51 protein-coding genes are annotated in these 47,272 nt (G+C 72.1%); 32 read left to right on the top strand and 19 right to left on the bottom strand.

Annotation, left to right across the window (positions count from 1 at the left end; all coding sequences use genetic code 11):
- Positions 1 to 220 precede the first annotated feature (220 nt).
- Positions 221 to 883: an HU family DNA-binding protein gene (locus tag PT931_RS32325; RefSeq protein ID WP_456249507.1), complete on the top strand. Its 663-nt coding sequence runs from the start codon at positions 221 to 223 to the stop codon at positions 881 to 883.
- A 69-nt stretch (positions 884 to 952) separates the two neighbouring features.
- On the opposite strand, the gene PT931_RS32320 is transcribed toward PT931_RS32325, so the two are convergent.
- Genes PT931_RS32320 through cofC form a run of 3 tightly spaced genes read right to left on the bottom strand, consistent with a single transcriptional unit; the run spans position 953 to position 4,015 of the window.
- Complete coding sequence (locus PT931_RS32320; protein WP_456249506.1) at positions 953 to 2,986, bottom strand: RNA degradosome polyphosphate kinase; 2,034 nt, start codon at positions 2,984 to 2,986, stop codon at positions 953 to 955.
- An 18-nt stretch (positions 2,987 to 3,004) separates the two neighbouring features.
- On the bottom strand, positions 3,005 to 3,202 hold the full coding sequence (locus tag PT931_RS32315) for a cold-shock protein (RefSeq protein WP_456249505.1): 198 nt from the start codon (positions 3,200 to 3,202) through the stop codon (positions 3,005 to 3,007).
- Positions 3,203 to 3,244: 42 nt separating this feature from the next.
- A complete protein-coding gene (gene cofC / locus PT931_RS32310; protein ID WP_456249509.1) occupies positions 3,245 to 4,015 on the bottom strand; it encodes a 2-phospho-L-lactate guanylyltransferase in 771 nt (256 codons plus the stop codon).
- Positions 4,016 to 4,121: 106 nt separating this feature from the next.
- Here cofC and PT931_RS32305 point away from each other — a divergent pair, with 106 nt between their 5' ends.
- From PT931_RS32305 to PT931_RS32290, 4 genes are all read left to right on the top strand, one after another.
- Positions 4,122 to 4,832, top strand: a complete 711-nt coding sequence (locus PT931_RS32305) for a lysophospholipid acyltransferase family protein (RefSeq protein ID WP_456249504.1) — start codon at positions 4,122 to 4,124, stop codon at positions 4,830 to 4,832.
- Between the two features lie 11 nt (positions 4,833 to 4,843).
- Positions 4,844 to 5,821, top strand: coding sequence for an NAD(P)H-dependent glycerol-3-phosphate dehydrogenase (locus PT931_RS32300; RefSeq protein ID WP_456249503.1), 978 nt, complete (start codon positions 4,844 to 4,846; stop codon positions 5,819 to 5,821).
- A gap of 64 nt (positions 5,822 to 5,885) precedes the next feature.
- Positions 5,886 to 6,983 (top strand): cystathionine gamma-lyase, encoded by a 1,098-nt coding sequence (locus PT931_RS32295; protein ID WP_456249502.1) that lies wholly within the window; start codon positions 5,886 to 5,888, stop codon positions 6,981 to 6,983.
- A gap of 11 nt (positions 6,984 to 6,994) precedes the next feature.
- Complete coding sequence (locus PT931_RS32290) at positions 6,995 to 8,089, top strand: D-alanine--D-alanine ligase family protein (RefSeq protein WP_456249501.1); 1,095 nt, start codon at positions 6,995 to 6,997, stop codon at positions 8,087 to 8,089.
- 52 nt (positions 8,090 to 8,141) lie between these two features.
- On the opposite strand, the gene PT931_RS32285 is transcribed toward PT931_RS32290, so the two are convergent.
- Positions 8,142 to 8,690: a DUF3515 family protein gene (locus tag PT931_RS32285; protein ID WP_456249500.1), complete on the bottom strand. Its 549-nt coding sequence runs from the start codon at positions 8,688 to 8,690 to the stop codon at positions 8,142 to 8,144.
- A gap of 33 nt (positions 8,691 to 8,723) precedes the next feature.
- The gene (locus PT931_RS32280) at positions 8,724 to 8,957 is read right to left on the bottom strand and encodes an Lrp/AsnC ligand binding domain-containing protein (protein ID WP_197007534.1); all 234 of its coding nucleotides are present in this window, start codon (positions 8,955 to 8,957) and stop codon (positions 8,724 to 8,726) included.
- Between the two features lie 95 nt (positions 8,958 to 9,052).
- Here PT931_RS32280 and PT931_RS32275 point away from each other — a divergent pair, with 95 nt between their 5' ends.
- Both PT931_RS32275 and PT931_RS32270 read left to right on the top strand, forming a co-directional pair.
- Complete coding sequence (locus PT931_RS32275; protein ID WP_456249499.1) at positions 9,053 to 9,991, top strand: thiamine-phosphate kinase; 939 nt, start codon at positions 9,053 to 9,055, stop codon at positions 9,989 to 9,991.
- 11 nt (positions 9,992 to 10,002) lie between these two features.
- Entirely contained in the window at positions 10,003 to 10,461 is a 459-nt protein-coding gene (locus PT931_RS32270) for a GNAT family N-acetyltransferase (protein ID WP_456249498.1), read from the top strand.
- Positions 10,462 to 10,543: 82 nt separating this feature from the next.
- Here the strand turns inward: PT931_RS32270 and PT931_RS32265 are convergent, their stop codons facing one another.
- The 3 genes from PT931_RS32265 to rpmB all read right to left on the bottom strand — a co-directional run bounded on the left by PT931_RS32265 (position 10,544) and on the right by rpmB (position 12,515).
- Positions 10,544 to 11,104 (bottom strand): isochorismatase family protein, encoded by a 561-nt coding sequence (locus tag PT931_RS32265; protein WP_456249497.1) that lies wholly within the window; start codon positions 11,102 to 11,104, stop codon positions 10,544 to 10,546.
- Positions 11,105 to 11,371: 267 nt separating this feature from the next.
- Positions 11,372 to 12,244: a polysaccharide deacetylase family protein gene (locus PT931_RS32260; RefSeq protein ID WP_456249496.1), complete on the bottom strand. Its 873-nt coding sequence runs from the start codon at positions 12,242 to 12,244 to the stop codon at positions 11,372 to 11,374.
- Positions 12,245 to 12,323: 79 nt separating this feature from the next.
- Complete coding sequence (gene rpmB, locus PT931_RS32255) at positions 12,324 to 12,515, bottom strand: 50S ribosomal protein L28 (RefSeq protein ID WP_197007537.1); 192 nt, start codon at positions 12,513 to 12,515, stop codon at positions 12,324 to 12,326.
- A gap of 192 nt (positions 12,516 to 12,707) precedes the next feature.
- Here rpmB and PT931_RS32250 point away from each other — a divergent pair, with 192 nt between their 5' ends.
- The 9 genes from PT931_RS32250 to mutM all read left to right on the top strand — a co-directional run bounded on the left by PT931_RS32250 (position 12,708) and on the right by mutM (position 20,879).
- Positions 12,708 to 14,186 carry a DAK2 domain-containing protein gene (locus PT931_RS32250; RefSeq protein ID WP_456249495.1) on the top strand — a complete coding sequence of 493 codons (1,479 nt, stop codon included), beginning with the start codon at positions 12,708 to 12,710 and terminating at the stop codon, positions 14,184 to 14,186.
- The gene (gene recG, locus PT931_RS32245; protein ID WP_456249494.1) at positions 14,187 to 16,358 is read left to right on the top strand and encodes an ATP-dependent DNA helicase RecG; all 2,172 of its coding nucleotides are present in this window, start codon (positions 14,187 to 14,189) and stop codon (positions 16,356 to 16,358) included.
- Positions 16,359 to 16,484: 126 nt separating this feature from the next.
- Positions 16,485 to 17,072: a 16S rRNA (guanine(966)-N(2))-methyltransferase RsmD gene (rsmD, locus tag PT931_RS32240; protein ID WP_456249493.1), complete on the top strand. Its 588-nt coding sequence runs from the start codon at positions 16,485 to 16,487 to the stop codon at positions 17,070 to 17,072.
- 72 nt (positions 17,073 to 17,144) lie between these two features.
- A complete protein-coding gene (coaD, locus tag PT931_RS32235) occupies positions 17,145 to 17,624 on the top strand; it encodes a pantetheine-phosphate adenylyltransferase (protein WP_456249492.1) in 480 nt (159 codons plus the stop codon).
- A 12-nt stretch (positions 17,625 to 17,636) separates the two neighbouring features.
- The gene (locus PT931_RS32230; RefSeq protein ID WP_197007543.1) at positions 17,637 to 18,134 is read left to right on the top strand and encodes an SPFH domain-containing protein; all 498 of its coding nucleotides are present in this window, start codon (positions 17,637 to 17,639) and stop codon (positions 18,132 to 18,134) included.
- A 127-nt stretch (positions 18,135 to 18,261) separates the two neighbouring features.
- Positions 18,262 to 18,813 carry a YceD family protein gene (locus PT931_RS32225; protein WP_456249491.1) on the top strand — a complete coding sequence of 184 codons (552 nt, stop codon included), beginning with the start codon at positions 18,262 to 18,264 and terminating at the stop codon, positions 18,811 to 18,813.
- A 4-nt stretch (positions 18,814 to 18,817) separates the two neighbouring features.
- On the top strand, positions 18,818 to 18,991 hold the full coding sequence (gene rpmF, locus PT931_RS32220) for a 50S ribosomal protein L32 (RefSeq protein ID WP_363728391.1): 174 nt from the start codon (positions 18,818 to 18,820) through the stop codon (positions 18,989 to 18,991).
- A 120-nt stretch (positions 18,992 to 19,111) separates the two neighbouring features.
- Entirely contained in the window at positions 19,112 to 19,831 is a 720-nt protein-coding gene (rnc, locus tag PT931_RS32215; RefSeq protein ID WP_363728392.1) for a ribonuclease III, read from the top strand.
- Positions 19,832 to 20,030: 199 nt separating this feature from the next.
- Positions 20,031 to 20,879, top strand: coding sequence for a bifunctional DNA-formamidopyrimidine glycosylase/DNA-(apurinic or apyrimidinic site) lyase (gene mutM / locus PT931_RS32210; protein ID WP_456249490.1), 849 nt, complete (start codon positions 20,031 to 20,033; stop codon positions 20,877 to 20,879).
- A 96-nt stretch (positions 20,880 to 20,975) separates the two neighbouring features.
- On the opposite strand, the gene PT931_RS32205 is transcribed toward mutM, so the two are convergent.
- Both PT931_RS32205 and galE read right to left on the bottom strand, forming a co-directional pair.
- The gene (locus tag PT931_RS32205) at positions 20,976 to 22,400 is read right to left on the bottom strand and encodes a glycosyltransferase (RefSeq protein ID WP_456249489.1); all 1,425 of its coding nucleotides are present in this window, start codon (positions 22,398 to 22,400) and stop codon (positions 20,976 to 20,978) included.
- Complete coding sequence (galE, locus tag PT931_RS32200; RefSeq protein WP_456249508.1) at positions 22,400 to 23,389, bottom strand: UDP-glucose 4-epimerase GalE; 990 nt, start codon at positions 23,387 to 23,389, stop codon at positions 22,400 to 22,402. The genes PT931_RS32205 and galE overlap by 1 nt, the downstream gene beginning before the upstream one ends.
- Positions 23,390 to 23,636: 247 nt before the next feature.
- On the opposite strand from galE, the gene PT931_RS32195 reads away from it, so the two are divergent.
- The 5 genes from PT931_RS32195 to PT931_RS32175 all read left to right on the top strand — a co-directional run bounded on the left by PT931_RS32195 (position 23,637) and on the right by PT931_RS32175 (position 30,060).
- Positions 23,637 to 23,831, top strand: coding sequence for a hypothetical protein (locus tag PT931_RS32195; RefSeq protein WP_197007549.1), 195 nt, complete (start codon positions 23,637 to 23,639; stop codon positions 23,829 to 23,831).
- Positions 23,832 to 23,958: 127 nt separating this feature from the next.
- On the top strand, positions 23,959 to 27,480 hold the full coding sequence (smc, locus tag PT931_RS32190; protein ID WP_456249488.1) for a chromosome segregation protein SMC: 3,522 nt from the start codon (positions 23,959 to 23,961) through the stop codon (positions 27,478 to 27,480).
- 53 nt (positions 27,481 to 27,533) lie between these two features.
- Positions 27,534 to 28,196: an HAD family hydrolase gene (locus tag PT931_RS32185; RefSeq protein WP_456249487.1), complete on the top strand. Its 663-nt coding sequence runs from the start codon at positions 27,534 to 27,536 to the stop codon at positions 28,194 to 28,196.
- A gap of 121 nt (positions 28,197 to 28,317) precedes the next feature.
- Positions 28,318 to 28,821, top strand: coding sequence for a TetR/AcrR family transcriptional regulator (locus PT931_RS32180; RefSeq protein WP_456249486.1), 504 nt, complete (start codon positions 28,318 to 28,320; stop codon positions 28,819 to 28,821).
- Between the two features lie 63 nt (positions 28,822 to 28,884).
- Positions 28,885 to 30,060, top strand: coding sequence for an MFS transporter (locus PT931_RS32175; RefSeq protein ID WP_456249485.1), 1,176 nt, complete (start codon positions 28,885 to 28,887; stop codon positions 30,058 to 30,060).
- A 225-nt stretch (positions 30,061 to 30,285) separates the two neighbouring features.
- Here the strand turns inward: PT931_RS32175 and PT931_RS32170 are convergent, their stop codons facing one another.
- Positions 30,286 to 31,056 (bottom strand): lysoplasmalogenase family protein, encoded by a 771-nt coding sequence (locus PT931_RS32170; protein WP_456249484.1) that lies wholly within the window; start codon positions 31,054 to 31,056, stop codon positions 30,286 to 30,288.
- A gap of 67 nt (positions 31,057 to 31,123) precedes the next feature.
- Between PT931_RS32170 and ftsY the strand changes: the two genes are divergently transcribed.
- The 8 genes from ftsY (at position 31,124) to amcB (ending at position 38,402) form a co-directional block, all read left to right on the top strand.
- Positions 31,124 to 32,269 carry a signal recognition particle-docking protein FtsY gene (ftsY, locus tag PT931_RS32165; protein WP_456249483.1) on the top strand — a complete coding sequence of 382 codons (1,146 nt, stop codon included), beginning with the start codon at positions 31,124 to 31,126 and terminating at the stop codon, positions 32,267 to 32,269.
- A gap of 2 nt (positions 32,270 to 32,271) precedes the next feature.
- Positions 32,272 to 33,060: an aminoglycoside phosphotransferase family protein gene (locus PT931_RS32160; protein WP_363728403.1), complete on the top strand. Its 789-nt coding sequence runs from the start codon at positions 32,272 to 32,274 to the stop codon at positions 33,058 to 33,060.
- 123 nt (positions 33,061 to 33,183) lie between these two features.
- The gene (locus tag PT931_RS32155) at positions 33,184 to 33,513 is read left to right on the top strand and encodes a WXG100 family type VII secretion target (protein ID WP_456249482.1); all 330 of its coding nucleotides are present in this window, start codon (positions 33,184 to 33,186) and stop codon (positions 33,511 to 33,513) included.
- 15 nt (positions 33,514 to 33,528) lie between these two features.
- Positions 33,529 to 33,810: a WXG100 family type VII secretion target gene (locus PT931_RS32150; protein WP_456249481.1), complete on the top strand. Its 282-nt coding sequence runs from the start codon at positions 33,529 to 33,531 to the stop codon at positions 33,808 to 33,810.
- A 71-nt stretch (positions 33,811 to 33,881) separates the two neighbouring features.
- Entirely contained in the window at positions 33,882 to 34,340 is a 459-nt protein-coding gene (locus tag PT931_RS32145; protein WP_456249480.1) for a hypothetical protein, read from the top strand.
- A 12-nt stretch (positions 34,341 to 34,352) separates the two neighbouring features.
- The gene (locus PT931_RS32140) at positions 34,353 to 35,786 is read left to right on the top strand and encodes a hypothetical protein (protein ID WP_456249479.1); all 1,434 of its coding nucleotides are present in this window, start codon (positions 34,353 to 34,355) and stop codon (positions 35,784 to 35,786) included.
- Positions 35,783 to 37,312, top strand: a complete 1,530-nt coding sequence (gene mycP, locus PT931_RS32135; RefSeq protein WP_456249478.1) for a type VII secretion-associated serine protease mycosin — start codon at positions 35,783 to 35,785, stop codon at positions 37,310 to 37,312. The genes PT931_RS32140 and mycP overlap by 4 nt, the downstream gene beginning before the upstream one ends.
- Positions 37,313 to 37,319: 7 nt before the next feature.
- Positions 37,320 to 38,402 carry a cyclophane-forming radical SAM peptide maturase AmcB gene (gene amcB / locus PT931_RS32130; RefSeq protein ID WP_456249477.1) on the top strand — a complete coding sequence of 361 codons (1,083 nt, stop codon included), beginning with the start codon at positions 37,320 to 37,322 and terminating at the stop codon, positions 38,400 to 38,402.
- Positions 38,403 to 39,441: 1,039 nt separating this feature from the next.
- On the opposite strand, the gene PT931_RS32125 is transcribed toward amcB, so the two are convergent.
- From PT931_RS32125 to PT931_RS32110, 4 genes are read right to left on the bottom strand one after another with little or no spacing between them, the layout of a single operon-like run.
- Positions 39,442 to 39,729, bottom strand: coding sequence for a hypothetical protein (locus PT931_RS32125; protein WP_456249476.1), 288 nt, complete (start codon positions 39,727 to 39,729; stop codon positions 39,442 to 39,444).
- Between the two features lie 39 nt (positions 39,730 to 39,768).
- A complete protein-coding gene (locus tag PT931_RS32120) occupies positions 39,769 to 40,527 on the bottom strand; it encodes a hypothetical protein (protein ID WP_456249475.1) in 759 nt (252 codons plus the stop codon).
- Positions 40,527 to 40,835, bottom strand: coding sequence for a hypothetical protein (locus PT931_RS32115; protein WP_456249474.1), 309 nt, complete (start codon positions 40,833 to 40,835; stop codon positions 40,527 to 40,529). Before PT931_RS32115 ends, PT931_RS32120 begins: the two co-directional genes overlap by 1 nt.
- A 25-nt stretch (positions 40,836 to 40,860) precedes the next feature.
- The gene (locus PT931_RS32110) at positions 40,861 to 41,289 is read right to left on the bottom strand and encodes a YbaB/EbfC family nucleoid-associated protein (RefSeq protein ID WP_456249473.1); all 429 of its coding nucleotides are present in this window, start codon (positions 41,287 to 41,289) and stop codon (positions 40,861 to 40,863) included.
- Positions 41,290 to 41,535: 246 nt separating this feature from the next.
- Here PT931_RS32110 and PT931_RS32105 point away from each other — a divergent pair, with 246 nt between their 5' ends.
- Genes PT931_RS32105 through PT931_RS32095 form a run of 3 tightly spaced genes read left to right on the top strand, consistent with a single transcriptional unit; the run spans position 41,536 to position 45,450 of the window.
- Positions 41,536 to 42,900, top strand: coding sequence for an ammonium transporter (locus PT931_RS32105; protein WP_456249472.1), 1,365 nt, complete (start codon positions 41,536 to 41,538; stop codon positions 42,898 to 42,900).
- Between the two features lie 2 nt (positions 42,901 to 42,902).
- On the top strand, positions 42,903 to 43,241 hold the full coding sequence (locus PT931_RS32100; protein ID WP_197007560.1) for a P-II family nitrogen regulator: 339 nt from the start codon (positions 42,903 to 42,905) through the stop codon (positions 43,239 to 43,241).
- Positions 43,231 to 45,450 (top strand): [protein-PII] uridylyltransferase, encoded by a 2,220-nt coding sequence (locus PT931_RS32095; RefSeq protein WP_456249471.1) that lies wholly within the window; start codon positions 43,231 to 43,233, stop codon positions 45,448 to 45,450. The genes PT931_RS32100 and PT931_RS32095 overlap by 11 nt, the downstream gene beginning before the upstream one ends.
- 81 nt (positions 45,451 to 45,531) lie before the next feature.
- On the opposite strand, the gene PT931_RS32090 is transcribed toward PT931_RS32095, so the two are convergent.
- The 4 genes from PT931_RS32090 to PT931_RS32075 form a co-directional block, all read right to left on the bottom strand.
- Positions 45,532 to 45,816 carry a hypothetical protein gene (locus PT931_RS32090; RefSeq protein ID WP_456249470.1) on the bottom strand — a complete coding sequence of 95 codons (285 nt, stop codon included), beginning with the start codon at positions 45,814 to 45,816 and terminating at the stop codon, positions 45,532 to 45,534.
- 13 nt (positions 45,817 to 45,829) lie between these two features.
- Complete coding sequence (locus PT931_RS32085; protein WP_456249469.1) at positions 45,830 to 46,453, bottom strand: hypothetical protein; 624 nt, start codon at positions 46,451 to 46,453, stop codon at positions 45,830 to 45,832.
- A complete protein-coding gene (locus PT931_RS32080) occupies positions 46,446 to 46,946 on the bottom strand; it encodes a WXG100-like domain-containing protein (RefSeq protein ID WP_456249468.1) in 501 nt (166 codons plus the stop codon). Before PT931_RS32080 ends, PT931_RS32085 begins: the two co-directional genes overlap by 8 nt.
- Position 46,947: 1 nt before the next feature.
- On the bottom strand, positions 46,948 to 47,272 hold a 325-nt coding region (locus tag PT931_RS32075), incomplete at its 5' end, for a hypothetical protein (protein WP_456249467.1).

Genomic DNA, 47,272 nt, shown 5'->3' with positions numbered 1-47,272 from the left:
CGGGGGCCGGTCGACGCGAGGCGTCGACCGGCTCCTCTATGCTCGGGATTCCTTGTGTGCCAACGGTTTTCGCGTCCACTACCACTATCGGGGGGCGTTGGAAATCCTTGCGACACAACAATTCTCTTACGATCGGTATTTGTATCCAGCCTCAAACCGGCCTAACGTGCGCGCAGAATGACAACAGTGTGAACCACACTGCAACTTCTGAGGGGGATACGTGAACAAGGCAGAGCTCATCGAGGCGCTGGCCGTTCGGCTGGGGGACAAGAAGTCGGCGACCGCGGCGCTCGACGCGGTACTGGCTGAGATCCAGAACGCGGTCACCAAGGGCGACAAGGTTTCGCTGACCGGCTTCGGCGTCTTCGAGAAGCGGACCCGGGGCGCGCGCACCGCACGCAACCCGCGGACCGGCGAGGCCGTCAAGGTGAAGAAGACCAACGTGCCGGCGTTCCGCGCCGGTGCCAGCTTCAAGGAGCTGGTGGCTGCGGGCAAGGCGCCGAAGGCGACCGCCACCAAGGCCGCCGCGAAGCCGGCCGCCAAGGCCGCGACCAAGACCGCCACCAAGGCCGTCGCGAAGGCCGCTCCGGCCAAGAAGGCCACCACCACGGCCGCGAAGGCGGCACCGGCCAAGAAGGTCGCCGTCACCAAGGCGGCTCCGGCGAAGAAGGTCGCCGCGGCCAAGACCGCGCCGGCGAAGAAGGCGGCCACGAAGACCGCGCCCGCCAAGAAGACCGTGGCAGCCAAGGCCGCGCCGGCGAAGAAGGTCGCCGCCACCAAGGTCGCCGCCACCAAGGCCGCCGCCCCGGCCAAGAAGGTCGCCGCGGCCAAGCCCGCCGCCGCCGCGAAGAAGGCCCCGGCCAAGAAGGCCGCCAAGAAGTAGAGAGCACCCCGCACGAACGCTGATAAGGGCACCCGCCTGGGGGATGGAGGCGGGTGCCCTGTCGCGTGTCTAGGCGTTCATCCGGCGGAGCAGTTCCTCCTGCGGGTTCGGGCCCTCGGCGGCCCGGCGGCTCCACACGCCCTTGCCGTCCAGTTCGAACGTCGAGACGTCGTCGGCCATCGACAGGTCCAGCGCGAGCGCCAGGGCCTGCTGGGACGCCTCCCCGGTCACCCGGACCAGCGCCTCCACCCGGCGGTCGAGGTTGCGGTGCATCAGGTCCGCGGAGCCGATCCAGTACTCGGGGTCGGTGCGGCCGAACCGGTAGACCCGGGAGTGCTCCAGGAACCGGCCCAGCAGGGAACGGACCCGGATCGTCTCCGACAGGCCCGGCACCCCGGGTCGCAGCGCGCAGATGCCCCGGATGATGAGGTCGATCGTGACGCCCGCCTGGCTGGCCCGGTACAGCGCGTCGATGATCTGCTCGTCCACGATCGAGTTCGTCTTGAACTGGATCAGCCCCTCGGACCCGAGCGCCGCCTGGGCCTCGATCCGTTCGAGGAGCCCGGGACGCATCCGCACCGGGGCCACCAGCAGCCGCCGGTAGCCGGTCTGGCGCGAGTAGCCGGTGAGCTGGTTGAACAGGTCGGTCAGGTCCGCGCCCACCTCCGGGTCGGCGGTGAACAGGCCGAAGTCCTCGTACAGCCGGGCCGTCTTGGGGTGGTAGTTGCCGGTGCCGACGTGGCAGTACCGGCGCAGGACGCCACCCTCCTGACGTACCACCAGAGCGGTCTTGCAGTGCGTCTTCAGCCCGACGAGGCCGTAGACCACGTGGCAGCCCGCGCGTTCCAGGGTGCGCGCCCAGCCGATGTTGGCCTGCTCGTCGAACCGGGCCTTGATCTCGACCAGCACCACGACCTGCTTGCCGGCCTGCGCGGCGGCGACGAGGGCGTCCACGATGGGCGAGTCGCCGGAGGTGCGGTACAGGGTCTGCTTGATGGCCAGCACGCCCGGGTCGGCGGCCGCCTGCTCGATGAACCGCTGCACGCTCGTCGAGAACGAGTGGTACGGGTGGTGCACCAGGATGTCGCCCTCGCGGAGCTGCGCGAACACGCTCTTGGGCGTCTCGCCGTCCGCGAACTGCGGATGCGTCACCGGCACGAACGGCCGGTCCTTCAGGTCGGGCCGGTCCGTGGCGTTGTACACCTGCCACAGCCCCGCCAGGTCCAGCAGGCCCGGCACCCGGAGCACGTCGTGCGCGTCCATGTCCAGCTCGCGGATCAGCAGCTCCAACACGTGGTCGGAGACGCCCGCCGCGATCTCCAGCCGCACCGGCGGGCCGAACCGGCGGCGGGCCAGCTCGCGTTCCAGGGCCTGCAACAGGTCCTCGTCGCGGTCCTCGTCGACGTCCAGGTCGGCGTTGCGCGTCACCCGGAACACGTACTGCTCGACGACGGTCATGCCCTCGAACAGCTGGTCCAGGTGCGCGCCGATCAGCTCCTCGACCGGCAGGTACCGCCCCGGGCTGACGGTCACGAACCGGGGCACGTTGTTCGGGATCTTCACCCGGGCGAACCGCTCCGGGCTCTCGTCGGGCCCCTGCACCACGACCGCCAGGTTCAGCGACAGCCCCGAGATGTACGGGAACGGGTGCGCCGGGTCCACCGCCAGCGGGGTGAGCACGGGGAAGATCTGGTCCCGGAAGTACGCCCGCAGCCGCTCCTGGTCGGCCGCGCCCAGTTCCGACCACGTCACCAGGTGGATGTCCTCGGCGGCCAGCGCCGGCAGCACCTCGTGCGTGAAGCACCGGCCCTGCCGGGCGACCAGGCTGGAACCCCGGGCCGCGACCTTCTCGAGCTGCTCGCGGTGCGTCAGGCCGTCGGGGCTGTGCATCGACAGGCCCATGGTGAGCCGGCGTTTGAGGCCCGCGACCCGGACCATGTAGAACTCGTCGAGGTTGCTGGCGAAGATGGCCAGGAACTTGACGCGTTCGAGCAGCGGCAGCCGGGGGTCCTCCGCGAGGGTGAGGACCCGGGCGTTGAAGTCGAGCCACGAGAGCTCGCGGTTGAGGAACCGGTCAGCGGGCAGATCGGGTGCGTCAGTCACCCGTTCATCATGGCCAGATCAGGGCATCGTCGGGATGGCCAACCGGTAAACGAGACCTTGCTCATCGGTGTCCAGACGGAGCCGCTGCCCCAGGCGGAGCAGCCGCAGCCCGGAAGCGTCGAACGCTTCGGCGGAAAAGTCCAGCTCCTGGCCGTTGTCGAGCAGCACCGTGCCCGAGTGGTCCTCGGCGTTCCATGTCGCGACTGTCCCCTGCATGGGGCCAACCCTAGCGGTACCAGATCAAGGATTTTTCGATTGTTACGGCGACACCTGGTCCGCCGCGCGTCGGCCGATCACGGCGCGGGTCCACCGGCCCAGCCCGAGCGCGTCGGCCGCCCCGAGATCGGCCGCCGTGTCCACGTCCTGGCGCAGCGACGGCCAGTCCCCGACCAGGGCCACCGCGCCCGACCGCACGTGGGCGGCGGCGGAACCGGGACCGAACAACGGGTCCAGCGGCCCGGCGGAGGCGAGCAGTGTCGTGCCGGTGCCCGCCGCGTCGGTGACATGGCAGCGCCGGTGGCCCAGCGCGGCGGCGAGCGCCGCGGCCAGCTCGGCGGGTCGGAGCGCGGGCAGGTCCGCGGTCAGCGCGGCGGTCGGACCGTTCCGGGGGCCCAGGGCCGCCTGGCCGTGCCGGATCGCGGTGTTCAGCCCGCCTTCGCCCGTGAGCCCGCTCAGGTCGGCCGCCATCCCGCGCAGGTAGGCCGCGAGCCCACCCGGGTCGGCCGCGAGCCCGCCGGGGCCGGACGGCGGCCCGCCGGGGTCGGCCGTGACGAGCACCCCGGGCGGCAGGGCCGCGCGCAGCTCCTCGTCGTCGGTGACCACCAGCACCCGCCCGACCGCCCGGCAGGCCACCACGGCGGCGACGGTGTCGAGGGCCAACGCCCGGGCCAGATCCTCGTGCCGGGCCCACGGCACCGCGCCGCGCAGCCGGGACTTGCCGAGGGCCGCCCGCTTGACCGGCACGACCACCGACCACCACGGGCCACCGCCGGGGGTGTCGCGGGCGGCCGGACGGGGGCCGGGGACCAGGGGGCCCAGATCGGGACGGGACACTCCGGCAGGCTACCCCGCGATGGACAGCGGGCCGGTGATGGCGGACGATCAGCAGGCAGACAGGGAAACAGGGAGGTTGCGGATGGGCCGCAGGCTGGGGTTCTGGCGACGGATGGCCGTGAGCGTGGTGAGGCCGTCGGTGCTGGCGTTGACCCGCCGGGACTACCGGGGCATGGGCCACATTCCGGCGACCGGTCCGGCGATCCTCGCGGCGAACCACATCTCCCAGGCCGACCCGTTCGGCCTCGCGCAGTACGTCTACGACGCCGGCCGGTGGCCCCAGTTCCTCGGCAAGGCGAGCCTGTTCCACCTCCCGGTCGTGGGCCCCTGGATCAGGGCGGTCGGCCAGATCCCCGTGTACCGCAACACCGCCGACGCCTCCAAGGCCCTGTCGGCGGCGGAGGCGGCCCTCGACCGGGGCGAGATCGTCATCTTCTACCCGGAGGGCACGGTCACCCGGCACCCGGAGTACTGGCCGATGCGGGGCAAGACCGGCGTCGCCCGGCTGGCCCTGACCACGGGCGCCCCGGTGATCCCGATGGCCCAGTGGGGCCCGGAGCGGATGTTCGACCCGGTGACCCACAAGGTCGGGCTGCGGTTCCGCAACGACCTGGCCATCGTGGCCGGCCCGCCGGTCGACCTGAGCCGGTGGCGGGACTCGCCGCTGACGACGAAGGTGCTCCAGGAGGTGACGGACGAGATCATGTACGCGATCCGGGACCTGTTGCAGGACATCCGCGGCGGTCACGCCCCGGAGTTGTACTCCCCTCAGAACAAGGGCGGCCACGCGTGAAGACTGTCGTCATGAGTGCCGGTTCGTTCGGCACCACGTTCGCCAAGGTGCTCGCGGACGCCGGCAGCGACGTGACCCTGTGGGCCCGCCGGCCCGAGATCGCCGAGCGGATCAACCGGTTCCACGACAATCCCGACTATCTTCCCGGGATCGTGCTGCCGACGGCCATCACGGCCACCGACGACGCCGGGGCGGCCCTCGACGGCGCGGAACTGGTCGTGCTCGGGGTGCCCGCGCAGGCGTTGCGGGACAACCTGCTCGCCTGGGGGAGCCTGATCTCGCCCACCGCCACCGTCGTGAGCCTCGCCAAGGGCATCGAACTGGGCACCGGGCTGCGGATGAGCCAGGTGATCGCCGAGGCCGCCGGCCTGTCCGCGGACCGGATCTGCGTGCTCACCGGCCCCAACCTGGCCCCCGAGATCGCCGCCGAGCAGCCGACCGCCTCCGTGATCGCGTGCGAGGACCCGGCCCGGGCCGAGCTCGTCCAGGACGCCGTCGCCAACGGGTACTTCCGGCCGTACACCAGCACCGATGTCATCGGCTGCGAACTGGGCGGCGCGGTGAAGAACGTCATCGCGCTCGCGTACGGCATCGCCACCGGCATGGGCCTCGGCCACAACACCAAGGCCACGCTCATCACCCGGGGCCTGGCCGAGACCGCCCGGCTCGGCGCGAAGCTCGGCGCGGACCCGATGACGTTCGCCGGACTGGCCGGGCTCGGCGACCTGTTCGCGAGCTGCTCCTCGCCCCAGGCCCGCAACCGGGCGTTCGGCGAGGTGCTCGGGCGGGGCGCGACCCTGGCGGAGGCGCAGGCCGGTACCCGTCAGACGGTCGAGGGTGTGAAGAGCTGCCTGGCGATCCGGGACCTGGCGCGCGGCTGCGGGGTGGAGATGCCCATCACCGAGCAGGTGGAGCAGGTGTGCCACGAGGGTGTGGATCCGCGCAAGGCGCTGGCGGCGCTGATGGGGCGCGAGACCAAGCCGGAGTAGCCGGGACCGGGCTGCAGGGCCGGGGCGTGCGGCCCGGCGGGCCCTTCTGATCAGAGGAGACACCGTGGAGTACAGGGACGGGACCCTCGCGGTCCGCGCCGGCCTGCCCGAGCCCGTGCCCGGCCAGCCCTTCCTGCCCGGCCCGGTGTTCGCCGGCCCGTACCACCTCGACCCGGTCACCGGCCCGGCCGCGGCCCCCGACGCGTACGGCAGGGAGACCAACCCCACCCTGGGCCGCCTGGAGTCCGCGATCGCCGAACTGGAGGGCGCGGCCGGCTGCCTGGTGTTCGCCAACGGGATGGCCGCCGTGTCCGCCGCGATGCTCGCCCTGACCCGCCCCGGCGACGCGGTCACCGTCCCCGCCGACGGCTACTTCGGGGTGCGCCTGTTCGCCGACGCGGACCTGGTGCCGCGCGGGATCGGGGTCCGGGCGGTCCCGACCGACGCGGAGCACGACTTCACCGGCGTCCGGCTCGCCCTGCTGGAGACCCCGGCGAACCCGAGCATGGCGGTCTGCGACCTCGACGCCCTGTCGGCGCAGGCGCACGCGGCCGGCGCGCTGGTCGCCGTGGACAACACGATGGCCACCCCGCTCGGCCAGCGGCCCCTCGATCTGGGTGCCGACCTGGTGGTGGCGTCCGGCACCAAGGCCCTGACCGGCCACTCGGACCTGCTCCTCGGCTACGTGGCCACCAACGACCCCGACCTGCTGGCCACCCTGCGGTCCTGGCGCAGCCACACCGGCGGCCTGCCGGGCCCGTTCGAGGCGTGGTTGGCGCACCGGTCCCTGGGCACCCTGGACCTGCGGCTGGCCCGGCAGAGCGCCAACGCGGCGGCGGTGCACGGCATGCTGGCGAAGCGGCCCGAGGTGACGAATCTGCGCTGGCCGGGTACGGACCCGGTGGCCCTGCGCCAGATGCGCCGGATCCCCGGGGTGATGTCCTTCGAGCTGCCCGACGCCGCCCACGTCGGCGCGTTTCTCACCCACTCGGCGCTCGTGCACCCGGCGACCAGCTTCGGCGGGCTGCACACCACGGCCGACCGCCGGGCACAGTGGGGCGAGAACGTGCCCGAGGGCCTCGTGCGGCTGTCGTGCGGGTGTGAGGATGTCGACGATCTTCTCGCCGACCTCGCGGCCGCCCTGGACCGCGCAGCCGGGTAGATTGACTCTCCGTGAACAGCGCGCGGAAGATCAGAGTCGCGGTCGTCTTCGGCGGTCGGAGCACGGAGCACGCCATTTCGGCAGTCAGCGCGGGCAGCGTGTTCGCCGCGCTCGACCCCGACGAGTTCGAGGTCGTGCCGATCGGCATCACCCGCGAAGGTCACTGGGTGCTCACCCAGGGCGATCCGGCGAACCTCGCGATCGAGGGCCGGGAGCTGCCCGAGGTGACCGGCGACTCCGGTGCGGCCGTGGCACTGTGGGGCGGCGGCGCCGTGGTCGCGCTGGAGCCCACCGCCGGCATGCCCGGTCTGGCGGACATCGACGTGGTCCTGCCCCTCCTGCACGGCCCGTACGGCGAGGACGGCACCATCCAGGGCCTCCTGGAGATGGCCGGCGTGCCGTACGTGGGCGCGGGTGTGTTCGCCTCCGCCGCCGGCATGGACAAGGAGTTCACCCGCAAGCTGCTGGCCGCCGAGGGCCTCCCGATCGGCCCGTGGACCGTGCTGCGGCCCGGGCAGGAGTTCGACGAGGCCGACAAGGAGCGCCTGGGCCTGCCGGTGTTCGTGAAGCCGGCCCGGGGCGGTTCCAGCATCGGCATCTCGAAGGTCACCGACTGGGCCGACCTGGACGCCGCCATCGCCAAGGCCCGCGAGGCCGACCCGAAGGTGGTCATCGAAGCCGGGATCGTGGGCCGCGAGGTCGAGTGCGGCGTGCTGGAGGGCGAGCACGGCGGCGCCCCGGAGGCGAGCCTGTGCTCGGAGATCCGGATGGTGCGCAGCGTGTCGGGCTGGTACGACTTCGACACCAAGTACCTGGACGACGCCTGCGAGTACGACCTGCCCGCGCACCTGCCCGCCGAGGTCACCGCGAAGCTCCAGGAGTACGCGGTCCGGGCGTTCACCGCGCTGGACTGCGCCGGCCTGGCCCGGGTGGACTTCTTCGTGACCCCCGAGCTGGAGGTCTACATCAACGAGATCAACACGATGCCGGGGTTCACGCCGATCTCGCAGTTCCCGCAGATGTGGGCGGCCTCGGGGCTGCCGTACCCGAAGCTGGTGTCGCGGCTGATCCGGACGGCGTTGCGGAAGGGCACCGGGCTGCGTTAGTCCTGGCGGGCCGGCACCGCGACCGGCCGCGCGCACCCTCCGGCTGCGGGTCCTAGTTCAGGCACGCGGCCGGAGGCGTGGCCACCGCCGGCACGGCCGCGGCGACCGAGGAGGAGAACCCGGCGATGAGTTCCCCCTGGTACGCCGTCGGAATGCTCACCCGCACCGGAGTCACCCGGTCCACGGTGTGGAAGACGTTCGCGTCCTTGGCCTGCTCCCCGTACCAGCACACGCCGTTGAGCGGGAACAGCGTGCCCGTGGGCGGGAACGTCGTCGCCGGCCCGCCGCAGGTCAGCGTCACGGCCGGCTCGCCGTACGCGGCGGTCTGCCCCGCGTTGCCGGTCACGGCCCGGCGCGGCAGGTCCCCGAAGGCCGGCGGCAGACCCTCCACCAGGGCCCGGCAGCGCGACACGTCCTCACCCGCGAGGGGCAGGGCGGGCACGGAGACCCCGGTGCTGGGCACGGCCGTGGACGTCGGGCGCGGTTCGGGGGCGGCCTGCCGGTTCGCGAACCACAGCGCGGCGACGCCGACGGCGATGGCTACGGGGACTGCGACGAACGTGGCGGTGCGCGCGGCGGCCCGCCGGTCGGGATCGGTCACGCAGGCTCCTCGGGTACGACGCCCGGGGTGGACCTACAGATGCACCACCGAGCACGTGAGCGTCCGGGTGATCCCGGGGACCGCCTGCACCTTACTCACCACCATCTTGCCCAACTCGTCCACGGTCTGGGCCTCTGTGAGGACCACCACGTCGTACGGGCCGGTGACGGCGTCCACCTTCGCGACGCCGGGGACGTCCACGATCGCGGCGGCCACGTCCCTCGCCTTGCCCACTTCGGTCTGGATCAGGATGTACGCCTGGACCACGACACGACTCCTTTGCCGTCGACGCACAGGGTATGAACTGTGAAACTACCGCAGCGGGGCAGGATTCGGATCGCAGAGCGCAGGGGAGTGCGGAAATGACAGTCGCCAAGACGGGGGAGTTCGGGTTGATTGCCCGAATAACCGCCCGATTGGGTACCGGACCGGGAGTGCTCCTCGGACCCGGTGACGACGCCGCGCTCGTGGCGGCCCCGGACGCCCGGGTGCTCGCGAGCACCGACGTCCTCGTCGAGGGCCGGCACTTCCGCCGCGACTGGGCCAGCGGCACCGAGATCGGCCGCCGCGCCGCCGCCGCGAACCTGGCCGACATCGCTGCCATGGGCGGCCACCCGACCGCGCTGCTCGTCGCCCTGTGCTGCCCGCCCGACCTCGACGTCGCCTGGGCCGAGGAACTCGCCGACGGGCTCGCCGCCGAGGCCGCGCTCGCCGGGGCCGTCGTCGTCGGCGGCGACATCTCCGCCAGCCCCGTCCTGACGATCGCCGTCACCGCGCTCGGCGACCTGCGGGGCGCGAAACCCGTGCTGCGCGGCGGCGCCCGCCCCGGGGACGTGGTGGCCATCGCGGGCCGCCTCGGCTACGCGGGCGCGGGCCTGACCATCCTGTCCCGGGGCTTCCGGTCCCCGAAACTCCTGGTCGACGCGTACCGGCACCCCAAGGTGCACTACGCCGCCGGCCCGCAGGCCAACGCGTTGGGCGCGACCGCGATGCTCGACATCTCCGACGGGCTGCTCGCCGACCTCGGCCACATCGCCACCGCCAGCGGCGTCGCCATCGACGTGCAGCGCGCGTCCCTCGACGTGCCGGCCGCGATGGTCGACGCGGCCAAGGCGCTCGGCGTGGACCCTTTCAGCTGGGTACTCGCCGGCGGCGACGACCACGCGCTCGCGGCCACCTTCCCGCCGTACGCGGACCTGACCGACGACTGGCACGTGATCGGGCGGGTCAGCCACGGCGGCGGAGTGACCGTCGACGGCCGCAGGTACGTGGGCCAGAAGGGCTGGGACCACTTCCGATAGGGTTGTTGACTGTGAGCGATCTTGTCTTCCGCGCCCTGCCGTACACCGATCCCGTGGTCCAGCGGCTGCTCGAGGAGATCTACCTCGACCAGACCGAGCGGTACGGCGGCCCCGACGCGGCGTCCGTCGACCCCGCCGAGTTCGCGCCGCCGCGCGGGGACTTCCTGACCGCCTGGCAGTACGGCGAGCCGGTCGGCTGCGCGGGCTGGCGCTCCGAGGCCGGGGACGACGCCGAACTCAAGCGGATGTACACCGTGCCCGCGGTGCGGGGCCGCGGCGTGGCCATCGCGCTGCTCGGCGCCGTGGAGGACAGCGCCCGGGCCGCCGGTCGGACCCGGCTGATCCTGAACACCGGGCTCAAGCAGCCCGAGGCGATCAGCCTGTACGAGAAGTGCGGCTACGACCCGATCGAGCCCTACGGCCACTACAAGGACTACCCGAACGCCGTCTTCCTGGGCCGCGTCCTCTAGACCTCCCGACCGCCAGGCGGGCCGGGGCCGGCCGGATCCGGGGCTGCGCGCGGCCGGCGGTGACGCCTCCGGCGCGCCGACCTCAGTGCGAGGCGCCGAAGTCGACGTCCTTCGTCTCGACCGTGCCGGCGGTGCGCCCGGGAGCCGTCTGGTACGTCCAGTACAGGTTCGTGTGGGCGATCACCTGGGCGACCGGCGGCGCGCCCCAGGCCGACTTGTCGCCCGCGGTGTGCGCGTCGCTGACCAGCGTCGCGTCGTACCCCCGGGCGAAGGCGCCGTGCAGCGTCGACCGCACACACGCGTCGGTCTCGGCGCCGACGACCACGAGCCGCCCGACCCCGAGCCCGGCCAGCACGGACTCCAGCGCGGTGTCCTCGAAGGAGTCGCCGTAGCTCTTGCCGACCAACGGCTCGGCCGGGTCCGGGGTCAGCTCGGGGACGATCCGCCAGCCGTCGGTGCCCTCGACCAGCTCCTCGTCGCTGTGCTGGACCCAGACGACCGGCACCCGCTCCTGCCGGGCCTGGTCGACCAGGGTGGCGATGTTCGCGACGACCGTGTCGCGCCCGTGCGCCCCCTCGACGACGCCGGCCTGCACGTCGACGACGAGGAGCGCGGTGTTCGGCCGGTTCTCAAGTGTGGTCATGGTCTTCCTCTGCTCCCGCTGGACACCTGCCCCGCCACCGTATCCCGGCCCGCCGACAACTCCGACCGGCCGGGAGCGGACGGCCGCGTGCTCCCCGGCCAGGGCCGTTGCCGGCGGCGGAGTGCCTCCGGACACCGGTCACCGCCCACCGTAATCAGATGATGGTTTGAGGTCTTCGTGGTGTGGGCGTCCCTGGAGAGCCGGCCGTCCCCGAGGCGACGGGTCGGCCCGGAACGGGGGTCGGTCGGGACTACCGGTGGGACCCGGTCAGCGTTCGTCCGGGAGGTCCGTGACGGGCAGGGGCTCCAGGGTGAACTGGGTCCGCAGCCACGGCAGCATGTTCCGGTAGGTGACCGGGGTCTGCGGGCGCCCGAAGTCGTGGGACAGCACGATCGTGCCCGGCCGGATCAGGGTGCGCAGCCGCTTGGACATGAACGCGACCATCGCGTCGCCGGTGCCGTGCTGGTCGTCCTTGTAGCTGAGGTCGTCGATGTCCCAGAAGATGGAGTTCATGCCGAGGGTGGCGGCGTTGTCGACCAGGCGCTTGGTGAACTTGCCGTAGGGGGCGCGGAAGTAGCGGATCCGGGCGCGGGGCTCGGCCTCGCGGATCGCGTCGTTCGTGTCGGTCAGGTCGCGCAGCATCTCGGGGTCGGGCAGGACGCCCAGGTCGTCGCGGTGCTGCCACGAGTGGCTGCACAGGGTGTGGCCCTCGGCGACGATCCGGCGGACCAGGGCCGGATACTCCTTCGCCCGCTTGCCGACCAGGCAGAACGTGGCCCGCACGTGGTTCTGCTTCAGGGTGTCCAGGAGCGCGGGGGTGTGCACCGGGTCGGGGCCGTCGTCGAACGTCAGCGCCACGGACGCGTTGCCGGTGCCCTGCAGCGAGCCGCCGGGGCCGATCGGCTTGCCGTTCAGGGCGGGTGCGAGGTTGCGGCGCTGCGGGCCCGGCGGGGAGGTGCGCGCACCCTCCGGCGTGGGGCGCGGAGCGGTCGGCCGGGGCGAGCCCGACGGGGTCGAGCTGGTGCCGGACGACGGGCCGGGCCTGGCCTCGGGGGTCGGCAGTGGTCCACAGCTGGTCAGTGCGAGCCCCAGGAACACGGGGATGGCGACGAGCAGGACCCTCGGGTGAAGGGGGCGCACGAAAAGCAAGAGTACTGTAAAAAAATCCGCCCGCCACCCCAGTTGATCAAGGGGTCGCGGGCGGATCGGAAAGCGAAGACTAGGCGCGCGTGACCTTGCCGGCCTTCAGGCAGGAGGTGCACACGTTGACCTTCTTGGTGTTGCCGCCACCAGCCGGGGTACGCACGGTCTGGATGTTCGGGTTCCAGCGGCGGTTGGTCTTCTTCTTCGACCAAGGCACGTTGTGGCCGAAGCCCGGCCGCTTGTCGCAGACGTCGCACACGCTAGACATGATTGTTCTCCTGGATCAGTCACTTCCGGCCGCGCGTTGGTCGCAGCAAGACACGGTCGCCCGGGGTGCAGGGCAACCCGGCAAGGTTACCTGACAGGGGGGCGGAACTTCCAATCCGGGTCACGGTCTTCCCCGCGGACCGGACAGCAGGTCACGAAACACACACCGGGATCTCCGCTAGGGTAACTAGTCGTGCTGGACAGTCTGGACGCGGGTGCGGTGCGCCGCTGGTGCGCCGCCGCGCTCGCAGCGCTCCGCCGGCACCAACGCGAGATCAACGACCTCAACGTGTACCCGGTGCCCGACAGCGACACCGGCACCAACCTGGTGTTCACCCTCGACTCCGCGCAACGGGCGCTCCTCGCCGAACCGGAGCTGGCCGAACTGGGCAAGGTGCTGCACTGCATGGCCCGGGGCGCCCTGCTCGGCGCGCGCGGCAACTCCGGCGTGATCCTGTCCCAGTTGCTGCGCGGGATCGCCGACGCGCTCTCCGTCAGCCCGGACGCCCGGGGCCGGGCGCTCGCCGGGGCGCTGCGCGCGGCCGTGACCACGGGGTACGCGGCCGTGTCCACGCCCGTGGAGGGGACCGTGCTGACCGTGGCGCGGGCCGCCGCCGACGCCGCCGAGGAGTCCGACTCCGACGACCTGGCCGCCGTGGCCTCCGCCGCCGCGCTCGGGGCCGAGGTCGCCCTCGCGCACACCACCGAGCAGTTGCCCGCCCTCGCCCGGGCCGGGGTGGTCGACGCCGGTGGCCGTGGGCTGGTCCTTTTCCTGAACGCGCTGGTCGAGGTCGTGACCGGGGTCGCGCCCGCCCGCGCGCCGCTCGCCCGGGTGGCCGCCGACCCGACCCTGCTGCTCACGGCCCGCGAGGCGGGTTCCCAGGAGTACGCCTACGAGGTGCAGTACCTGCTCGACGCGCCCGACACCGGGGCGCTCCGCGACATCCTCTGTGACCTCGGCGACTCCGTGGTGATCGTCGGCACCGGGGACGGCTCCTGGAACGTGCACGCGCACGTCAACGACGTCGGCGCCGCGATCGAGGCCGGGGTGGAGGCGGGCCGGCCGTACCAGATCCGGGTCACCCGGTTCGAGGACGAGCCGCCGACCGCCCGCAGTGTCGTCGCGTTCGTCGAGGGCGAAGGCCTGCGCGAGCTGCTCGCCGCCGAGGGCGTCCTGACCAGCACCGACGGGGTGACCGGCCCGGTGATCGCGCTCGGTACGCCCCCGGCCGGCTGGAAGGGGGACCGGGTCATCCCGCTGCGCTCCCCGGTGCAGGCGCTCGCCGCGCTGGCCGTGCACGACCCGGGCCGCGCGTTCGACGACGACGTGATCGCGATGGCCGAGGCCGCCGGTGCCTGCCGGTACGCGGAGGTGACCGTCGCCACCCGCGACGCCATGACCATCGCCGGGCCCTGCCACGCGGGCGACATCGTCGTCCTCGTCGACGGGGAGGTGAACCTCGTCGGACACGACCTGGCCACCGCCAGCGTGACCGTGCTCGACCGGGTGCTGGCCGCCGGCGGGGAACTGGTCACCCTCCTGCTCGGCGCGGACGTCCCCGACGACCTGGGCGCCGAACTCCTCGCGCACCTGGCCCGCAAGTGGCCGTTCGTGGAGGCCCGGGCCTATCCGGGGGGACAGTCCCAGCCACTGCTGATCGGGGTCGAGTAGATGGAGAAGGCGACACTCGCCACCCCGCTGAAGGGCATCGTCGGCGCGGCCGCCGGACCGCTGGAGAAGGCGCTCGGCCTGCGGACCGTGGGCGACCTGCTGCGGCACTACCCCCGCCGGTACGACGAGCGCGGCGAGCACACCGACCTCGCGGCGCTGGAGATCGGCGACCAGGTCACCCTGATGGCCCAGGTGCAGCGGGTCACCGCCAAGCAGATGAAGCAGCGCCGGGGCAGCATCCTGGAGGTGCTGATCGGCGACGGGATCCGCACCATCACCGCCACCTTCTTCAACCAGCCGTGGCGGGAACGCGAACTCAAGGTCGGCAAGTGGGGCCTGTTCGCGGGGAAGGTCACCGAGTTCCGGGAGAAACGGCAGCTCAACGGCCCGGAATACGTCCTGCTCGACCCCGATGACGAGAACGCCGCCAACGAGATCGAGGAGTTCGCGGGCGCGATCATCCCGGTGTACCCGGCGGCGGCCGGCCTGCCCACCTGGACCATCTCGCGCTGCGTCCGGCTGGCCCTGGAGATGGTGGCCGCCCCGCCCGACCCGCTGCCGTCCGACCTGCGCGCCGCCCGCAAACTCGTCGGCCTCGACACCGCGCTCCGCGACATCCACCGGCCGTCGACCAAGGAGGCCCTGTACGCGGCCAAGAAGCGGCTCAAGTGGGACGAGGCGTTCGCGTTGCAGGTCACGCTCGTGCAGCGCAAGCAACGGGCCGCCGACTGGCCCGCGAAGGCCCGGCCGGGGCGCGCCGACGGGCTGCTGGCGGCGTTCGACAAGTCGCTGCCGTACACCCTGACGAACGGGCAGGTCCAGGTCGGCGGGGAGATCGCCGCGGACCTGGCCGCCGAGCACCCGATGCACCGGCTGCTCCAGGGCGACGTCGGCGCCGGCAAGACCCTCGTCGCGCTGCGGGCCATCCTCCAGGTCGTCGACTCCGGGGGGCAGGCCGCGCTGCTGGCCCCCACCGAGGTGCTCGCCGGCCAGCACCACCGGGGCATCGTGGAACTCCTCGGCCCGCTGGCCGCCCGCGCCGACGAGAAGGCCCTGGCCGGGATGCTCGGCGGATCCGCCGCGCTCGGCGTCGAGCTGCTGACCGGCTCCCTGGGCGCCGCCGCCCGCCGCCGGGTGCTCGCCGGGCTCGCGGCGGGGGAGACGGGCCTGATCATCGGTACCCACGCGCTGCTCTCCGAGGGCGTCGACTTCGCCGACCTGGGCCTCGTCGTCGTGGACGAGCAGCACCGGTTCGGCGTGGAGCAGCGCGACACCCTGCGCGCCAAGGCCGACCAGCCCCCGCACACCCTGGTCATGACGGCCACCCCGATCCCGCGCACCGTGGCCATGACGGTCTACGGCGACCTGGAGGTCTCCGCGCTCACCGAGCTCCCCGCCGGCCGGTCCCCGATCGCCACCCACGTGGTGCCAATGGGCGACCAGCGCTGGCTGGACCGGGGCTGGGCGCGGATCCGCGAGGAGGTCGGCAAGGGCCACCAGGCCTATGTGGTGTGTCCCCGGATCGGCGACGAGGAGCCCGGAGGCGCGACCGACCGGCGACCCCCGCTCGCGGTCCTCGACGTGGCCCCGGAACTCGCCGAGGGCCCGCTCAAGGGGCTCGGCGTCGGCATCCTGCACGGCCGGATGCCCGCCGAGGACAAGGACGCGGTGATGCGCGCCTACGCGGCCGGCGACCTCGACGTCCTCGTCGCCACCACCGTGATCGAGGTCGGGGTCAACGTGCCCAACGCGACCATGATGGTGATCCTCGACGCGGAACGGTTCGGCGTCTCCCAGCTGCACCAGCTGCGCGGCCGGGTCGGCCGGGGCAGCGCGCCCGGGCTGTGCCTGCTCGTCTCCGAGGCCGTGCCGGAGTCGCCCTCCGGGGAACGGCTCGCGGCCGTGGCGTCCACGACGGACGGGTTCCGGCTCGCCGAACTCGACCTGGAACAGCGCCGCGAGGGCGACGTGCTCGGCGCGGCCCAGTCGGGGAAGCGCTCGGCGGTGCGGTTGCTGTCCGTGATCAAGGATGCCGACCTGATCACCGAGGCGCGGGCCGCGGCGACCGAGCTGCTGGCGACGGACCTGGAACTCGAGCGCCATCCGGTACTGGCCGCCACGGTGGCGACCCTGGTGGCGGAGGACCGCGCGGAGTACCTCGAAAAGGGTTGAGGCTCTTCCCGCCCGCAGGGGGCCCGCCCGGTCGGGCCCGGGAGAGTCACGCGCAGTGGTCGTGACGGCGCAACGCGCGTGTACCGTCAGAACGCAGAACGAATAAGGCCGGAAAGGACTCACCCGATGACCCGGATCGTCGCCGGAGCCCATGGCGGACGACGGCTCGCCGTCCCCGACGGGCAGGACACCCGCCCGACCTCGGACCGGGTGCGCGAGGCCCTGTTCAGCGCACTCGAGAGCCGGATCGGCGTCGACGGCTCCCGGTTCGCCGACCTGTACGCGGGCTCCGGCGCGATCGGCCTGGAGGCGTACAGCCGGGGCGCGGCCCACGTGCTGCTGGTCGAGGCGGGCGCCCGGGCCGCCCGGACCATTCGTGACAACATTGTGACCTTGCGTGCCACGGGCTCGGTGGAGCTCATGGTCTCCAAGGTCGACCACGTCGTGCAGAGCGCGCCCCCGGCCCCCTACGACATCGTCTTCGCCGATCCGCCCTACGCGGTCACCGACTCCGAAGTGGCCTCCATGCTGGCCGGACTCGTGCGGCACGGCTGGCTGACCGAGGGCGGCGTGGTCGTCGTCGAGCGGGCCAAGCGGTCGGCCGAGCCGGAGTGGCCGCCGGGGCTGGTGGCGGACAAGCCACGGAAGTACGGCGACACCACTTTGTGGTACTCGCGTCACGAGGCCGCCGCGGAGGAGTCCGAACCCGTGTGACGGTCCGGCGGTCGCCTCGGGGGGAGCGCGCCGGACCGTCGCCCGGCCCCGGTCTTTGGTACGGTCCGCCTCGTGAATCGTGCGCTCTGCTCGGGGTCCTTCGACCCGGTGACCAAGGGACATCTCGACATCGTCGAGCGGGCCAGCCGCCTGTTCGACGAGGTCGTCGTCGCCGTCGCCATCAACGACACCAAGGCCGGTCTGTTCACCCTCGACGAGCGGCTCGAACTCCTGGGCGCGACGACGGCCCATCTCCCGAACGTCCGGGTGGACGCGTTCCGGGGCCTCACCGTCGACTACTGCAAGGCCAACGACGTGCGGGCGATCGTCCGGGGCGTGCGGGTCGCGGGCGACTTCGACTACGAGCTCCAGATGGCGCAGATGAATCTCGGACTCGCGGGGGTGGAGACGCTCTTCATGGCCACCAATCCGCTCTACTCTTTCATCGCGTCCAGTCTCGTCAAGGAAGTGGCGAAGTGGGGCGGTGACGTCTCGGCCTATGTGCCGGACGTGGTCGCCGCGCGGCTGGTCGACAAGTTCGCTCAGGCTTAGGGGAGGCGTCAGGTGGACCCGCTCGACCGGATCGACGAATTGGTCACGTACGTCGAGGCTGCGCGCTCGATGCCGATGTCGCGCAGCAACTGCGTGATCGAGCGCTCCGAGATGATCGCCCTCCTCGACGAGCTGCGCGGGGAGCTCCCGGCGGACCTCCGGCGCTCCCAGGCCCTGCTGGAGGAGCGCGACAAGATCATCAACGCGGGCCAGCGGGAGGCCGACCGGATCGTCTCGGAGGCCGAGGCGGAGCACGCGCGGCTGGTGTCGCAGAACGAGATCACCGTGTCCGCCGAGCACGAGGCGTCCCGGCTGGTGTCGGAGGCCCGACAGGAGGCGCAGCGGCTCCGCGACGAGGTGGACGACTACGTCGACACCACCCTGGCGAACTTCGAGCAGTTCCTGACGAAGGCGCTGGCCGCGATCGAACGGGGCCGCGACAAGATGCACGCTCTGCGTGAGATCGGGTCGTTCACCCCCGATGACGGGGATCGTCCGCTTCCGTTCTAGTTTCGTGCGGGTGGCTGTGTGGGGCGGTTCCCGGCTCCGGGCCGAGTTGGGTGCCGGCGCACTGGTCAGGTAACCTGGTTCGTCGGCCTATCCGGGTCGAGATTCTTCGACGCCCGCAGACGGAAGCATGTCTACTCATCTTGATGCCAAAGCACCGCTGGTCCTGGACACCCGGGAGCTGCCGCGGAGCCCTGGCGCCATGCGTGAGTTGCGTCGCACCGTCCCGGCGCCGGCGGATCTCGGCGTGGAGCTGATCGGCGTTCCCGCCGGTTCCGAGCTCACGCTCGAGCTGCGGTTGCAGTCCGTCTCCGAGGGAGTCCTCGTGAGCGGCACGGCGACCGTGCCGCTCGAGGGCGAGTGCGGCCGGTGTCTGCGTCCGATCGTCACCACGAAGGCGGTCTACCTCTCGGAGCTGTTCGCTTACCCGGACAGCACCACGGCGGAGACCACCGACGAGGACGAGGTCAGTCGGATCGAGGGTGACCTGATCAACTTCGAGCCGACGCTGCGGGACACGGTGGTGTTGGCCCTGCCGACCAATCCGGTGTGCCGTGAGGACTGCCCAGGCCTGTGCTCCGAGTGCGGAGTGCACTGGGACGATCTGCCTGATGACCACAGCCATGAGGCGGTTGACCCACGCTGGGCCGCGCTTGGCAAGATCAAAGCATCTGAGGAGTAGAGACGTGGCCGTTCCGAAGCGCCGCATGTCGCGCAGCAACACCCGGTCCCGCCGGGCCAACTGGAAGGCCCAGGCGGTCTCGACCGTGGCGTGCCCGCAGTGCAAGTCGGACAAGCTGCCGCACGCGGTCTGCCCGACCTGTGGCACGTACAACGGCCGCCAGGTCGTCGAGGTCTAAACACCTCTCCGTAGTTTTCGGGGTTGTCCACGCGCAGTGATGCGCGTGGGCAACCCTTAACTTTTTACCTATGCCGGTAATGTCCCTTTTGGGAATCCGCTACTGCACGAGAGGGGACCGATGGCCGCCCATCACCGACCAGCGCTGAGTCTGTTGGAAGCCGCGTTCGGCGTGCGACTCGAACAGAGCCTGGTCGAACGGGCGCTGACCCACCGGTCGTATGCCTACGAGAACGGCGGCCTGCCGACCAACGAGCGGCTGGAGTTCCTCGGGGACTCCGTCCTCGGCGTGGTCGTCACCACCGCCCTCTACCTGAACCACCCCGACCTGCCCGAGGGCCAGCTCGCCAAGCTCCGGGCGAGCGTCGTGAACATGCGCGCCCTCGCCGAGGTCGCCCGGGACCTGGGCCCGAACGGGCTCGGCGAGTACCTCTACCTGGGCAAGGGCGAGGAGGCCACCGGCGGCCGGGACAAGTCGAGCATCCTGGCCGACACCCTGGAGGCCATGCTCGGCGCGATCTACCTCGAGCACGGGCTGGAGGTCACCACCGGTGTGATCCACACCCTGTTCGACCCGGTCATGGAGGCCGCCTCGCAGCGGGGCGCAGGCCTGGACTGGAAGACCAGCCTCCAGGAGCTGACCGCGACCCACGGGTTCGGCGTGCCGGAGTACCTGATCGCCGAGGAGGGGCCCGACCACTCCAAGACGTTCACGGCCTGGGCGGTCGTCGCCGGGGAGCGGTTCGGGGCCGGGGGCGGTCGGACCAAGAAGGAAGCCGAGCAGCGGGCGGCCGAGCTGGCGTGGCGGGACCTGTCGGACCGGACGCCGGTCACCGAGTAGCCGAGGGGGCCGTACCCGTCGTGGGTGCGGCTCTTTCTCTTCGCGGGCCCGGAGTGCGGTGGTGCTCCGGGCGCCGTCGCCGGGCGGCCCGCCGCTTCGGTGGCCCGGGGTGCCACGTCGACCGGCGACGCGGCCGGGCACGGTCCCAGGGTCGGCGGCCGGGTGGCCGGGCGTCGCACAGCAGTGCGAAACTCGTCACATGCCTGAACTCCCCGAGGTCGAGACCATCCGGGCCGGACTGGACCGCTGGCTGCCCGGCCGGTCCGTCGCGGCCGTCGAGGTGCTGCACGCCCGCTCGGTGCGCAACCACGAGCCCGGACCGGACCACTTCGCCGCCCTCCTGAAGGGCCGGACGATCACCGGCACGGCCCGGCGCGGCAAGTACCTGTGGCTGCCGCTGGACTCCGGGGACGCCCTGCTGTGCCACCTGGGCATGTCCGGCCAGTTCCTGCTCAAGCCGGCCGCCGAGCCGGCCGAGAAGCACCTGCGGGTCCGGCTGTCCTTCGCCGACGACCAGCCGGAGCTGCGGTTCGTCGACCAACGCATCTTCGGGTACCTGGACTATGCCGACGGCGGCGCCGAACTGCCGGCGAGCGTCGCGCACATCGCCCGCGACCCGCTGGACCCGCTGTTCGACGACGCGGAGTACAGCGCCCGGCTCCGGCGGAAGAAGACCGAGGTCAAGCGGTCCCTCCTGGACCAGACGCTGATCTCGGGCATCGGCAACATCTACGCCGACGAGGCACTGTGGCGCGCCCGGCTGCACTGGGCGCACCCGGTGGCGGAGCTGTCGGAGGAGAAGGTCGCCGAGCTGCTCGGCCACATCCGGGACGTGCTCGCCGAGGCCGTGATCCAGGGGGGTACGAGCTTCGACTCGCAGTACGTCAACGTCAACGGGCAGGGCGGCTACTTCTCGCTCGTGATCAACGCGTACGGCCGCGAGGGCGAACCCTGCAAGCGGTGCGGCGACCCGATCCGCCGGGAGCCGTGGATGAACCGCTCCGCGTACTCGTGCCCGACCTGTCAGAAGCCGGCCGCGGCGCGGTAGCTCGGAAGCCGGCCGCGCCGGTTCGGAAGCCGGACGGGGCGGCGGTTCGGAAGCCGGCTGGGGCGCGGTGGCTCTGGAGTCGGGCGCGGCGGTGGCTCAGGAGCCGGCGGCGGCGCGGTAGTGCTCCTCGTGGGCGGCGAGCCAGGGGCCGAGCGCGTGCCGCTCCAGGGCCCGCCGCCGGGCGCGCAACCCGAGCTGCCAGCGCGCCGCGGGATCGGCGAGCAGCCGGTCGGTGGCCGCGCGCAGGCCGGCGGCGGGCACCACGAGCCCGGCGTCGCCGACCAGTTCCGCGACCCCGTCGCCCTCGACCGCCACCACCGGTAGCCCGGACATCATGGCCTCCACCAGGGGGAACGACACCCCGCCGGTGGCCTCGACCACAGTGGCCCGCGCGTAGTGCGCGGAGCCCAGGGGAGTCCCGCCGCCGACCCGCACGACGGCCGGCTCGTCGGGTTCGGCGCGCCGGGGCGGGTAGTCGGTGGGGTCGAGCACCGGGCGCGGATCGAGGGCCCGGTGCGCCCGCTCGCGGCACAGCCTCCCGAAGGGCTCACTCCGATCGACCCCACTCAGCAGGTACGGCGTCCCGCGCCGCCAGCTCTGCGCCAACGCCGCGAGCCCCGCCCGGACCCCGATCGCGTGCACGACGTGCACCGGGGGCAGCCGCAGCGCGAGGGGGCGCAGCGCGTCGTGCAGGGCGGCGGCCTCCTCGACGGGCAGCGACTCGGCCCCGAGCGCGTCGAGCCGGACGCCGCCGAGGGGGTGCGGGCCGACGACCGGCCTGATCGGGCTGTCCCCGCAGCCGTCCTCGGGCGCCGACAGCCCGGACAGCATCCGCAGGCCGGTGGTGAATAGCCGGTGGTCGGCGTCGGCGGCGGGGCGGAAACCGGGGGAGGACCGCTGGCCGGATCCGAAGCCGGAGTCGGGGTCGAAGTCCGGGTCGAAGTCTGAGCCGAAGCCCGAGCCGAAGCCCGAGCCCCAGCCCGAGCCCGAGCCGAAGCCCGAGCCCGAGCCGAAGCCCGCGCCGTGGCCGGATCCGAAGTCGGGGCCCGCGCCGCGGCCGGCTCCGAAGCTGAAGCCGGGGCCGAAGCTGAAGCCGGGGCCGGGGCCGGGGTCGGATCCGAAACCGGAGTCGGATCCGGAGCCGGTGTCCGTGGCCCGGTGTTCCGCGCGCGGGTATCCCCGGCACACGTGCCGCGCGGCCGTCTCCCGGATCCCCCAGTACCCCGTCCGCCCGGACGACCCGGCCGTCCCCCGGCCGAGCTGCCGCCAACCACTTCCCGCCGACCCCGCGCCCGGACGGGGCGTTCCGGCACCGGTCCGGCCGCCGACCGGCAGCCGGTGCGGCACGTGGGTCCGGGACAGCACGTTGCCGGGCAGCGCGCCCCGGGACGCCCACACCCGGTCGGGCAACGGGACCGGTTCGTCCAGGGTGACCAGGTGGAACTCGTGCCGACGGAGCCCGCGCAGCAGGTCGAGGACCTCGTGCCCGACCCGGTCGACCAGCAGCGCCACCCGCAGCATCAGAGCGTCGTGGCCACGTCGTGCGGGCGGCGCTGTCGGGCGATCCGCAGGCCGGCGGCCGTGGCGGCCCACGCGGACCCCACGATGTCGTCCAGGGTGCGCCGGGCCCGCCAGCCGAGCCGGTCCCGGATCCGCGCCGGGTCGGCCACCGCGCTCGGCGGGTCGCCGGCCCGGGGCTCTCCGACCTCGTACGGCAGCGGGTGGCCGGTGGCCCGTTCCACGGCGGCGATCAGGTCGAGGACGGACACGCCGACCCCGCGGGACACGTTGAACGTGTCGGCGGTCAGGTCCCCGTCCAGCAGGGCCCGCACGGTGGCCACGTGCGCGTCCGCGATGTCGGCGGGGTGCACGTAGTCCCGGACGCAGCTGCCGTCGGGGGTCGGGTGCCCGGTGCCGTGCACGGTGGCCTTGCCGCCCTCGGCGGTGGCGCGCAGCAGCCGGGGGAGCAGGTTGTCGCCCCCGGTGTCGGCGAGTTCGGGGGCGCCGGCGCCGGCGACGTTGAAGAACCGCAGGATCGCGTGCCGCAGCCCGGAGGCGGCCCCGACGTCGCGGATCAGCCACTCGCCGGCCAGTTTCGTCCGGCCGTACGGGCTGCCGGGCCGGGTCGGCGCGTCCTCCGCGTACGAGTCGCCGGTGCCGTAGACGGCGGCGGTGGAGGAGAAGACGAGGTGCCCGACGCGCTGGTCGACCATCACCTCGAGGAGGTCGGCGAGGGTGTCGAGGTTGCCCCGGTGGTACCCCAGCGGGTCGTCGAAGGAGCCGGCGACGTTCTTCAGGGCCGCCAGGTGTATGACTCCGCTCACGTGGTACCGGACGAGCGTGTCACGGACCGTCACCCGGTCCCGGACGTCGGCGTGGATCAACGGCACGCCGGGGGGCAGCCGCGCCGGTCTGCCGGCGGACAGGTCGTCCAGGACGACGACGCGCAGGTCAGCACCCATGAGCGCGCGCACGACGTGCGCACCGATATACCCGGCTCCACCTGTCACCAGCCATGCCACACCTGTTACAACGAAGATCACACGCTGTAAGTGTATGTTTGTCAGACTTGGGACAGATAACCGTTACAGAGTTGAGCCAAGGTGACTCACCTTAACTTGACTTGCAACGGGGTGCGGTGGACGATATAGAGGTCGCTAGTCGCGCCCACGTGCGCCTGATATTCGGCGGCGAGGCGCGGGTCTGGCCCAACTGGCACATCTGCACTCAGCGACATTTATTCATCAAGGAGATGCTATGGCGAAGGCCCTCTATGGCCACGTCGGTAGCCTGCCCGATCGCCGGCTGCTCGACGAGGTCACCAAACTGCGTGCGACGGTACATGCGCTGGAGTTCGAAATGACCCGCTTGCGGGCCGAGAACGACCGGCTGGCTGCCGCGGTATCTACGGAGGAGGAGCTGTTGCGCCTCTCCGAGCCGGTCATGGCCTGAGGCCACCCGACGCACGCCCTACAGCACCACACAGCTACACCGGTCTCGGAAGAGATCAAACATAAGCGCGCCGTCCCTGATTGTGGGTCGGCGCGCACTGCTGTGACCAGGTAGGTAACCTCGGCAGGTGCATCTCAAGAGCCTCACGGTCAAGGGCTTCAAGTCCTTCGCCAACGCCACGACGCTCCGGCTGGAGCCCGGGATCACCTGTGTGGTGGGCCCGAACGGCTCCGGTAAGTCCAACGTCGTCGATGCCATCGCGTGGGTTCTGGGTGAACAGGGCGCGAAATCCCTGCGTGGCGGCAAGATGGAGGACGTCATCTTCGCCGGTACGACCGGCCGGGCCGCGCTCGGTCGCGCCGAGGTGACCCTGACGATCGACAACTCCGACGGGGCGCTGCCCATCGACTACACCGAGGTGTCGATCACCCGCCGGCTGTTCCGGACCGGCGAGAGCGAGTACGAGATCAACGGCGACTCCTGCCGTCTCCTCGACATCCAGGAGCTGCTCAGCGACTCCGGTATCGGCCGCGAGCTGCACGTCATCGTCGGCCAGGGCCAGCTCGACACCGTCCTGCACGCCAACCCCGAGCACCGCCGCGCCTTCATCGAGGAGGCCGCCGGGGTCCTCAAGCACCGCAAGCGCAAGGAGAAGGCGCTCCGCAAGCTCGACGCGATGCTCGCCAACCTCACCCGGATCGGCGACCTGGCCTCGGAGCTGCGCCGCCAGCTCAAGCCGCTCGGCAAGCAGGCCGAGATCGCCCGGCGGGCCGCCGGTATCCAGGCCGACCTGCGCGACTCCCGGCTCCGGCTGCTCGCCGACGACCTGGCCACCCTGCGCGGAACCCTGCACCGGGAGGTCGCCGACGAGACGGCCCTGCGGGAGCGCCGGGAGGTCGTCGAGGCGTCGTACGCGGAGTCCTCGGCCGAGCTGACCGGGCTGGAGAACGCGCTGGCCGCCGACGCGCCGGCGCTCGCCCGGGCCCAGGAGACGTGGTACCGGCTGTCGGCGCTCCAGGAGCGGCTGCGGTCCACGGCCCAGCTGGCCGCCGAGAAGCTGCGGTACCTGTCCACCGAGCCGGCCGACGAGCGCGCCGGACGGGACCCCGAACAGCTCGAGGCCGAGGCGCAGAAGGTCCGCGAGCAGGAGAACGGGCTCCGCGAGGCCCTGGAGGAGGACGAGGAGCGGCTCAAGGAGTCCGTCTTCGCCCGCCAGGAGCTGGAGGTCCGGCTCCGCGAGGCCGAGCGCGCCCTGGTCACCGCCGCCAAGGCCGTCGCGGACCGCCGCGAGGGGCTCGCCAAGCTGTCCGGCCAGGTCGGCGCGGTCCGCAGCCGGGTCGCGGCGGCCGCCGAGGAGCTGACCCGGCTGACCACCGCCCTGAACGAGGCCCGGACCCGGGCCGAGGACGCTGCCGTCGCGCTCGCCGAGGCCCAGGGCGAGGGCGAGGCCGTCGACGAGGGCGACGCGGACCTCGACCTGCGGCACACCGACGCCAAGCAGGCCGCCGACCTGGTGTCCGCCCGGATCAAGGAACTGACCGACGGGGAACGCGCCGCCGAGCGGGAGGTCTCCGGCTGGAAGGCGCGCGCCGAGGCCCTGGAGCTGGGGCTGCGCCGCAAGGACGCGGCAGGGGCGCTGCTCGCCGCGGCCCAGCGCACCCCGGGCGTCCTGGGCAGTGTCGCGTCCCTGCTGACCGTCGAGTCGGGGTACGAGGCCGCGCTGGCCGCCGCCCTCGGTGGGCTGGCCGACGCGGTGGCCGTGGACTCGGTCGACTCCGCGACGGCGGCGATCACGCTGCTCAAGGGCGACGACGCCGGGCGGGTGTCGTTGCTGGTCGCGGGCACGGTGCCGGCGGCGGTCCCCGGCGGCCGCCCGGCCCTGCCCGCCGGCGCGCGCTGGGCCCTCGACGTCGTGCGCGCCCCCGCGAGCCTGGGCGACTCCGTGGCCGCCGTACTGCGCGGCTTCGCGTTCGTCGGCGACCTGGCCGCCGCCCGCGCGCTGGTCGCCGAGCACCCCGGCCTGACCGCCGTCACGACCGACGGCGACGTCCTGTCCGCCGGGCACGCGGCAGGCGGCTCCGCCAAGGCCCCGAGCCTCCTGGAGGTCCAGGCCGCCGTGGACGAGGCCCGGCTGCGCCAGGCGGAGTTCGAGGAGCGGGCCGCCGAGCTGGCCGAGCAGCTGGAGGTGGCCCGCGAGGAGCTGGCCGTCCGGCGCGAGGCCGTCACCGCGGTGGCCAACCTGCGCCGGGAGGCCGACGCGCAGCGCAACGCCGTCCAGCGCCGGCTCGCCGAGCTGGGCGCGGCCGCGCGCAGCGCCCAGAGCGAGGTGGACCGGTACGCGGCGTCGTGGCAGAAGGCCGAGGCCGCCCGCGAGCGCGACCTGACCGGGCTCGCGGAGCTGGAGGAACGGCTCCAGGCGGCCGAGGACCTGCCGGTGGACGAGGACCCGTCCACGGAGGAGCGCGACTACCTGGCCTCCGCCGCCCAGGCGGCCCGGCAGGGCGAGATGGAGGTCCGGCTCGCCGTCCGGACCGCCGAGGAACGGGTACTGGCCCTGTCTGGCCGGGCCGAGGGGCTCGCCCGCCAGGCCCGCCAGGAACGTGCCGCCCGGGAGAAGGCCGCCGAGCGCCGGGCGGCCCGCGAGCGCGCGGCCCGGGTCGCGCACGCGGTGTCCCTGGGCGCCGGGATCGCCCTCGACCGGATCGGCGGCTCGCTGAGCGTCGCGACGGCCGAGCGCGAGGAGGCCAGTACGGCGAAGGCGCAGCGGGAGCAGGCGCTGGTCGGGGTGCGCGCCCGGGTCCGGGAGCTGTCCGGCGAGCTGGAGCGGCTGACCAGCCAGGTGCACCGCGACGAGGTGGCGCGCGCCGAGCAGCGGCTCCGGATCGAGCAGCTGGAGGCCAAGGCCGTCGAGGACTACAGCATCGAGCCGACGGTCCTGCTGGACGAGTACGGGCCGCAGGCGCTGATCCCCGTCGAGGACGGCGACCCGGTGCCCTTCGAGCGGGCGGTGCAGGAGAAGCGGGCCGCGCGCGGCGAACGTGAACTGGCGCTGCTCGGCAAGGTCAACCCGCTGGCGCTGGAGGAGTTCGCGGCGCTGGAGGAGCGGTACAAGTACCTGTCGGATCAGCTCGAGGATCTGAAGGCGACCCGCCGGGACCTGCTGACCGTGGTGAAGGACGTGGACGACCGGATCCTGGAGGTGTTCCGCGACGCCTACGAGGACACGGCGCGGGAGTTCCAGATCGTGTTCCAGACCCTGTTCCCGGGCGGCGAGGGCCGGCTCGTGCTGACCGACCCCGACAACCTGCTGATCACGGGCGTGGAGGTCGAGGCCCGGCCGCCGGGCAAGAAGGTCAAGCGCCTGTCGCTGCTGTCCGGCGGCGAGCGGTCGCTGACGGCCGTGGCCCTGCTGTGCGCGATCTTCCGCGCCCGGCCGAGTCCGTTCTACATCATGGACGAGGTCGAGGCCGCCCTGGACGACGTGAACCTGGGCCGGCTCCTCGACGTGATGCGGCTGTTGCAGGACACCAGCCAGCTCATTGTCATCACCCACCAGAAGCGGACAATGGAGATCGCCGACGCGTTGTACGGCGTCACCATGCGTGGCGGTGTCTCGCAGGTGATCAGCCAGAAACTCAAGGAAGCGTGAGTGGTCGGACGGCCGCTCCCGCCGGTTTGATCCATGAACTAGGAGACACAGTCGTGAGAGACGCCTGTAAAGCACTGCTGATCGACTTCGACGGGGTGCTCCGCTTCTTCTCGATCGAGAGGCTGGCGGCGGTGGAGGAGCGGCACGGGCTGCGCGCCGGGGCGCTGCCCGAGATCGCGTTCCACCACAGCCTGCTCAACCCGCTGGTGGAGGGCGAGATCACGCACGCCGACTGGGAGCTGCTGACCGCCGAGGCGCTGCACACCCTGGCGTGGCCGACCCCCGAGAACGGGCCGGACGACCGGCTGGCCCGGGCCCGGGCGGCGGTGGCCGACTGGCAGTCCGACCGCGGTGAGATCGACAAGGTGCTGCTGGAGTTCGTGCGGGAGGTCCGGGCCGCCGGGGTGCCGGTCGCGCTGTGCACGAACGCGTCGGACCGGCTCGACGCGGACCTGGCCGAGCTGGGGCTGGAGAAGGAGTTCGACGTGGTCGTGAACTCCTCGGCGATCAAGTTCCGCAAGCCCGACAAGGCGTACTTCATCGAGGCGTCGGCGATGGTCGGCGTACCCCCCAAGCTGTGTCTGTTCGTCGACGACAACGACCGGATCATCAACGGGGCCCGGGTCGCGAACATGGCCGCCTACCGGTTCAACAACCACGCTGACCTGGACTATCTGCGGGTCGCGCTGGGGCTGACGCGGGCGGGCCGGGACTGACGAGCGGGACCTGACGCGGGGAGCCGCGCACCCGGACACGGAGGGCATTGAGCCCCGTCACCGTTGTGAACCCCCTCTCCATGGGGTGACTACTGTACCGACCGGACGGTACAGTCATCCCATGACTCGCGGACGGATCCTGGACGCCGCCGAGGCGCTGCTCGTGGAGCAGGGCACCGGCGCGTTCACGCTGTCCGCCGTCGCGGAGCGGGCCGGCGTCAGCAAGGGCGGCCTGCTCTACCACTTCAAGTCCAAGGAAGCCCTGGTCCAGGCCCTGGTCGAGCGCCTGGTCTCCGAGTTCGACGCGGCCATCGAGTCGCACTTCGAGGGCTCCTACGCCCGGGCGTACGTCAACGCGACCTTCGAGATCGTCGCCGGCGACCCGGCCGTCACCGGTCGGCGCTGGGCGGTCGTCACGGCCGCCGCCACCGACGCCGGGATGTCGGAGCCGCTCCGGATCGCCTTCCGCCGCTGGCACACCCACCCCGACTCGGGGAACGAGGTGACCAGCCAGCTCGTCCGGCTCGCCGCCGAGGGGGTGTGGGAGGTCTGCCACATGGCCCCCGGCACCTACGACGCGCAGCGGCTCGCCGAGCTGCGGCAGCGCCTGCTCGACCTGATCTGAACCAACGCTCTCCAGCCGTCACCCGCGTGGGTGACGGCTGCTACCCGTGCAGGGAGGTACACGATGATCAACCGCGCCCGTTGGGGCACCACACTGACGTTCGCACTGGCAGGTCTCCTGATGGGGGTGTGGGTCACGCGTATCCCCGCGCTGGCCGCCACGTTCGGCCTCGACGCCGGCCAGGTCGGCGTCGCCGTCCTCGCCTGGGGCGTCGGCGCGCTGGTGGCCATGCAGTCGATGCGCGCCGTGATGCTGCGGTTCGGCAGCCACGCCGTGCTCCGGTTCGCCACCCCGCTGACCGCGGCCTCGCTGGTCCTGGTCGCGCTCGCCCCCAGCTATCCCGTCCTGCTCGCGGCCGTCGTGGTCTACGGCATGGTCTTCGGGATGATGGACATCGGGATGAACTCCCAGGCCGTCACCGTCGAGCAGGCCCACGGCGGCTCGATCATGAACGGGATGCACGCCGGCTGGAGCGTCGGCGCGCTCACCGGCGGCCTGCTCGGGGCCGGTACCGCCGCGCTCGGGCTGACCTTCGCCCAGGCGCTGCTGGGTGCCGCCGCGATCGGCGTGCCGGCGGCCCTCGCGCTCGGCTTCACCTACCTGCCGGACGCGCGGGGCGCCAAGGTCGCCGGGTCCGGGCCGCGCCCCCGGCTGCCGCGCACCGTGTACCTGATCGGCGCGCTGGCGTTCGCGGCGTTCCTGGTCGAGGGCTCGATCGCGGACTGGTCGGGGCTGTACCTGACCAGGGACCTCGGGTCCACGGAGGCCGTCGCCGCGCTCGGGTACCCGCTGTTCGAGTTGTCCATGATCATCGGGCGGCTGTTCGGGGACCGGCTGCGCAACCGGTTCGGCACCCGCAACATGCTCGTCGGGTCCGGGGCCGCCACCGCGCTGGTGCTCGTCGGGCTGATCGCCGCGCCGGGGCCGGTCGGCGGGCTGACCGCGCTGTTCGTGGTCGGGTTCGCGATCTGCACCGTCATCCCGATCACGATGTCGATGGCCGGGACCATCGGCGGGGCCCAGTCGGGGGCTTCCGTGGCGCAGGTCGGGGCCATGGGGTACACCGGGCTGCTGCTGGGGCCGGTCGTGCTCGGGTTCGCCGCCGACCACTCGAGTCTGCGGACCGCGTTGTGGATCGTGGTGGGGGTGTCGGTGGCGATCGCGGTGGGGTCGCGGCTGACGCGGCCGGGGACCGTGGTGCCCAGCTCCGCCGAGGATCGGGAGCTGGTCAACGCCTAGAAACCCTTTTCGAGGGGTACCGCTCGCGGCGTGCGCCGGGCACATTCCAGACCCGTGTGACGGGTACGGGGTGTGCCCAGCCGTCGTTCGGGGCCTGGCGGGGCCGTCGGTGGTGGGTCATGGGGTGTTCGCGGTTGTGCGGCCCTGCGGCGCGGCCGGGGGAGAAGGACGGCTGCGGAGGTGGGGCCGGCGTGCGGAGCGCGCCGGCGGGGTGCGCCGGACCGGCTACGCGGGCAGGGCGGCCTTCTGCTGGCGGGACAGGTCCGTCAGGCCGAGGGCCAGGAGCGCCTGCGCCGCCGTGTACGTGACCATCACGCCCGCGTCGAGGAGCGTGTCCGCCCGGCCGCCGTCCGCGCCGCCCGCCTGCCGGTAGCGCCGGACGCCCACCAGCAGGTCCGAGGCCACGAACAGGGCGCCGCCCGCCGCCGCCCGGGCCGCCGAGGAGTCCCAGCCCGGGTTCCGCTCGCCGCCCCGGCCGCGCAGGTCCAGGGTCGCCGCGCCCACGGCGGTGAGCAGGCCCGCGTACCCGAGGCCGGCCAGCGCCTCGCCCCACCCGGTGCGCCGGGCGACCTTCGGCAGCACGGCGGCGAAGCCGGCGAGCGCGAGCGCGTACGGGGCCGCCAGCCACGGCCGGTAGCTCAGCATGCCCGGCCGCTCGCCCAGCTCGTGCACCGCCGCCAGGTAGTTCACGTGCGCGCCCGCGAACGCGCCCGCCCCGGACAGGAACGCCAGCCGGCTCGACCCGAGCAGGGCCGTGTCCCCGGCCGCCGACAGGGTCAGCGCCGTGCCGATCCGGCGCTGGGCCGGGCTCGGGTCGGGGTCGGAGACGGCCGCCGCGAGCACCGGCATCAGCGCCGGCTTGGTCAGCCGGCGGGCCTTCGGCTTCCCCGCGAGGATGGCCAGCGTGTCGAGGACCGCCAGGCCGGCGTAACCGATCAGATTCCCCCGCGGGGTTACTTTGTTCACAAAGCCGGCCAGCGGCGCCCGTCCCAACATGTGACCATCCTGCCCCAGTCCCGAGCAGCTATCGGTGACCGGGCGGGCGTCTGTCAGGATCTTCTCCATGGACTTGTGGGTTTACGCCGTCATTCTCGGGGTCGTGCTGCTGCTGGGCGGCGCGGGACTGGTCGTCGCCCAGCGCTCCCGGCGGGCCGTCGAGGCGCCCCCGACGCGCCCGGAGCTGCCCCCGCGGGCCACCCCGGAGGAGCCGACCGGGACCGGGTCGGCCCCCACTCGTACCCATGACATCGGCGAAGCCGCTCCCGCGCCCGCACCGGTCGAACGACCGGAACCCACCGCGGGTCGGCTCGTCCGGCTCCGGGCCCGGCTCGCCCGGTCGCAGGGCACCCTCGGCAAGGGCCTGCTCGGCCTGCTGTCCCGCGACCGCCTCGACGACGAGGTCTGGGACGAGATCGAGGAGACCCTGATCACCGCCGACGTCGGGGTCGAGGCCACCGGCGAGCTCGTCGCCCGGCTCCGCGAACGCACCCGGGTACTCGGCACCAAGACCGCCTCCGAGCTGCGCGCCCTGCTCGCCGAGGAGCTGACCGCCGCCCTGGAACCGGGGATGGACCGCTCCCTCAACAGCGCCCGCGAGGGCCGGCCCGCCGTGATCCTCGTCGTCGGCGTCAACGGGGCCGGCAAGACCACCACCTGCGGAAAGATCTCCCGGGTACTCATCGCCGACGGCCGCACCGTCCTCCTCGGCGCGGCCGACACCTTCCGGGCCGCCGCCGCCGACCAGCTCGCCACCTGGGCCGGCCGGGTGGGCGCCGAGATCGTCCGGGGTCCCGAGGGCGGCGACCCCGCCAGCGTGGCCTTCGACGCCGTCAAGCGCGGCATCGACACGGGCGTCGACACCGTCCTGATCGACACCGCCGGCCGGCTCCAGAACAAGGTCGGACTCATGGACGAGTTGGGCAAGGTCAAGCGGGTCGTGGAGAAGCACGGCCCCGTGGACGAGACCCTCCTCGTGCTGGACGCGACGACCGGTCAGAATGGTCTGGCACAGGCGCGCGTGTTCACCGAGGCGGTGGACGTCACCGGCGTCGTGCTGACGAAACTCGACGGTACGGCCAAGGGAGGCATCGTGATCGCGGTCCAGCGTAAACTCGGCATCCCGGTCAAGCTCGTCGGCCTGGGTGAGGGCCCGGACGACCTGGCCCCGTTCGAACCCGCCGCCTTCGTGGACGCTCTGCTGGGGGACTGACGTTGACGCAGCAGGAGATTCCGCTCTACGGCGGGAACACGTCCACGGTCGTCCGGATCGGCGACACCGTGCGCCGCAACACCGGGCCGTGGACCCCTGCTGTGCACGCGCTGCTCCGCCATCTCGACCTGGTCGGGTTCACCGGAGCGCCCAAGGCGTTCGGCATCGACGAGCAGGGCCGCGAGGTGCTCTCGTTCACCGAGGGCGAGTGCGGGGAGTATCCGCTCAAGGAGCACTGGGTCACCGACGAGGCGCTGGTGACCGTGGCGACGATGCTCCGGATGTTCCACGACGCGCAGTACGGGTTCCGGCCCCAGCCCGGCGCCGTGTGGCGCTCGTTCGGCCCGCCGCCGCCCGACACCGAGATCGTCTGCCACCACGACGCCGCCCCGCACAACGTGATCTGGCGGCCCGACGGCACCCTGTCCCTGATCGACTTCGACCTGGCCTCGCCGGGCGCCCGGATCTACGACGTCGCGTACGCCGCCTGGACCTGGGTGCCGCTGTTCTCCGACCGCGACTCGGTGACCCTGGGCTGGAAGCGGCCCGACCGGCCCCGCCGCCTGCGCCTGTTCGCCGACGCGTACGGCCTGATCCCCCGGGACCGGCACCGCCTGGTCCGGACGATCCGCAAGCGCATCGTGGACCACGTCGAGGGGATCCAGCGGATGGCCGGCGCGGGCGACCCCGCGTTCGTCCGGATAGTCCACAAGGGGCACCTCCGCCGGCCACTGCGCGACCTGCAGCTCATCGACCACGAACGACCGGTGCTTGAGTACGCGTTGCGCTAGCAAAACGGGCATATCACCGTTTGGGGCAACTGCTCTTGATCTAGGGTTGCACGGGTCGGTTAGCCTGGGCGGCAGATGGCTGGAGAGCAGCTCCGGCCGCAGGTCAAACTCCTTGGGGGTGTGATGACGACCGGCAATGGCGTGAACGTCGATCACAGCACTCTGCACTCCGGCGCCAATGACGTGCGTGGCGTGCGGACCGATGTGCAGGGTCTGCTGAAGAGCCTGAAGGGCGTCGTGGAACACGACCTCGCCCCCGCGTGGCAGGGCAACGCGGCGGCGGCCTTCCAGCGGCTCATGGAGCAGTGGAACGGCGACGCGACCACCCTCCTCCAGGCGCTGGCGGACATCGCGGACCTCCTCGACAAGGCGGGCACGACCCACTCCGTCAACGAGGAGAACAACCAGAAGATCGTGGACCAGATCCACAACGCGCTGAGCCCGAACCGGTAAGGGGGGACGACGAGCATGAGCATCAAGGTCAGTTACGAGGTTCTCGAGCACGCGACCGGCGAGATCAAGAAGCTCTCCGGTCAGATCGACGAGAAGCTGGACACCCTGCGTCAGGGTCTGCAGCGCATTCAGTGGGACGGCAACGACCGCGAGGCGTACAACCAGCACCAGAAGAAGTGGGACGACTCGGTCAAGGACCTCAACGCGGTCCTCGCCCAGATCGGTGCCGCGGTCGGTATGGCCAAGCAGAACTACATGGACACCGAAATGCAGAACTCGAAGCTCTGGAACAACTGATCACGGGCGTGGCCCCGGCCCCGTGTGGGCCGGGGTCGTCCGTGTGAGCACCTGAGAGGAGGAACACGCAGATGAGCAACCTCTACGAGAAGACCTCCGGCATGTCCGTCGACATGTCGACGTTCGCGGGTCTGGTCAGCCGGCTGGAGGCGATCAACAACTTCATCAAGGACGACATGATGAAGACGATGCTCGCCGAGATCCAGAAGGCCGAGCAGCCGGCCGGCGGCGGCACCCTCTTCGGCACCTCGTCGGACGGCGCTCTCCTCAACCGCAAGGTCGGCGAGGCGCGGGTCGCCGCCACCGGGGAGATCACGACGCTCCAGACCATGGTCGAGCAGATGATCGGTGTCACGAAGAAGATCGAGCAGAACTACAAGACCGCCGAAGAGCGCAACCACCAGGACGCGAAGGCGATCGAGCGGGTGTTCGACGAGGTCAAGCCGCCGCCGGTGGCTCCGGGGGCCCAGGTGCCGCCGACGCAGGCCGGCACGACCTCGGTGCCCGGCTACGGCCAACAACCGAAGTAGGAGACGAGTCGCATGGCAAAGTGGGAGGACCACGTCAGCCAGATCTCGGCGGACAGTCGCCCGTCCAGCGTCGAGGATCTGGCCGCGAAATGGAAGACCCTGAACGAGGCTGTCCAGAGTGTCTACCGCGAGCTGTTCGAGGTGCGTCAGCTCACGAACAACGACTTGTGGCGGGAGGTCACTCCCGACGAGGAGAAGCGCATGATGCGCGGCAACTGGAGCCCGCCGCAGGGCAAGCGTTGGTCCGGCACGGGCGCCGACGCCTACCGCGCGCACCTGGAGAAGATCGAGAACGCCTTCCTCGATCTGGAGATCCGCGGCTTCGGCTTCCAGAGCTCGTTGGAGCGGTGCGGCGGCATCCTGCGGACGGCCGTCGCCACGATCCCGGTCCCGGTGTTCGAGCGCCGGATCCTCCCCAACGGCACCGACATCGAGGGCGTCGTCGACACCGGGCGTAACACCGGGGTGCGGAAGGACGCGTTCAGCCACGGGCTGTACGAGGACAAGGCCAAGGGCAAGTGGTACTACGGCAACGGCTTCGCCGACTGCACGATCGCCCGGCTGAAGAACGACGGGAAGACGGACAACGACGTCGTCAAGGGTGACAAGGTCACCGAGACGAAGGTGCTGTACAACCCGGAGCGCGACACCAAGGCCGTCCAGGAGTGGTGGACGTCGAACGACGCGATCGCGAGCGGCGCCGCCTCGACCTTCTCGACGAACGCCTACTCGGAGTCCCCCAAGCTGACGCTGGGGGAGCCCAAGGAGAAGTTCGCCGCGCCGACCACCAAGGAGAAAGCCGACGAGACCGGCGGCCCGGGTACCGGTGGTGGCGGCGGTGGCGGTGGCGGTGGTGGCGGCGGCCTGCCCAAGATGCCGGGCACCGGGACCGGTGGTCTCGGTGAGGACGGCAAGCCCAAGGGCTGGGAGAACACGCCGTGGGAGAACAAGACCACGCCGTGGGAGAACAAGACGACCCCCTGGGACAACCAGACGACGCCGTGGGAGAACAAGACCACGCCCTGGGACAACCAGACCACCCCCTGGGAGAACAAGGCCTGGGACAACAAGGACGGCTCCATCGGCGGCCTGGCCGGCGGTGGCGGCGGTGGCACCTTCGGTGGTGGCGGCGGTGGCGGCCTGGGCAGTGTCGGCACGGCCGGCGGCGGAGGTGTCGGTAGCGTCGGCTCGGGTACGTTCGCGCCGGGTGCGATGGGCGCGGGGCTGGGCGGTGGCCCGGTCGGACCGCTCACGGACCCGATGGCGGCCGTCCGCGGCGCCAGCTCGGGCACGTCCGGCATGGGCGGCATGGGCATGATGGGCGGCGGCATGGGTGGTGGCATGGGCGGCGCCGACGCGTCGGCCGCGGAGACCACCTGGCTGCGCGAGGACGAGGACCCGTGGGGCTACGGCGACGGGGACCTCCCCGAAGGCGTGCTCCGGTGATCTCTGCACGACGAGTGCTGGCGGCGGTGGCCACGGGAGTGGTCGCCGCCGCACTGGCCGTTCCGGGCGCGGCGATCGCGGAACCGACCCTGCGCGAGAAGCAGTGGTATGTGGACGCGCTCAAGATCCCCGACATCCACAGCAGGGGCGTGACCGGCAAGGGCGTCACGGTGGCGGTCCTCGACTCGGGGGTCGACGCCGAACACCCGAGCCTGTCCGGCCAGGTCCTGCCCGGGCTCGACCTCACCGGCGAGGGCACGGACGGCCGTAAGGACGTGCAGGGCCACGGCACGCACATGGCCGGCATCATCGCGGCCAAGGGCGGCACCGGCCCCAACAACGTGCTCGGCATCGCGCCCGGCGCGAAGATCCTGCCGATCCGGATCGCAGTCAAGGACGACCTCGCCAAGTCCGATGTCACCGCCCAGGCGATCCGCGCGGCGGCGGACCGGGGCGCGAAGGTGATCAACATGTCCTTCGACGCCCAGGGGCTCCCGCCGCAGGTCCTCCAGGACGCGGTGCGCTACGCGCTGGACAAGGACGTCGTGCTCGTCGCCGCCGCGGGGAACCGCAGCGCGGGCGACAGTTTCGTCGGCTTCCCGGCCAACACTCCCGGGGTCATCGCCGTCACCGGCCTCGACAAGCAGGGCGCGTTCTGGTCCGGCTCCGTCCAGGGCCCGGAGTCGGTGCTGTCCGCCCCGGCCGAGCGGATCACCAACATCGACTCGCGTACCGTGCCGGACGCGACCGGGTTCGCCACGGGCGACGGCACCAGTGACGCGTCCGCGATCGTGGCGGGCACCGCGGCGCTGGTCCGGGAGAAGTTCCCGAGCCTGAACGCCGTCAACGTGATCAACCGGCTGCTCGCCACGTCGGAGGACATCGACCCGAAGGGCCGCGACCCGCAGTACGGCTTCGGTCGGGTGTTCCCGATGCGCGCCGTCACGGACCCGGTTCCGAACGTTGCGACGAACCCGCTGCTCACCGCCCAGGCGAGCGCCACGCCGAGTGCGAAGCCGAGCGGTGCGGGGTTCCCCGACGAGCAGCGGCCACCAGCCAACGGGGCGGAACAGACCGAGGGCTCCAGCCCGGTGCTCTGGATCGTCCTCGGCGTCGTACTGGTCCTCGTCATCGCCGTGGTGGTCTTCCTGGTGCTGCGCCGGGGACGGAAGTCCCCTCCGGCCGCGCCCCAGGGCGGACCGTTCCCGGGCGGACCCGGACAGTCCGGGGGTTGGCCGGCGGCCGAGCCCGGGCAGGCCCCGCACGCGGGGACCGGCTGGCCGCAGGGACAGCCCGGCCAGGAGCCCCGGACCCAGACCGGGTTCCCGCAGCCGCCGGCCGGTCAGGGTTGGCCGCAGCCGCCCCAGGGTGGCACCGGCGGACCTCCGGCGGCGCACCCCGGCGCGGCACCGCAGTCCGGCGCCGCACCGCAGCCCGGTCCGGCCCAACCGCCCGGTGGGGCACCGCCGGCCAGGCAGGGCTGGCCGCCGCCCCCACCGTCCGGCTTCCCGCCGGAACAGCGCTAGGTCCGCCATGAACACCCTGGCCCCGCAGATCCTGCAACCCCCGGCGGTCATCCTCCAGCCCACGACACTGTGCAACCTGGACTGCACCTACTGCTACCTCCCGCTGCGCCGACAGCAGAACACCATGTCGACGGACGTGCTCGACGCGGTGGCCGCCGGCATCGCCGGATGGTGCGAACCGGACCCCGTCGAACTCGTCTGGCACGGCGGCGAACCACTCCTGGTGGGGGTCGCCGGGCTGGACGCCATGATGGCCCGGTTCGACGGCCTCAACGTCCGGCACAGCATCCAGACCAACGGGGTGCTCGTCGACGACGCGTGGTGTGAGCTGTTCGCCCGCAGGCAGGTGACCGTCGGCGTGAGTGTCGACGGGCCGGAGGAGGCCAACGGGTACCGGGTGAACCTCGCCGGCAAGTCCTCCTGGGAGCGGACGATGCGCGGCGTGCGGGTCCTGCGGCGCAACGACATCCGGTTCAGCGCGATCGCGGTCGTCTCGCACCCGTTCGCGGCCGAGGCGGCGGAACTGTACGACTTCTTCGCCGGGCTCGGCTGCTACTCGGTCGGGTTCAACATCGAGGAGCAGGAGGGCGTCAACACCCGGCGCGCCGACCGCTCACCGACCCGGATGGCCGACTTCTGGGCGGCGCTGGCCGCGGCCTGGCAGGCGAACCCGGTGATCGAGGTCCGCGAGCTGTCCCGGGCGATGCGCCACCTGGGGGGCACACGGTCCGCCGGTGACCGGCCGATCTGGGTCGACCCGCTGCCCACGGTCGGCTACGACGGCTCGGTGACGCTGCTGTCCCCGGAGATGGCCGGGTTCGACTCCCCGGAGTACGGCGACTTCTCCTGCGGCAACGTGCTGCACACCCCGCTACCGGACCTTGTGGACGCCGGCCTGCGGGAGCGGTGGCCCACCGAGTTCATGGCCGGGGTGGCGAAGTGCCGGGACACGTGCCCGGCGTTCGACTTCTGCGGGGGCGGGCACGCGGGGAACAAGTTCTTCGAACACGGCCGCTTCGACGTGACCGAGACGGACTACTGCCGCAGCAGCAAGATCGCGCTGCTGCGCGGGGTGGGCCGGGTCACCTGAGTCCGCTGGGCGGCCGGTGGCCCCGTGGGCGGTCCCGGATGCGGCCGCGTGTGTTTGGTGGGCGAACGGGGCCGGCCGGCAGCGTGCCGGGTCGCGGGAGTGCCGGCCGGTCGACGGCTGGGCTCCTGGATTCGAGGGCGGCCGAGGTGGGAGCGCGGCGGCGCGGTCTTCTCGGCGGGTGAGCCGGGCGATCATCTTCGCCGCGCGTGGTCGTGGTGATGCCGGCCGCGCCCCGTGCCTCGGAGGCGGAGTGTCGGCCGTGTGCGCGAGCAGCAGGTGCAGCTGGTGCAGCGCGATCCGGGTCCCGACGTGCACGGCGGCTCAGCCGACCAGCACTTCGCGCAGCCGCACGGGCCGTGGTCGTGGTCGAGGAGTCCACGCTGGCCTGAGAGCCGGGCGGACGACTCGGGTCGACGCGATCGGCGGCGCGGACGTCACCGCACGCAGCGACCTCGGTGTGTGCCGACGTAGCCCGGTGGCGCTGGCGTACTCGAAGGCCCGGCGATCCAGGATGTGTCCCACGCGCTGCCACTGGGCACGGTCGGGATGTTCCGCGGGCCGGATACGACGACGCTTGTGCGCGCCGGACCGCGCGGGCCTCCCCGACGCAGTCCCTTTCCCGCCCGTCGCCCACTGAGCGACGCGACGCCGCGCTCGGCGCCCCCGATCGGGGCCGACGCGACCCCGTTTCCCGCTCAGTGTGTCGCGATCAGGTCTACGCGGTTGGTTCCGGCCCAGTGTCGTGGTCAGGTCCGCGCGTTCGGTTCCGGGCCTGTGCTGTGCTCAGGTCCATGCGTTCGGTTCCGGCACTGTGTCGCGATCAGGTCTACACGTTCGGCTCCGGCCCAGTGCCGCGACCAGGTCCACGCGGTCGTTTCCCGCCCAGTGTGCCGCGACCAGGTCCACGCGTCCGCTTCCCACTCAGCGCCCGCCGGCCCGCCCGACGCGACGCCGGGCACGCGCCGCGCGATCAGCCCCCACACAACCCCGCCTCGCCCCTCAGCGCCCCGGATCCGGAGCGCTGAGGGGCGAGCGGGGTCTACTGCCCGGCGCCGCGCCGCGCCCGCCGGATGTCCAGCACGAAGGCCAGCACGAAGGCCACGAACAGCGCCCCGGCCAGCGTCAGGTTCAGCGTTCGGGGGGTGTCCACGGACAACAGTCCGCCGAAGGTGACGCAGCCGGCCACGGTGACGATCAGGCCCGCGAGGTGGGTGCGCACGGCGGTCCCGAACGAACTCCCCGCGGTCGAGGCCAGCAACCAGATGACGTTGATGGCGGAGAAGACGAACACGACCCACATGACGAGGCTCAGTCCACTTGCCTTCACGCTGGTTTCCTTCCGGCCGCTGGTCGGACCATCGTACGGTTACGCCGGCTTCTTCATGTAGAAGTCGGGGTCGTGCGTCCAGGTGATCTTGATGTCCTTGAAGTCGCGGTCCGTCCGGGTGTCGACAGCCTTGGTGTTCACGCTGAACCCGCTGGTGGTGTCGTTGGACATCGTCACGCCGATCTGGGCGAGGAACGCGAGCAGCGCGGTGATGATGATGCCCCACGCCGAGTACGTGATCGTGCTGGAAGCGATCCCGAGTGCCGTCGCGAGCGCGATCGTCGGCGGGAAGTACTGCATCGGGATGGCCACGATCGCGATGATCATGGCCGGGATGGTGATGACGGACAGCGTGTCGATCGAGTCCTGGAACATGGCCCGGACCCGCTCGATCTCCATGCCGTTGCGGAGGAACGCGGTACGCATCGCGGCGGACTCGTTCTTGAGGTTGCGGATGAAGTCGTCGAAGGCCCCGCGGTCCGCTGCCGTCCAGACGTCCTCGGGCAGGTGCTGACCCTCCCAGTCGTTGAGCTGCTGGACGATGGAGCCGTGGTCGTCGGGGCCCATGTAGTCCGCGGCCTTGGCCCAGTTCGTCGCGGCGTCGAGCGCGGCCTTGTCGTCGTACTGGTCGAGGATGATCGAACCGGCCAGCAGGAGCAGCGCGCCCGCGATGGCGGCCCAGTTGCCCATGGTCAGCCGGGACAGCGCGCCCAGCCGGCCGGCGGGGGCGGGCGGGATGGGCGGGCGGGGCAGGAACCTGCCGGTCGCCGGGTCGCGTGGTTGCGGTGCCGTGGCCATCAGTTGTCCTCCTTCTTGACGACCCAGGGCTGGTCGGACCGTTCCCAGCTGTTCGCCACGATGCCGAGCTTCTCCGCGGTCTCCTGCAGCTTCGCGATGCCGTCCTTCAGGTTCTTGAGGTGCACGTCGACGACGTGGTTGTGCGCCTCGACGGTGCCGCGTCCGAGGAGGGACAGCGTGTTGGAGCCCAGCTTGCACAGCTGGAGAAGTTCCTGGGCGTTGTGGAGCGCCACGACCGGGCCGCCGTCGTCGCTGGTGAGTTTGGCGGCGGCCCTGCGGATGCCGGGAACGTTGACTGCGTCAACCATGGGGTGACTCCTCTCTGTGCGGTGGCTACTTCAGCCCGAGCTGGCCGCGAAGTTCCAGGGGCAGGTCGAGGCCCATCTCTTTCAGGTACGCGTACGGGTCGTACTCCCCGGACTTGAGCTTCTGGTACAGCTCGGGGTCGCCCATCGCCTCGCCCATCATCTGCTCGTGGGCCTCGTCGAACTCCCCGTACGCCTGGGTCATGGCGGCCTGGACGCCGTCGGCGATCGTGAACGAGTCGCCGCGCATCGCCCGGCCGTTGATCTGGATGTCCACGCAGCGCCCGGAGCCGTCCAGCGTCACCTCGATGAGGCCGTCGGGACTGGTCCCGGTGACCCGCATTTCGGCCCGGGCGACCTCCATTTCCTTGAGGCGCCGCTGTGACTCCTCCGCCTTGCGCAGCATCGCGTCGACGTCGAAGCCCCTGCTGAAGGCCGCAATTCCGGAGATATCCATACAGCTGTGTCCCTTTTTCGGTATCGCCATGATGATCTTGCCGCTTCCGCACGAGATTACAGACCACGGTCAAGCGTCGATCCCGCGCGTGGCGGCTCCTGGTAACACGCCCGAAACAACGCGTCACCTGAGCGAAATCGATCAGGTTCTGTGCGTGAAACACCCGCCCGGTTAGCTTCAGCCAGCCGGTAGCAGGGCAGTGTCGCCCCCTTGAGCCGGAAGTTGTGGCTACGAGAGGAGCGGCGCATGCCGCCGATCAACGCGGGTGACACCGCCTGGGTGCTCGCCTCGACCGCCCTGGTGCTGCTGATGACACCGGGGCTCGCCCTGTTCTACGGCGGCCTGGTCCGAGGCAAGAGCGTCCTCAACATGATGATGATGAGCTTCTCCACCGTGGGACTCGTCAGCGTGCTCTGGGTGGCGTACGGCTACAGCGTCGCGTTCACCACCGACAGGTACCAGGGGCTGTTCGGCGGCTTCGAGGCCCTCGGGCTGCGCGGGGCGCTCGACGGTACGACGGGCGTGGACGAGCACAAGATCCCGGTCCTGGCCTTCGCGGCCTTCCAGCTGATGTTCGCGATCATCACCCCGGCGCTGATCAGCGGGGCGATCGCGGACCGGGCCAAGTTCGGCTCCTGGTTGCTGTTCGTGGGCCTGTGGGCGACGATCGTGTACTTCCCGGTCGCGCACTGGGTGTTCGGCGCGGACGGCTGGATCCTGAGCAAGCTGAAGGCGTTCGACTTCGCCGGCGGTACGGCGGTGCACGTCAACGCGGGTGCCGCGGCCCTGGCGCTGTGCCTGGTGCTGGGTAGGCGGGTCGGCTGGCCGAAGAAGGAGTCCTTCAAGCCGCACAACGTACCCATGGTGCTGCTCGGCGCGGGTCTGCTGTGGTTCGGCTGGTTCGGCTTCAACGCCGGTTCGGCGCTGGCCGCCAACGGGCTGTCCGCGATGGCGTTCATGAACACGCAGGTGGCGACCGGTGCGGCCCTGCTCGGCTGGATCGTGGTCGAGTGGCTGCGCGATGGTAAGCCGACGGCCGTGGGTGGCGCGTCGGGTGCGGTCGCCGGCCTGGTCGCGATCACCCCGGCCTGTTCGACGGTGGAGCCGATCGGGGCCATCGCGATCGGCCTGATCGCCGGTGCGGTGTGTGCCCTGGCCATCGGGCTGAAGTACAAGCTGGGCTTCGACGACTCCCTCGACGTGGTCGGCGTGCACCTGGTCGGCGGCGCGGTGGGCGCCCTGCTGATCGGCCTGTTCGCCACGACCCTGTCGGGCGGCACGGGCGACATCGACGGCGTGCTGTACGGCGGCGGGTTCGCGCAGCTCGGCAAGCAGGCGGTCGCGGTGGCGGCCGTCGCGGCGTACTCCTTCGCCGTGACCTGGCTGTTGGGCTGGGCGATCGAGAAGACCGTCGGGTTCCGGCTCAGTCCCGAGGCCGAGGCCGAGGGCATCGACACGGCGGAGCACGCGGAGAGCGCGTACGAGCTGACCACGACCGGGGGCGGCAGCGCCTTCGCCCTGGCCGGCATCGCGCCGAGCCCCGCACCGAAGAAGACGGACGTGCCGGCGGCCCAGGCCGCACCCGAGGCCGAGAAGGTTGGAGCCGAGTGAACATGAAGCTCATCACGGCGGTGATCAAGCCGCACCAGTTGGAGGCGGTCAAGGAGGCCCTCGCGGCGCTCGGCGTGGCCGGCATGACGGTCAGCGAGGTGCAGGGTTACGGCCGACAGAAGGGCCACACGGAGGTGTACCGGGGCGCGGAGTACACCGTCGAGTTCGTGCCGAAGATCCGCCTGGAGGTGGTGATCGACGAGTTCGACGCCGCGAAGGTGGTCGACGCGCTGGTCACCGCCGCCCGGACGGGGCGGATCGGGGACGGCAAGGTCTGGGTCACGCCCGTCGAGGACGTGGTCCGGGTCCGTACCGGCGAGCACGGCCTCGATGCCCTCTGAGTCCGAGGGGCGCACAGCCTCCGGCGGCCAGGGCCTGCGGGACCTGATCGCCGGGGCGGCCGTCGGGGAGCGGGCCGAGCTCCTCGACGGCTGGCTGGCGGGGCTCCTGCCACCCGGGGGCGGCGTCGCGCTGGTCGCGGTGGGGGGCCTCGGGCGGCGGGAGCTCCCGCCGTACCCGGATGTGGACCTGCTGCTCCTGCACGACGGCTGGCCGGGGATCGGGACGGTGGCCGACCAGGTCTGGTACCCGATCTGGGAGCAGAAGGTGCCCCTGGACCACGCGGTGCGCACCGTCGAGGAGGCGCTCGCGGTCGCCGACCAGGACGTGAAGGCGGCGCTCGGCCTGCTCGACGCCCGGCACCTGGCCGGGGACCCGGCGCTGACGGCCCGGCTGCGGGGCGTCGCGGTCGGCAGCTGGCAGCCCAGGGCCGCGCACCGGCTGTCGGCGTTGCGGGAGGTCACCGAGGCCCGGTGGCGCGACCGGGGCGAGCTCGCGTTCCTGCTGGAGGGCGACCTGAAGGAGGCCCGGGGCGGGTTGCGGGACGCCACCACGCTGCGCGGGATCGGCTACGCGCAGATCGCCGACACGCCCCGACCGGCCGCGCGGGCCGCCGCCGCCCGGCTGCGGGAGACCCGGGAGGCGCTGCACCACGCGGCGGGCCGGCGGTGCGACCGGCTGCTGGCGGAGCTGCGCGAACCCGTCGCGGACCTTCTGGGGGTACCGGACCGGGAGGCGCTCCTCCGCCGGGTGTCCGAGGACGCGCGCACGCTGGCGTACGCGGCCGACGACGCGTGGCGGGCCGTCGACCGGTGGCGGGCCCGCTCCGGGAAGCCGGGGCCGAGGCGTCCGCTGGCCGACGGCGTGGTCGAGTCCGGGGGCGAGGTCCGGCTGGCCCGGGCGCTGCGACCCGACCCGGTCCTGCCGTTGCGGGTCGCGGCCGCCGCGGCCACGCGCAGGTTGCCGATCGCGACGAGCACGCTCGACTGGCTCGCGAAGAACTGTCCGCCGCTGCCCGAACCCTGGCCCGCGAGCGCACGCCAGGCCTTCCTGACGTTGCTCGGCGCGGGTCCGGCCCTGGTGGACGTGTGGGAGGCGTGCGACCGGGCGGGGCTGGTGACCCGGTGGCTGCCGGAGTGGGGCCGGGTGCGGTTCGCGCCGCAGTACGACCCGGTGCACCGGCACACCGTGGACCGGCACCTGATCGAGACGGCGGCGACGGCGGCCCGGTACGCGCACGAGGTGACCCGGCCGGACCTGCTCGTCCTGGGAGCGCTCGTGCACGACCTGGGCAAGGGCCTGGGGGCCGTCGGGGACCACTGCGTCGCCGGGGTGGCCCCCGCGGCGCTGGTCTGCGCCCGGATCGGCCTGTCGGACGCCGACACGGGAGTGGTCACGAACCTGGTCCGGTACCACCTGCTGCTGGCGGACGTGGCCACCCGGCGCGACCTGGCCGACCCGGCGACCCTGCCGCCGGTGGCCGAGGCCGTGCGGAACACCGACCAGCTGGACCTGCTGTACGCGCTCACCCTGTCCGACGCGGCGGCCACCGGGCCGGGCGCGTGGTCGGACTGGAAGGGCAAGCTCGTCGCGGAACTGGTCGGGCGGGTCAGCGGCTACCTGGGCTCCGGCCCGGTGCCGGCCCCGGGGCTGCCCGATCCGGCGCGGTTCGCGGGCGGGCCGCTGCCGGTGGTGACCTGGCGGGACGGGTTGGTGTCCGTGCTGGCCCCGGACCGGCCGGGGCTGCTCGCCGCGGTCGCCGGCTGCCTGGCCCGGCACCGCCTCGACGTGCTCGGCGCGACGGTGTCCTCCTCGGCGGGGGGCTCGGTCGGGGACGAGGGACCCCGGGCGCTCGTGGAGTGCGAGGTGCGGCCCCGGTACGGCGACCCGCCGACGCCCGGGCTGCTGCTCGACGCGCTCCGCCGGGCCGTGCTCGCCGGTCCCGAGGAGCCCCGGCCGGCGGAGTCGCCCGGGGACGTCCGGCTGCGCTGGTGCCACGACGCGACAGACGCGACGATCCTGGAGGTCCGGGCCACCGACGCGCCGGGGCTGCTGCACCGGATCACCACGGCGCTCGCCGAGGCGGGGGCGGATGTGCGCACGGCACGGGTCGCCACGTACGGCGCGGCGGCGGTGGACGCGTTCTACCTGGTCGGGGAGTACTCCCGGGCCGAGGTGGAGAAGGCGGTCACCGCCCGGGTCGGGGCCTGAACGACGGCCCCACGAGGTGGGGCCGGTGTCCGGTGGGGCCGCCGAACAACAGGGCGGGCCCCACCGTGGGACAGGACGGTGTCAGGAGTTCGGCCAGGGGCGCAGCGCTTCCAGCTGCGTCACCAGCCGGCGCAGGAAGTCGCGGACCGCTTCCTCGCTGTGCGGGTTCTCCGAGCCGGTGGTGATCGGCTCGGACTGGGCGAGCGCCTGGAGGACCGCCGGCAGGTAGACCGCCGGCCCGTCCGCGAGCATCCGGCGTTCGACGATGGCCTCGGCCAGCTGCGCCGGGGCGGGGTCGGCGAGGCCGGGTGCGGTGATCAGCACGTACAGGATCTCGTTGACCGGCGCGTGCCAGGACGGCGTCATCTCTCGTTACCTCTCATCGGAACATGGGGCTGCGGCCGTGGCCGGGGCCCTGGAAATCATAGATCGGCGGACGGACGCCGTTGCGGGTGAACTCCTGCGCGAGTTGGCCCATGTGGTGCGGCTCCGGCCGGTAGTGCCCGCTGGCGGCCGTCGCGAAGTTCACCTGGCCGTTGGTCACCGACAGCTCGCCGGCCGCCGCGACCGGACCGCCGTTGGCCAGCGTGGAGTGGTGGAACGCGCCGACCTCCTGGTAGTTGGACGCGTACATGTTGCCCCGGCTGTCCATCACGAAGATCGCCCGCCGGTCGCCGCCGGAGGCCCACACCGAGGTGCCGTTGCGGGTGTCGAACGGCTGGCCGTCGCGCGCGCTGCGCAGGACGCCCTGCTTGTCGAAGAACACCCGGTGCTGCTCCAGCTCCTCCGGGGACAGCCGGCGCACGACCTTGCCCTTGAAGTACGCCTTCGGGTGGCCGGGGGCGGACTCGTACTTGTACTGCGGCTGCATGTGCTGCGGGTGCGGGTACCGGGGTGTGTCGTGCGGCCCGGGCACCCCGTGCGGCCGGCGCGGACCGCCCCTGCCGCCGCGCAGCCACTTCGCGATCGGCTCGAACAGGCCGGCCTTGCCCCGCTTAGCCACCGAGAATGGCCATGATCGCGAGGTTCAACACCTGGTCGAGCAGGATCTTCGTGATGATCTTGAAGATCGGGATCTCCAGCAGGGAGGCCCCGAACGTCACGAACGCCGTCGCGATGGCCTGCGCGACCTGGATCGCCAGGATGATCAGCTGGATCACCACGGAGATCTTCAGGGCGATGACGACGCCCGCGCACACGTACAGCCCCGCGCCGATCAGGGTCGCCGCCGTGCTGCCGTCCTCCAGGTTCTGCTTCGCGGACTCCCGGCCCGACCAGTTCGCCCGGAACTGGTCGACCGCCACGTCCTTGTTCCCGGACCAGACACCCTGGGCGTGGCCGTCCGCCTCGCCGACCGTCGGGCCGAGCTTGTCGGTGAAGCCCATCCAGTGCCCGCCCATGTCGAACAGGGTGCCCTCCTGACCCTCGGGCCAGCTGAAACCGAGCATGCCGAGCAGCGACGTGAGCTCCCCCGGCAACATCATGCCCTTGGACACGTCAGACCTTCCTTTCCCCCGCGCGGTTCACGTCGTCCTCGTTGCCCTGCTCCGTGCCCCGGTAGTTGGCGCCCATGGCCTTCAACCGCTCGCCGGCGGAACCGACGTCGGCGGCGTTGTCCGTGTAGCTCTCCATCGCGAGCTCGGAGATCACCTGGTAGAACATGCCCATCAGCGAGCCCAGGTCGTCGCCGCCGAACGGGTCGCCGTTGCCGTCGAGCTGCCCGTTGAACGCGGCGATGTCGGTGTTCATCGTCTGGGCGGCCAGGTTCATCCGGTCGCCCGACATCATGATCCCCTCGGGATCGATGACGCCCGCGTCGTAC

This window comes from Longispora urticae (assembly GCF_053902585.1).
This window is presented reverse-complemented; position numbering and strand designations above follow the sequence as displayed.

Coding starts and splice junctions, on each gene's coding strand:
- PT931_RS32100 (WP_197007560.1), top strand. CDS start 42,903: ATGAAGCTCATCACGGCGGTGATCAAGCCGCACCAGTTGGAGGCGGTC.
- rpmB (WP_197007537.1), bottom strand. CDS start 12,515: ATGTCTAGCGTGTGCGACGTCTGCGACAAGCGGCCGGGCTTCGGCCAC.
- rnc (WP_363728392.1), top strand. CDS start 19,112: ATGGCCGCCCATCACCGACCAGCGCTGAGTCTGTTGGAAGCCGCGTTC.
- PT931_RS32110 (WP_456249473.1), bottom strand. CDS start 41,289: ATGGATATCTCCGGAATTGCGGCCTTCAGCAGGGGCTTCGACGTCGAC.
- mutM (WP_456249490.1), top strand. CDS start 20,031: ATGCCTGAACTCCCCGAGGTCGAGACCATCCGGGCCGGACTGGACCGC.
- PT931_RS32315 (WP_456249505.1), bottom strand. CDS start 3,202: ATGCAGGGGACAGTCGCGACATGGAACGCCGAGGACCACTCGGGCACG.
- PT931_RS32225 (WP_456249491.1), top strand. CDS start 18,262: ATGTCTACTCATCTTGATGCCAAAGCACCGCTGGTCCTGGACACCCGG.
- PT931_RS32095 (WP_456249471.1), top strand. CDS start 43,231: ATGCCCTCTGAGTCCGAGGGGCGCACAGCCTCCGGCGGCCAGGGCCTG.
- PT931_RS32175 (WP_456249485.1), top strand. CDS start 28,885: ATGATCAACCGCGCCCGTTGGGGCACCACACTGACGTTCGCACTGGCA.
- PT931_RS32140 (WP_456249479.1), top strand. CDS start 34,353: ATGGCAAAGTGGGAGGACCACGTCAGCCAGATCTCGGCGGACAGTCGC.
- PT931_RS32105 (WP_456249472.1), top strand. CDS start 41,536: ATGCCGCCGATCAACGCGGGTGACACCGCCTGGGTGCTCGCCTCGACC.
- PT931_RS32265 (WP_456249497.1), bottom strand. CDS start 11,104: ATGACCACACTTGAGAACCGGCCGAACACCGCGCTCCTCGTCGTCGAC.
- ftsY (WP_456249483.1), top strand. CDS start 31,124: ATGGACTTGTGGGTTTACGCCGTCATTCTCGGGGTCGTGCTGCTGCTG.
- PT931_RS32170 (WP_456249484.1), bottom strand. CDS start 31,056: ATGTTGGGACGGGCGCCGCTGGCCGGCTTTGTGAACAAAGTAACCCCG.
- PT931_RS32155 (WP_456249482.1), top strand. CDS start 33,184: ATGACGACCGGCAATGGCGTGAACGTCGATCACAGCACTCTGCACTCC.
- recG (WP_456249494.1), top strand. CDS start 14,187: ATGGAGAAGGCGACACTCGCCACCCCGCTGAAGGGCATCGTCGGCGCG.
- PT931_RS32205 (WP_456249489.1), bottom strand. CDS start 22,400: ATGCTGCGGGTGGCGCTGCTGGTCGACCGGGTCGGGCACGAGGTCCTC.
- amcB (WP_456249477.1), top strand. CDS start 37,320: ATGAACACCCTGGCCCCGCAGATCCTGCAACCCCCGGCGGTCATCCTC.
- PT931_RS32145 (WP_456249480.1), top strand. CDS start 33,882: ATGAGCAACCTCTACGAGAAGACCTCCGGCATGTCCGTCGACATGTCG.
- PT931_RS32150 (WP_456249481.1), top strand. CDS start 33,529: ATGAGCATCAAGGTCAGTTACGAGGTTCTCGAGCACGCGACCGGCGAG.
- PT931_RS32305 (WP_456249504.1), top strand. CDS start 4,122: ATGGGCCGCAGGCTGGGGTTCTGGCGACGGATGGCCGTGAGCGTGGTG.
- PT931_RS32195 (WP_197007549.1), top strand. CDS start 23,637: ATGGCGAAGGCCCTCTATGGCCACGTCGGTAGCCTGCCCGATCGCCGG.
- PT931_RS32275 (WP_456249499.1), top strand. CDS start 9,053: ATGACAGTCGCCAAGACGGGGGAGTTCGGGTTGATTGCCCGAATAACC.
- PT931_RS32115 (WP_456249474.1), bottom strand. CDS start 40,835: ATGGTTGACGCAGTCAACGTTCCCGGCATCCGCAGGGCCGCCGCCAAA.
- PT931_RS32180 (WP_456249486.1), top strand. CDS start 28,318: ATGACTCGCGGACGGATCCTGGACGCCGCCGAGGCGCTGCTCGTGGAG.
- PT931_RS32090 (WP_456249470.1), bottom strand. CDS start 45,816: ATGACGCCGTCCTGGCACGCGCCGGTCAACGAGATCCTGTACGTGCTG.
- PT931_RS32120 (WP_456249475.1), bottom strand. CDS start 40,527: ATGGCCACGGCACCGCAACCACGCGACCCGGCGACCGGCAGGTTCCTG.
- PT931_RS32300 (WP_456249503.1), top strand. CDS start 4,844: ATGAGTGCCGGTTCGTTCGGCACCACGTTCGCCAAGGTGCTCGCGGAC.
- rsmD (WP_456249493.1), top strand. CDS start 16,485: ATGACCCGGATCGTCGCCGGAGCCCATGGCGGACGACGGCTCGCCGTC.